This is a genomic window from Mariniflexile jejuense, assembly GCF_042675665.1.
In the GTDB taxonomy this organism is placed as follows: Bacteria; Bacteroidota; Bacteroidia; order Flavobacteriales; family Flavobacteriaceae; genus Mariniflexile; species Mariniflexile jejuense.
This window is the reverse complement of sequence record NZ_JBHTJI010000001.1, coordinates 2,589,365-2,646,784: the sequence shown is the minus strand read 5'-3', so window position 1 is coordinate 2,646,784 and position 57,420 is coordinate 2,589,365. Positions and strand designations below refer to the sequence as shown.

The 57,420-nt window shown below is 31.4% G+C and carries 43 protein-coding genes, 1 tRNA gene and 1 pseudogene (1 of these 45 running past the window's edge); 24 read left to right on the top strand and 21 right to left on the bottom strand.

All coding sequences use genetic code 11. The features are described 5' to 3' along the window. Positions 1 to 78 precede the first annotated feature (78 nt). Complete coding sequence (locus ACFQ1R_RS11330) at positions 79 to 555, bottom strand: regulatory protein RecX (protein WP_379926285.1); 477 nt, start codon at positions 553 to 555, stop codon at positions 79 to 81. A 93-nt stretch (positions 556 to 648) separates the two neighbouring features. Between ACFQ1R_RS11330 and ACFQ1R_RS11325 the strand changes: the two genes are divergently transcribed. Next, complete coding sequence (locus ACFQ1R_RS11325; protein ID WP_379926284.1) at positions 649 to 3,078, top strand: hypothetical protein; 2,430 nt, start codon at positions 649 to 651, stop codon at positions 3,076 to 3,078. Between the two features lie 152 nt (positions 3,079 to 3,230). Here ACFQ1R_RS11325 and ACFQ1R_RS11320 read toward each other — a convergent pair whose 3' ends face one another. The 4 genes from ACFQ1R_RS11320 to gdhA all read right to left on the bottom strand — a co-directional run bounded on the left by ACFQ1R_RS11320 (position 3,231) and on the right by gdhA (position 10,175). Continuing rightward, entirely contained in the window at positions 3,231 to 5,642 is a 2,412-nt protein-coding gene (locus tag ACFQ1R_RS11320) for a TonB-dependent receptor (protein ID WP_379926283.1), read from the bottom strand. Between the two features lie 3 nt (positions 5,643 to 5,645). Next, positions 5,646 to 6,365, bottom strand: coding sequence for a DNA repair protein RecO (recO, locus tag ACFQ1R_RS11315; RefSeq protein ID WP_379926282.1), 720 nt, complete (start codon positions 6,363 to 6,365; stop codon positions 5,646 to 5,648). Continuing rightward, entirely contained in the window at positions 6,365 to 8,704 is a 2,340-nt protein-coding gene (gene porZ, locus ACFQ1R_RS11310) for a type IX secretion system anionic LPS delivery protein PorZ (RefSeq protein ID WP_379926281.1), read from the bottom strand. Before porZ ends, recO begins: the two co-directional genes overlap by 1 nt. Positions 8,705 to 8,831: 127 nt before the next feature. Continuing rightward, on the bottom strand, positions 8,832 to 10,175 hold the full coding sequence (gene gdhA / locus ACFQ1R_RS11305) for an NADP-specific glutamate dehydrogenase (RefSeq protein WP_379926280.1): 1,344 nt from the start codon (positions 10,173 to 10,175) through the stop codon (positions 8,832 to 8,834). A gap of 357 nt (positions 10,176 to 10,532) precedes the next feature. Here gdhA and ACFQ1R_RS11300 point away from each other — a divergent pair, with 357 nt between their 5' ends. Together ACFQ1R_RS11300 and ACFQ1R_RS11295 are read left to right on the top strand one after the other, a co-directional pair. After that, positions 10,533 to 11,345: a THC0290_0291 family protein gene (locus ACFQ1R_RS11300; RefSeq protein WP_379926279.1), complete on the top strand. Its 813-nt coding sequence runs from the start codon at positions 10,533 to 10,535 to the stop codon at positions 11,343 to 11,345. Between the two features lie 80 nt (positions 11,346 to 11,425). Beyond that, entirely contained in the window at positions 11,426 to 12,148 is a 723-nt protein-coding gene (locus ACFQ1R_RS11295) for a DUF3298 and DUF4163 domain-containing protein (protein ID WP_379926278.1), read from the top strand. Here the strand turns inward: ACFQ1R_RS11295 and ACFQ1R_RS11290 are convergent. After that, a complete protein-coding gene (locus ACFQ1R_RS11290; RefSeq protein ID WP_379926277.1) occupies positions 12,125 to 12,589 on the bottom strand; it encodes a DinB family protein in 465 nt (154 codons plus the stop codon). The genes ACFQ1R_RS11295 and ACFQ1R_RS11290 overlap by 24 nt on opposite strands. 129 nt (positions 12,590 to 12,718) lie before the next feature. Here ACFQ1R_RS11290 and ACFQ1R_RS11285 point away from each other — a divergent pair, with 129 nt between their 5' ends. Further along, positions 12,719 to 13,066 (top strand): arsenate reductase family protein, encoded by a 348-nt coding sequence (locus ACFQ1R_RS11285; protein WP_379926276.1) that lies wholly within the window; start codon positions 12,719 to 12,721, stop codon positions 13,064 to 13,066. A 64-nt stretch (positions 13,067 to 13,130) separates the two neighbouring features. Here ACFQ1R_RS11285 and ACFQ1R_RS11280 read toward each other — a convergent pair. The 3 genes from ACFQ1R_RS11280 to ACFQ1R_RS11270 all read right to left on the bottom strand — a co-directional run bounded on the left by ACFQ1R_RS11280 (position 13,131) and on the right by ACFQ1R_RS11270 (position 16,616). Continuing rightward, a tRNA-Asn gene (locus ACFQ1R_RS11280) sits at positions 13,131 to 13,204 on the bottom strand. A 75-nt stretch (positions 13,205 to 13,279) separates the two neighbouring features. Continuing rightward, entirely contained in the window at positions 13,280 to 14,605 is a 1,326-nt protein-coding gene (rseP, locus tag ACFQ1R_RS11275) for an RIP metalloprotease RseP (protein ID WP_379926275.1), read from the bottom strand. Between the two features lie 73 nt (positions 14,606 to 14,678). Further along, positions 14,679 to 16,616 carry a M1 family aminopeptidase gene (locus ACFQ1R_RS11270; RefSeq protein WP_379926274.1) on the bottom strand — a complete coding sequence of 646 codons (1,938 nt, stop codon included), beginning with the start codon at positions 16,614 to 16,616 and terminating at the stop codon, positions 14,679 to 14,681. Positions 16,617 to 16,730: 114 nt separating this feature from the next. Here ACFQ1R_RS11270 and ACFQ1R_RS11265 point away from each other — a divergent pair, with 114 nt between their 5' ends. The 4 genes from ACFQ1R_RS11265 (at position 16,731) to ACFQ1R_RS11250 (ending at position 20,029) form a co-directional block, all read left to right on the top strand. Next, positions 16,731 to 17,399 (top strand): SCO family protein, encoded by a 669-nt coding sequence (locus tag ACFQ1R_RS11265; RefSeq protein WP_379926273.1) that lies wholly within the window; start codon positions 16,731 to 16,733, stop codon positions 17,397 to 17,399. A gap of 153 nt (positions 17,400 to 17,552) precedes the next feature. Further along, on the top strand, positions 17,553 to 17,786 hold the full coding sequence (locus ACFQ1R_RS11260; RefSeq protein WP_379926272.1) for a FeoA family protein: 234 nt from the start codon (positions 17,553 to 17,555) through the stop codon (positions 17,784 to 17,786). Beyond that, positions 17,779 to 19,878 carry a ferrous iron transport protein B gene (gene feoB, locus ACFQ1R_RS11255; protein ID WP_379926271.1) on the top strand — a complete coding sequence of 700 codons (2,100 nt, stop codon included), beginning with the start codon at positions 17,779 to 17,781 and terminating at the stop codon, positions 19,876 to 19,878. Before ACFQ1R_RS11260 ends, feoB (ACFQ1R_RS11255) begins: the two co-directional genes overlap by 8 nt. 13 nt (positions 19,879 to 19,891) lie before the next feature. After that, positions 19,892 to 20,029: a FeoB-associated Cys-rich membrane protein gene (locus ACFQ1R_RS11250; RefSeq protein ID WP_379926270.1), complete on the top strand. Its 138-nt coding sequence runs from the start codon at positions 19,892 to 19,894 to the stop codon at positions 20,027 to 20,029. Here ACFQ1R_RS11250 and ACFQ1R_RS11245 read toward each other — a convergent pair. The 4 genes and pseudogenes from ACFQ1R_RS11245 to ACFQ1R_RS11230 form a co-directional block, all read right to left on the bottom strand. Continuing rightward, on the bottom strand, positions 20,026 to 20,787 hold the full coding sequence (locus ACFQ1R_RS11245; protein WP_379926269.1) for a transporter: 762 nt from the start codon (positions 20,785 to 20,787) through the stop codon (positions 20,026 to 20,028). The genes ACFQ1R_RS11250 and ACFQ1R_RS11245 overlap by 4 nt on opposite strands. A 37-nt stretch (positions 20,788 to 20,824) precedes the next feature. Then, positions 20,825 to 23,017: pseudogene (gene feoB, locus ACFQ1R_RS11240) on the bottom strand (ferrous iron transport protein B). Positions 23,018 to 23,020: 3 nt separating this feature from the next. Continuing rightward, positions 23,021 to 24,043, bottom strand: a complete 1,023-nt coding sequence (locus ACFQ1R_RS11235) for a metal-dependent transcriptional regulator (protein WP_379926268.1) — start codon at positions 24,041 to 24,043, stop codon at positions 23,021 to 23,023. Positions 24,044 to 24,045: 2 nt separating this feature from the next. Then, positions 24,046 to 24,699, bottom strand: a complete 654-nt coding sequence (locus tag ACFQ1R_RS11230) for a metal-dependent transcriptional regulator (protein ID WP_379926267.1) — start codon at positions 24,697 to 24,699, stop codon at positions 24,046 to 24,048. Between the two features lie 189 nt (positions 24,700 to 24,888). Between ACFQ1R_RS11230 and ACFQ1R_RS11225 the strand changes: the two genes are divergently transcribed. Genes ACFQ1R_RS11225 through ACFQ1R_RS11210 form a run of 4 tightly spaced genes read left to right on the top strand, consistent with a single transcriptional unit; the run spans position 24,889 to position 32,449 of the window. Further along, the gene (locus ACFQ1R_RS11225) at positions 24,889 to 28,185 is read left to right on the top strand and encodes a hypothetical protein (RefSeq protein ID WP_379926266.1); all 3,297 of its coding nucleotides are present in this window, start codon (positions 24,889 to 24,891) and stop codon (positions 28,183 to 28,185) included. Further along, complete coding sequence (locus tag ACFQ1R_RS11220; RefSeq protein WP_379926265.1) at positions 28,172 to 30,103, top strand: transglutaminase-like domain-containing protein; 1,932 nt, start codon at positions 28,172 to 28,174, stop codon at positions 30,101 to 30,103. The genes ACFQ1R_RS11225 and ACFQ1R_RS11220 overlap by 14 nt, the downstream gene beginning before the upstream one ends. 11 nt (positions 30,104 to 30,114) lie before the next feature. Then, positions 30,115 to 32,085 carry a DUF3857 domain-containing protein gene (locus ACFQ1R_RS11215; protein ID WP_379926264.1) on the top strand — a complete coding sequence of 657 codons (1,971 nt, stop codon included), beginning with the start codon at positions 30,115 to 30,117 and terminating at the stop codon, positions 32,083 to 32,085. Between the two features lie 4 nt (positions 32,086 to 32,089). Beyond that, the gene (locus ACFQ1R_RS11210; protein ID WP_379926263.1) at positions 32,090 to 32,449 is read left to right on the top strand and encodes a YraN family protein; all 360 of its coding nucleotides are present in this window, start codon (positions 32,090 to 32,092) and stop codon (positions 32,447 to 32,449) included. An 88-nt stretch (positions 32,450 to 32,537) separates the two neighbouring features. Here ACFQ1R_RS11210 and ACFQ1R_RS11205 read toward each other — a convergent pair whose 3' ends face one another. Beyond that, the gene (locus tag ACFQ1R_RS11205) at positions 32,538 to 33,857 is read right to left on the bottom strand and encodes a TlpA family protein disulfide reductase (RefSeq protein ID WP_379926262.1); all 1,320 of its coding nucleotides are present in this window, start codon (positions 33,855 to 33,857) and stop codon (positions 32,538 to 32,540) included. Positions 33,858 to 33,886: 29 nt separating this feature from the next. Continuing rightward, on the bottom strand, positions 33,887 to 37,228 hold the full coding sequence (gene mfd / locus ACFQ1R_RS11200; protein ID WP_379926261.1) for a transcription-repair coupling factor: 3,342 nt from the start codon (positions 37,226 to 37,228) through the stop codon (positions 33,887 to 33,889). A gap of 237 nt (positions 37,229 to 37,465) precedes the next feature. On the opposite strand from mfd, the gene ACFQ1R_RS11195 reads away from it, so the two are divergent. The 3 genes from ACFQ1R_RS11195 (at position 37,466) to ACFQ1R_RS11185 (ending at position 38,959) form a co-directional block, all read left to right on the top strand. Further along, positions 37,466 to 37,897, top strand: a complete 432-nt coding sequence (locus ACFQ1R_RS11195; protein ID WP_379926260.1) for a tellurite resistance TerB family protein — start codon at positions 37,466 to 37,468, stop codon at positions 37,895 to 37,897. A 116-nt stretch (positions 37,898 to 38,013) separates the two neighbouring features. Beyond that, entirely contained in the window at positions 38,014 to 38,364 is a 351-nt protein-coding gene (locus ACFQ1R_RS11190) for a hypothetical protein (protein ID WP_379926259.1), read from the top strand. A gap of 94 nt (positions 38,365 to 38,458) precedes the next feature. Continuing rightward, the gene (locus ACFQ1R_RS11185) at positions 38,459 to 38,959 is read left to right on the top strand and encodes a hypothetical protein (RefSeq protein ID WP_379926258.1); all 501 of its coding nucleotides are present in this window, start codon (positions 38,459 to 38,461) and stop codon (positions 38,957 to 38,959) included. 82 nt (positions 38,960 to 39,041) lie between these two features. On the opposite strand, the gene ACFQ1R_RS11180 is transcribed toward ACFQ1R_RS11185, so the two are convergent. Continuing rightward, positions 39,042 to 41,165: a Tex family protein gene (locus ACFQ1R_RS11180; RefSeq protein WP_379926257.1), complete on the bottom strand. Its 2,124-nt coding sequence runs from the start codon at positions 41,163 to 41,165 to the stop codon at positions 39,042 to 39,044. A gap of 243 nt (positions 41,166 to 41,408) precedes the next feature. Between ACFQ1R_RS11180 and ACFQ1R_RS11175 the strand changes: the two genes are divergently transcribed. From ACFQ1R_RS11175 to ACFQ1R_RS11135, 9 genes are all read left to right on the top strand, one after another. Continuing rightward, positions 41,409 to 41,858: a hypothetical protein gene (locus tag ACFQ1R_RS11175; protein ID WP_379926256.1), complete on the top strand. Its 450-nt coding sequence runs from the start codon at positions 41,409 to 41,411 to the stop codon at positions 41,856 to 41,858. Between the two features lie 70 nt (positions 41,859 to 41,928). Continuing rightward, complete coding sequence (locus ACFQ1R_RS11170) at positions 41,929 to 42,903, top strand: hypothetical protein (RefSeq protein WP_379926255.1); 975 nt, start codon at positions 41,929 to 41,931, stop codon at positions 42,901 to 42,903. After that, positions 42,900 to 45,050, top strand: a complete 2,151-nt coding sequence (locus ACFQ1R_RS11165; RefSeq protein ID WP_379926254.1) for a hypothetical protein — start codon at positions 42,900 to 42,902, stop codon at positions 45,048 to 45,050. Before ACFQ1R_RS11170 ends, ACFQ1R_RS11165 begins: the two co-directional genes overlap by 4 nt. Before the next feature lie 10 nt (positions 45,051 to 45,060). Continuing rightward, the gene (locus ACFQ1R_RS11160) at positions 45,061 to 46,023 is read left to right on the top strand and encodes a hypothetical protein (RefSeq protein ID WP_379926253.1); all 963 of its coding nucleotides are present in this window, start codon (positions 45,061 to 45,063) and stop codon (positions 46,021 to 46,023) included. Positions 46,024 to 46,031: 8 nt separating this feature from the next. After that, on the top strand, positions 46,032 to 47,405 hold the full coding sequence (locus tag ACFQ1R_RS11155) for a hypothetical protein (RefSeq protein WP_379926252.1): 1,374 nt from the start codon (positions 46,032 to 46,034) through the stop codon (positions 47,403 to 47,405). A 74-nt stretch (positions 47,406 to 47,479) separates the two neighbouring features. Then, positions 47,480 to 49,516, top strand: coding sequence for a hypothetical protein (locus tag ACFQ1R_RS11150; RefSeq protein ID WP_379926251.1), 2,037 nt, complete (start codon positions 47,480 to 47,482; stop codon positions 49,514 to 49,516). A gap of 202 nt (positions 49,517 to 49,718) precedes the next feature. Continuing rightward, entirely contained in the window at positions 49,719 to 50,666 is a 948-nt protein-coding gene (locus tag ACFQ1R_RS11145) for a hypothetical protein (protein WP_379926250.1), read from the top strand. A 19-nt stretch (positions 50,667 to 50,685) separates the two neighbouring features. Continuing rightward, positions 50,686 to 51,567 carry a hypothetical protein gene (locus tag ACFQ1R_RS11140; protein WP_379926249.1) on the top strand — a complete coding sequence of 294 codons (882 nt, stop codon included), beginning with the start codon at positions 50,686 to 50,688 and terminating at the stop codon, positions 51,565 to 51,567. A 56-nt stretch (positions 51,568 to 51,623) separates the two neighbouring features. Next, positions 51,624 to 52,325: a hypothetical protein gene (locus tag ACFQ1R_RS11135; protein ID WP_379926248.1), complete on the top strand. Its 702-nt coding sequence runs from the start codon at positions 51,624 to 51,626 to the stop codon at positions 52,323 to 52,325. 175 nt (positions 52,326 to 52,500) lie between these two features. On the opposite strand, the gene ACFQ1R_RS11130 is transcribed toward ACFQ1R_RS11135, so the two are convergent. From ACFQ1R_RS11130 to metG, 5 genes are all read right to left on the bottom strand, one after another. Continuing rightward, positions 52,501 to 53,118 carry a hypothetical protein gene (locus ACFQ1R_RS11130; protein WP_379926247.1) on the bottom strand — a complete coding sequence of 206 codons (618 nt, stop codon included), beginning with the start codon at positions 53,116 to 53,118 and terminating at the stop codon, positions 52,501 to 52,503. 65 nt (positions 53,119 to 53,183) lie between these two features. Continuing rightward, positions 53,184 to 53,888, bottom strand: a complete 705-nt coding sequence (locus ACFQ1R_RS11125; RefSeq protein ID WP_379926246.1) for an OmpA family protein — start codon at positions 53,886 to 53,888, stop codon at positions 53,184 to 53,186. Positions 53,889 to 53,945: 57 nt separating this feature from the next. Then, positions 53,946 to 54,416, bottom strand: coding sequence for a lipocalin family protein (locus tag ACFQ1R_RS11120; protein ID WP_379926245.1), 471 nt, complete (start codon positions 54,414 to 54,416; stop codon positions 53,946 to 53,948). 429 nt (positions 54,417 to 54,845) lie between these two features. Then, entirely contained in the window at positions 54,846 to 55,364 is a 519-nt protein-coding gene (locus tag ACFQ1R_RS11115) for a ferritin (RefSeq protein WP_379926244.1), read from the bottom strand. Between the two features lie 98 nt (positions 55,365 to 55,462). Next, positions 55,463 to 57,420, bottom strand: the 3' portion of a protein-coding gene (gene metG, locus ACFQ1R_RS11110; protein ID WP_379926243.1) for a methionine--tRNA ligase. It continues 109 nt past the right edge of the window; the window shows 1,958 of its 2,067 coding nt (coding positions 110-2,067); the start codon falls outside the window, past its right edge; its stop codon occupies positions 55,463 to 55,465.

The window sequence follows — 57,420 nt, the reverse complement described above, 5'->3', positions numbered from 1 at the left end:
GTTCCAAGTCCTCGCTCGTTCCTATCGTCACTCACTGTGGGCTTTCCACTACAACCCCTAACGCGGGCTATCCCATGGTTATTTAATAAGTTCATTAGCCTTATCATACACCAAATGGCTTTCCCAACCACGGTATAAAAAGTAATCAACAAACTGCTTTTTTTTCTTAAAAACGTTACGCTCTTTTATTGAATTTGCCTTTTTTTCGGCTAAAGAATTAAAATACTCGTTGTAATCATCTTCTGATATCGTTGCAAGTGCCTGATTTATATTAACTTTGCTTATGTCTTTTTGCTTTAATTCAAAAGTTAAACGGCGTCGGCCCCAAGCCTTAATTTTAAACTTACCGCTTACAAATGTTTTAGCAAAACGTTCTTCGTTTAGAAAGTTATGCTGAATAAGGTGTACCACAATTACATCAATCGCTTCTGGTATCATGTACATACTGGTAAGCTTTTGCACAACTTCTTTATGGCAACGTTCTTGGTACGCACAATAATGCTCTAGTTTTTTGGTAGCTTCTTGTAGCGTATATGTTTTTTTTGGTGGCTGCATGCTTCAAAAATAACAATAGAAACAGTAATAACAATTATAAAAAATTAATAAAACCAAACCTACTAGTACTTAGTACAAATTAAACTTAACACCATGAAAAAAATTACCTTTTTAAAACCACTCTCACTTTTATTAGGCCTTTTTTGTGCTGTTAATTTTGGGTTTGGGCAAATAGTTGCTTGGGAAATGAATGGCAATCTTGGAAGTGAAACTACAGTTAATGCAACCACACGTGCCACATATTTAAATACATCAACAATAAGCCGTGGTGTTGGTTTGAGTGTACCTAGCACTCCAGCTGCTAATGCTTTTTCATCTACTAATTTTACCGCTAGTGGAACACAAGCAGGTGCTATAACAAATAATAAATATATACAATTTCAAGTTTCGGCTTCTAGTGGTTTTCAAGTTTCATTAAGCACACTTGATGCCAATTTTAGAAGATCGATTACTGGTCCAGATGCTTTCATTTGGAGATATAGTATTGATGGTATTAATTTTACTGATATTGGAACACCTATTTCGTATACATCAACAATTGCTACAGGTGTAGCACAAACTCAAATTAACTTATCAACAATACCTGCTTTACAAAATGTTGCTTCTGGTACGACTATTACTTTTAGACTTTATGGATGGGGTGCAACTGGATCAACAGGCACATTTTCAATTGGCAGATTAGCTGGTAACGACCTTGCTATTGGTGGTTCAGTATCATCAATACCATGCGCAACCACAACCACTTGGTCTTCTGGCTCTTGGGATAATGGAACGCCAAATATTAATACCAATGCAATTATTAATAGTTTTTACGACACATCAATAAACGGGAATATTAATGCTTGTACTGTAACTGTAACAAATACAGGTTATTTACTAGTTGCAAATAATACATTTGTTGAAGCAAAAAATGATATAACTGTAGATACAAATGGTATTTTTGCTGTACAACCTTATGGTGCTGTTGTTCAAATTAATGATTCTGGTACTGTAAGCAACAGTGGTGAGATGTTTGTTATAAAAAAGTCTGCACCTGCAAATGCATGGTATGAATATACCTATTGGAGTTCGCCTGTTTCTAATGAAACAATTGGTGGTGGTTTAGAAGAATCTAACATTTACAGACGCTTTTCGTTTACTGCTCAAAACTTTTTAGATGCCACAGCTGAAACTGGAAATAACAATGCCACTGTTGCAGGACAAGATGATATTGATGATAATGGTGATGATTGGAAAGGGCTTAGTGGTGCAACACTTATGGTGCCTGGAGTTGGTTATGCCTCAACACACGCCCCAGATATTTTTGCTTCTAGCCCAGGTAACCAAATTGATTATGTTTTTGAAGGAGAGTTTAATAATGGTGTAATATCTGTTCCTGTGTATAGAAATGATGGTTCTGCTCTAGACAAAAACTGGAATTTTATTGGCAACCCGTATCCATCGGCAATAAGTGTTGCTTCATTTTTTGCACAAAACATATACAATGCAACCACAAATCCAACTGGAACTTTAGAAGGTGCTATTTACTATTGGTCTCAAAACACACCACCATCTAATGCTGCAAATGGTAATGAAACTTCTAATTTTTCTAATACTGATTATGCTATGTTTAATGGCACAGGAGGTTCTGCTGGAGGAGATTTAATAACTCCTAACGCATATATTCCTTCTGGACAAGGTTTTTTTATATCATTCGCAGAAGCTAGACCAACTAATACTGGTAACGTAATTTTTAATAATGCTATGCGTGTAAAAGGTGCTACCGATAACAGTCAGTTTTTCAAAAACACCAATACAAAAGGAAAATCTAATACGGTTGCTGCCAATAAATTATGGCTAAATGTAACATCTGATACAGGCTTATTTAATCAAATTTTGGTTGGTTATGTTGATGGTGCTTCAAATGCTGATGATGGAGAATATTATGATGCTTTTAAAATAGCAACTTATAATACTCCTATTTCGTTATACTCACAAATTGAAGGTTCAACTAAAAAATTTGCTATACAAGCTAAAAATGTTAATAGTTTAAATGAAAATGAAACTGTAAAACTTGGTTTTAAATCTACTGTAAATGCTGCTACGTTATTCAAACTATCAATAGACCAACTGGAAGGCAATTTTTTAAATAGCAACACTATTTATTTAAAAGACAACTTACTAAATAAAGTACATAATTTATCAGCCTCCGATTATGCATTTACCTCTGGTATTGGCGAATTTAACGATAGGTTTGTAATTAGTTTTAGTAACCAAGCGTTGGCTATTGAAGATGTACTTTTAAATAAAAACACGCTTAAAATTGTTGCGTTGCAAAATGATTATGTTCAATTTAATACCTCAAACAATTTAAATATTAAAACCGTTACTATTTTTGATATGTTAGGCAGACAGTTATACAGCTTCAAAGGAAATTCAACTTCTGAAACGTATAAACTTTCTAACTTAAACAACAGTATGTTTATTGCTAAAGTAGAGCTTTCAAACGGTGCTGTAATTTCTAAAAAATCGTTTAAACAGTAATTTTACAAACATATATATTGCCACTAATACACGAATAATTTTAAAACTTATTTGTTTGTTAGTGGCTTTTTAGTTTTCGTTATAGCGAGAAACGAAGCCATTTCACAATTTTAGTTCCAATTTAAAGATTTTAATTCCTGCTTATAATGGCGTTATAAACTATATTTTAAAGCCAAAATAAAGTTTCTTCCTGCTGCCGCAATTCCAGATGAATAGGTTTTATATCGTTGGTCTGTAATATTTTCTAAACTAGCGGTTAAGCTTGTATTTTCGGTTAATTGGTATTGGCTTCTAAGGTTTAATGTGTACCATGATGGGCTGTACGGATTTCCGTTGCCGTCTAAGGCGTAGATGTAGTCTTTTTCAATTTCAGAAGGCGCTAATTGATTAAATGCTAATTCGTTATTATAAACCATAAACGCATCAAATTTAAAATTACTTGCGGTGTAAACTAAATGGGTGTTTCCAAAATTTGGTACAGCATGCCTAACGGGAACTTCAATAGTATCTTCAACTTCAGTACCGCCAACAATACTGTATTGCGAAGTTAGTTTTAATTGTTTTGAAATGGCTAACTTCATTCCTACTTCAAACCCATAAATCCAAGCTTTTGAAGCGTTTTGTATGGCTTGCACATTGCTTAATTCGCCATCGTACATAATTTCAGTTTCACCATTTAAAGAAAAATTACGGCGTACTAAGGCATTATCTAAATAGGTGTAATAAGTACTCATATCTAAAATAAAAGTGTTATTAAAATCTAGTTTTGCACCTAATTCGCCACTATACGCATATTCTGGTTTTAAATTGTTGTTTGGTACTACTACCGAACCCGGTCCGGAGTCGAACACTTTACCTATATCATCAATATTTGGTGCTCTAAATGCTGATGATGCGTTTAGTTTCCATTGTAAAATGCTATTTGGCGACCAACGGATGCCTGCGGTTCCTGTAAGTGCTGAAGCTTCGGTTTTTGAAGTAGTAAATGGTAAATTTAAATACTGATTGTTTTCGGAAAAATCTGCATTTGATAGTACATAATTAAACCGTAAACCAGATTGAAATACAAATTTTAAATTAGGTTTATATTTAACACTTGTATATGCTGCGGCGGCTTGCCAACTAGACCCATTTGGATATCTTGAAACGGTTGGAATGCTCGTTTTTAAGCTAATATTTTCTTCTTCACCAAAAGATTTTACTAGGTTATAAACATATTCTAACCCATAAAAAAATTGGGTTTTTAGGCCTATATTTTTTTCAAAATCTAAATTAAATGAATAGGCATTAACAGCTTCTTCACGTATGTTTCGTATGCTAGATTTAAAATCTCTATCCATTCTACTTTCTTGAAAATTTTGAAAGGTCATGGTAGCTTTTACCTTATCATACAAATTAGAATTGCTACTTAATTTAGTAATTTGGAGGTTAGACATAAACCAATTTTGTGGCCCATAATTCCACTCAGCCGAACGTAATATACCTTTTCTGTATCGAATTAATCGGTCGTATCTAGAATAATTGGATGTTGTTGTGTAAAACAATCCTAAATCGAAACTAAGATTTTTGTAGGGTTCAAAAAACACCTTCTGCATCAAATTAAGTTGTTGGTAACCGGTAGTTTTTTGCACCAAAGGATTGCTGTTTTGTATAATAAGATCGCCTGTATTGGTAGCAAGTGCGAATTCCGGACGTAAATAATCGGTTGGTCCGTGGCTACCCATGCGTAAATCGTCAAATTTATTATAACTAATATTGGATAAAAATGCCCATTTTTTGTAACCTAGATTAAAATCGATGTGCGCCGTATTTTCATTGGTAGCAGTTGCATATCGCAAAATAACATTCGCTTTAAAAAGCAGTGAATCGGTTATGGCTGTTTGTGGTTTTTGGGTGTAAAAACTCATAACACCACCAATAGCATCACTACCATAAATAACAGAACCTGCGCCAAGTGTAACCTCGGTATTTTGTATTGAAAATGGATCGATAGAAATAACATTTTGCAAGTTACCACCTCTAAAAATGGCATTGTTCATTCTAACGCCATCAACTGTAATTAATAAGCGATTGGTTGCAAAACCTCTAATCATTGGGCTTCCGCCACCTAATTGGCTTTTTTGTACATAAACTTGCCCTGTGTTTTCTAACAAATCGGCGCTAGTTTGCGGATTTACAAATTGGATAGCTTCCGCATTAATATTTATGATTTTTTGTGGAATATCGCGTTTGTTTTGCTCAAACTTAGAAGCAGAAATAACAATTTCTTCAAGACCTTCGGTATTAGATTCTAAATAAACACGGTTTGAAGTTGTTAATTGCTTTTTAGTAAGTTGCTTAAGTACGTGCGATAAATGTTTGAAATAGATGGTTTCGGTATCTGAAAATTCATTTAAAGAAGCTTCACCTAAAAAATTGGTTACCACACTTTTAGATTTATCTATATTGTAAATAGCCACACCAAAAATAGGCTCTTTGGTTACACTGTTAAGCACTTTAATATTTTGAGCTTCTAATTGAATAAAAGCAAAAAACAAAAATGATATAGCGTAAAAATACTTCATAGCTTAATTAAAAACTTGACTAAATATTTGTAGTGATTTTGGTGGTTTAAAACTACCTAAATGTAATTCAAAATACAGCAATAACATATTTAAAAATGATTGACGTTGTTTTGAGTTTATTTTCACTTCTTGTAATGCATCAAAGGTTGTGCCTAAAAGCTGTTTTAAAAGCATTAAATTATCACCAGAAATACTATAATCGCCATATTGGTTTGGTTCAAACCGACCTTCTTTTAAATTGAAGTATGGCGCATCAATACTATCTGTATCTGGATAAAATCCTAAATATTTTGATAGATTTAAAAGAAATAATAAATGAAAGTTTGAAAATTCTGATTGTTCATCTAGCCATAACAAAGTGGTTTCTAAATAGCTAAAAAGCGTTTCGTTTGGTTCTTCTTCTTTTAATGTACTAGATAACACCTCAGATAAAAACATAACAATAGCGCTTTTTAAAACCTGTGTGTGTAAGCTTACGTATACATGATTCATTTTAGTATCTGAAACGCTTTGTAACGACCTATTTTGCTTGTAAACTATGCTTAATTGTAATTGTGATAAGGGTTGAAAATAAGCTGCTTTTGTACTTGATTTTTTGCTTTTTAAAACGCCACGTAACAAAAAACTAACAACACCTAACTGCTCTGTATAACATTTTACAATTAGGTCGTTGTCTTTATATTTTAATTTGGAAAGTACAATTGCATTTGTAGAAATAAGCATTATCTAACCACCATTATTTTTAAAACTTTTGTTTCAAAGGAATTTAAATCGGATAACATAACCAAATACACACCAGAAGCTACAACGTTGTTAGCCAAATTTTTTCCGTTCCAATAAGCGGTTCCGCCATCAATTTCAAGATTGTAGCCACTATAACGCTGATTGGTTCTTGATTGGGCTTCGGCAACCAAATTACCTTCAATATCGGTTATTTTTATATTTACATTTTCTGAAATGTCTTTAATTTTTACTTTTTGATCTACAATATTAAAGTTTGGCCTTACAGGATTAGGGTATGCGTAGGCGTTTTTTAAACTTTCAAATGGACTTGAAGCACCCGATTTAAATGATACCAAACCTTTAGTAGTAGCTATGTATACAATACCGTTTACATCGTCAATAGACACATCGGTTATAATGTTTGATGGTAATGGTGAATTATCTGTTGTGAAATGGTATATGGTTTTTTGCCCATCGGAAGAGAAATAAAACACGCCAGAATCGCCTGTTCCAATCCATTTATTGTTAGAACCATCTACTTCAATAGATGTTATGAACTGCTGAAATAATAATTCTTTGGCAATGCCATCTTCTAAAATTACAATATCGTCAACTTCAACAGTATCTTCAAAGAAATTAGATGTATTGTATAAAACACGTAAGCCTTTAAAAGTACCTATCCAAAGTTGATTTCGTTTATCAATTGCCAGTGCTCTTACATAATTAGACGGCATATTGTTTTCTTCAGATTTTATATTCTTTATTAAAAAATTACTGCCGTTTTCTTTAAATCCAATAAAACCATGTTCATAACTAGCTATCCATTTTGTTCCATCAGAACCTATTACCATATCACTATATCCTAGGTTTCTACTTTGAATAATATCACTAAAGCTATAAGATTTCCATGTGTTATTTAACGGATTGAAAGATTTTAAAGGCTTATCTATTACACTTGTAATTGTCCATAATAATCCATTATTATCAAAAACTGTTGACCCTAATCTAATATCAATATAATTTGGGTCTGAGGCAAGTATTAAAGACTCTAAACCGCTATTTTTTTCATTATATAGTTTGGTTGGAATCTCATCATTAACTTCTAATAACCCATTAAAAAAAGAACTTATAAAAACCTGATTGTTATTTGCTGGATTAACCGAAATGGTGTTTAAACACTTAGCATCTAAAACCTCTTCAAAAGACGTATTAATCCATTTTTTATTTTTTAAGTGACTAAACCCGCGACTGTTTAATGGATAAGGATTAAAAAACAAATCGTATTCACCAAAAGTAACCCACACGCCATTTGGTTGCGCATTAACTGAAAAAGGGGTATTTAATATTGGACCTTCTGGGTGTAATTCTTCAAAAGTATTTGGATTTGCAATAGGCGTTTTTAAAATGCCAAAATTGGTTGTGCCTAAATAAATAAAACTAGCATCGGTTGAAGCAGACGTATATTCAGTTAAAAAATCTGAACTTATTGCTACTTGAGATATTGGCACAAAAGTACTAGTGTAAACAAACACATTATTTGATGTTGTAACAATTAAATTATTTTCCACATTTTTTACTTCTAAAGGAGTATTACCATACTGAAACAACTCATTACTTAAAGCATCGCTTATTACTTGAAAAATTTGCCTATTTGTATTGACTGTATACAAGGTGTTTTCAACAGTTTCAATGGCACTAAAATCGCCATTTACAATAATTTGCCAGTTTTGATAATCAATTAAATTTGGGCTTGAAACCAACGCTTTCCTAATACCGTTTCCGCCAAAACATGCTGCATAAATATAGTTACCAAAAATGGTGGTTTGATTTACCTGTATTTGACCTCCACCATTACCAATAAAATAGGTGTCGCCAAACTCTAACCGTTCTAAATTAAAAACTGAAATTCCGTAGTTTGTTGAAATGTAAACCACACTACCAAAAGCATTAAAATGGTTTATTCTTTTTTGTGTAGGTGGAATGGTTGGCTTTTCTACAATATCAACTACTGTTAAAATTTTATCATCATCATCAAAAGCAACTTCTATCAGTCCGTTTTCATAGCCAATAACTAGTAATTGGTAGGTTTCACTGTAATAAATAGTTGAAATTGTTTCACCCGATAAACCGTTTATAGTACTTAGTTCTTTTATCTCGTTAGTTTGGGTGTCATAACTAAACACAGCATTCTCTGAAGCTGCATAAATTTTAGTATTGCCCTGTACAACCTTTTTAATATTGTTATATGAAAAATGCCCTTGCCAAAGTGTAGAAAAATCTTGTGCATTATGAAATAAAGGACATAATAGAATTATAATTAATATGGTTTTTTTAAACATACTATAATTTTAATGCTCAAATATATTTATTACTAACGAGTTTTAGTTTAAAATAATATGCAATAAAACAAAAAAGCTTCCTATTTCTTTAAATTTAGGAAGCTTTTTTAAATTTAATTAGACTTATCTAAACAATACCTTGAGCCAACATAGCATCGGCTACCTTTACAAATCCAGCAATATTTGCACCTTTTACATAGTCTATATACCCATCATCCATTTTACCGTATTTAGTACAAGAATCGTGAATGTTAGCCATAATATCTTTAAGTTTTAAATCTACTTCTTCTCGGGTCCAATTAAAACGCAATGAATTTTGCGTCATTTCTAAACCAGATGTAGCAACACCTCCAGCATTTGATGCTTTTCCAGGTGCATATAATATTTTGGCTTTTTGAAATGCATGAACCGCTTTAATTGTAGATGGCATATTTGCGCCTTCACTTACACAAATACAACCATTGTTTAAAAGCATTTTAGCATCTTCCTCATTTAGTTCGTTTTGTGTTGCACATGGTAATGCAATATCACATTTTACTTCCCAAGGTGTTTTTCCTTTTACAAATTTAGCGTTTGAATATGTTTCTAAGTACTCGCTTATTCTACCTCTTTTTACGTTTTTAATATCCATGATATGCGCTAATTTTTCGGCCGTAATACCTTCTGCATCATAAATATATCCTGAGGAATCGGACATTGTTAGCACTTTTGCCCCTAATTGAATGCATTTTTCAACAGCATATTGCGCTACGTTACCAGAACCAGAAACTACAACGTGCTTGCCTGAAAAGTCTTTTCCTTTAGTTTCAAGCATTTTTTGTGCAAAATACACGGTACCATAACCTGTTGCTTCTGGTCTAATTAATGAACCACCCCAAGACAATCCTTTACCAGTTAAAACACCAGTAAACTCATTTTTTAGTTTCTTATACATGCCAAAAAGGAAACCAATTTCTCTGGCACCAACACCAATATCACCCGCAGGAACATCTGTATTTGGACCTATGTGTCTACATAATTCACTCATAAACGCATGGCAAAAACGCATAATTTCGCCATCAGTTTTTCCTTTAGGGTCAAAATCACTACCGCCTTTTCCACCACCCATTGGTAATGTAGTTAAGCTATTTTTAAACACTTGTTCAAAAGCCAAAAACTTTAAAATACTCATATTTACGGTTGGGTGAAAACGCAAACCGCCTTTGTAAGGACCAATGGCAGAATTCATTTGAATTCTATAACCTCTATTTACTTGTATTTCGCCAGCATCATCAACCCAACAAACGCGAAATGTAATTACACGTTCTGGTTCAACCATTCTTAACAAAATGTTTTTTCCATAATATATATCGTGTTCAACGATGTAAGGAATTACAGTTTCTGCAACTTCCTCTACTGCTTGTAAAAACTCTGGTTCATTACCATTTCGTTCTTTTACAAGATCTAAAAAAGCTTCAACATTACTTTTCATTAGTTTTATTTATTTTTTTAAAAGGGTGAGATACAATATCCATAAATTATTTGTTTTTGTAGTAAAAAAGTATGGATTTATCATGTGTTTATAATTGTTTTCTTGTTAAATAAACTTGATTGGATAACTCTGTTTGCACTTTATCGTAATTAAATAACAACCATTAAAATGTGTCAAATTTATTGAATATACAATTTTACGATACAAATATACGTTATCTTTAAAAATAATGATGTTTTTTTTTGAAATTCGCAATAAATAATTTTGAGTTTAAGTCGTTAAATTATAATTATTTGTTTCTTTAGTGAGTTTTTATATATTTGTTGTTATTAATGCCTCAAAAAACGGAATCTTATTATGCTTAACTTGAAACGTTTAGCTTTTTTTTTATGTTTGTTTGCTTGCTATCAAACAGCTTTCTCTCAATTAGGCTTTTCCCATGAAATAGGCGTTATTGCTGGACCTGTAGAGTTTAGATCGGATTTTGGAAATAGAGATAATACTGAAACTAATTTTGGTAATTCTGGAATTGGAATAGGCATAGTTCACTATATAAACTTTGCTTATAGAGCCGATTGTAATTGTTACACTACAGATACTTATTTTAACGACCATTTTAAACTACGAAATGAAATTTCTTGGAACAAAACCAATTTAGAACACTTTGGAAAATGGGTTGACCCAAGCAGAAATACTGTTGAAGCGAACCAACTTAGAGGACATAAAGGGGTTGCTAAAAATTTGGATATTGGCACACAATTAGAATATTTTCCTTTAAGCATACGTTCATTTCAATCATTTGGTTACCGAGTTGCTCCTTTTGTAAGCTTGGGCGTTCATTACACATCGTTTAATCCTGAGGTTAGTACAACCTATGTTGATATGACCCCAAACTCTGATGTTATTTTTGGAGATGTAACAGATTTTCGGAATTTTTATTCTGGTTGGGATTCAGGTTCGGTAGATGCTTCAGGCGGCAGCACTTGGTCTGTAGTTAGTAGTGTTGGTGCTAGATATAAAGTTAGTAAACTTGCAGATATTATGCTAGATTTTAGATTGCAATACTATTTTAATGATTGGGTTGATGGACTTAACCATCAATTAGATTATAATAAAAATAACGACTGGCTTGTATGGGTTAATGTTGGCTATATTTATTATTTAAATTAATATTTCTTCATAAAAAACCACTTTTTATTCGGTGTTTTAAAATGCAATAATTACCTTTAAAGAAGGTTAATAATTTACGCATGCTTCTAAAAAAATACACCTTAATTTTATGTTTATTTTTCATTCTTTTTAACTGCAAGGAAGAATTGACCATAACATTTATAGAAACCAAAATAACAACTTCAAATAATAATTTAGTTGAAGTTACTATTCCAAAAGCTATTGAAAATAGTATAATTAGCTCTGAAATAAATACAGAAGTAAGCAACTTGGTAATTGCAGCATTACAGGTAGGCGACACAGATACTAAAACCTCAAAATCTATAGAAGAAAGCATCAACGCTTTTAATAATGAATATAATGCATTCAATACCGAATTCCCAAATATTTCACAGCCTTGGGAAGCTCAAATTGATGGCGAAATACTATTTCAATCGCATGAAGTTATTAGTATATCAATCACTTCATATGTAAATACTGGTGGTGCACATGGTTCTACCCATATTTCATTTTTAAATTTTAATGCAGCAACAGGAAAGCGTATTAAAAACAACGATTTAATTAAAAATAAAGCTGCCTTTGAAACTGTAGCAAAAACTTATTTCAATACAGCTATTGAAGATGAAGATGACCTTTTTGAGCCCAATGAATTTAAGTTGCCTGAAAATATAGGTTTTACCGAAAATAGCATTATACTACTGTACAATCAATATGAAATTGCTCCTTATTCAACAGGTATTATAGATTTTACAATACCTATTGAAAAAGTAAGCGCCTATTTAAGCTTTAATAGCTCTAATTAGTGCCATTACATAGCCCAAATGCATACCTTCATGAAATGCTATAAATTGAAATGCTTCATCTATATTCGTTAAGGTATTCCCTGTAGTTGAAACAGTATATTCTTGATAATTTTTAAAAATACCATTTTCAAAATCTTCTCTTGTTTTTTCAACGGTAGAAAAAAGTAATACTTTTAAGGTATCAACTTCAGCTTGCGATACATTTCCTTCAGGTTTTGAATCTTTTCTGTATTTACCAACTAATTCATCGGTAATCATCATTGGTAATCCCGATAATTTATAAGCTAATAATTGTTGCGTTACAACTATGTGCCCAATATTCCAAATAATGTTATTATTAAACCCGTTTGGTATTTTGTTTAAATCTTCTAGTGAAACGTTTTCTAAATATTTTTTAAAAAATCGTCTGGTATTTGGCAGTACTTCTAATGTAAAATGCATGTTATAATTTTTTTATAAATATAGTTTTTAAAGTAATAAATCTTTTGTTTTTCTAATAAAATCCATTAGATTTCCTTCTTTACTGAAACGAGTTCAGTACGTGCAATAAAATAAAAATATATAATTGTTATGAAAAAAGTTTACTACTTAAAAACATGTAGTACATGTATAAGAATTTTAAAAGAATTGAATTTACCATCAGATTTTATTTTACAAGACATTAAAACCGAAGAAATAACTGTAAAGCAATTAGATGAAATGAAAGCGTTAGCAGGTAGTTACGAAGTACTTTTTAGCAAACGTTCTAAACTTTACAAGGAAATGGATTTAAAAACCCAAAAACTAGAAGAACGCGACTATAAGCATTACATATTAGAACATTATACCTTTTTAAGCAGGCCAGTTATTATTGTTGATGATAAAATTTTTATTGGAAATTCTAAGGCTGTAGTAGAAAGCGTTAAAGAAATATTATAATTACAAAACCTACTTAAACCAAAAAAGACCTTACATTTCTGTAAAGTCTTTTTCTTGTTTATTGCTCCCCCTCTTGGGCTCGAACCAAGGACCCTTTGATTAACAGTCAAATGCTCTAACCAACTGAGCTAAGGAGGAGTGTTTGTTTTTCGCCTAAGCGAGCGCAAATATATATATCTTTTTAATTACTGCAAACATTTTTTTGAATTTTTTTTATCCAAAAATAGCTTTAAAAATATCGTTGCCATTAGCAAATAAAACTAAAGCAATTAATATAAAGAAGCCTACCATTTGTGCATACTCCATAAACTTATCTCCTGGTTTTCTACCAGACACCATTTCGTATAGTAAAAACATAACATGACCACCATCTAAAGCTGGTATAGGCAATAAGTTTAATACAGCTAGCATAATAGATAAAAAGGCTGTTAATTGCCAAAACGCAGCCCAATTCCAAGTTGGTGGAAACATATTGCCAATAGCTGCAAATCCGCCAATTTGTGCAGCACCTTTTTTAGTAAATATGTATTTAAATTGTGCTAAATAATCTTTTATAGACCAATACCCAACTGAAAAACCGCTTACAATACTTTCACTAAATGAATAATCTCTGTGTCTAACTTTAAAGGAAGATACGTCTGAATTTGTAAGAATTCCTATTTTACTATCTTCAGTAGGTGTTATACTTAAGGTTTCTACTTTTGAGTCTCTTTCAACATTTACACTTACAGTTGCTAATTTTCTATTTTTTATAGCATAAGAGAAATCAGTGAAATAAATAATTTCTTTACCATCAATACTAACAATTTTATCTGTAGTGCGTAAGCCTGCTCTTGAAGCTGGAGAATCTGGAGTAATAGAATCTATTGAAAATTTAAACCTAGGAGATAATGCAGGTATATCTCCTGCTTCAAAAAGTTGAGTTCCTATATTTTCTGGTAATTTTAACGTTTCAACAGTACCATCAATTCTTTTTACAGTAATGCTTTCAGTTTTTCTAAACATTAAATGTGTAGAAATATTATCGGTTTCCTCAAAAGGTGTATTGTTTATAGACACAATTTTATCACCATTTTTAAAACCATACTGCTCCATGGTTTTTGTAACGCCGAAACCATTGGTTACATCATCTGTATTTTGATAATCTTCACCCCAAACAAATAAAATCATCATGTAGATAAAAAAGCCTAATAAAAAATTTACGGTTACACCACCTAGCATAATAATTAAACGTTGCCATGCAGGTTTAGAACGAAATTCCCAAGGTTGTGGTGGTAACGCCATTTGCTCGGTATCCATACTTTCGTCTATCATACCAGATATTTTAACATAACCGCCTAATGGCAACCAACCAATACCGTAAACAGTATCGCCAATTTTCTTTTTAAATAGTGAAAACTTTACATCAAAAAACAAATAGAATTTTTCAACTCTGGTTTTAAATAATTTTGCAGGAATAAAATGTCCTAATTCGTGTAAAACAACTAGGATAGAAAGGCTTAATAATAATTGAGCCGCTTTTATTAAAAATACAGACATGTATTAGGTTTTTTTTATAATCGGACAAAAGTAAGCTTTTAACACCATTTAGAAAATATAATGCGAAGTATTGCTAATTTTTTAACAGGGTTTTGTTAATTATACCATGATTTGTATTGAATTGCACAAAAAATAACCCTGAAGGCAATGATGATATATTTATAGTTGACGACCAATTTGATTGATACACTAATTGCCCTAATGCATTTATTATTTTAACATTATTTACTTTAATGCTTTCAGGTTTTGTAATAGTAAATTCATTTGAAGCTGGCATTGGATGAATTAAAAACTGTGACGTTAAATTACGTTTTTCAATAGCCAATGATATACTATTATCTTTTGAAATTAAATCTGCTTCTGGGTCAAATTGAATAGATGCTACTGTAAAATTAACAGCATTTAAAAAGGTTTCATTATTTGTGGTATTGTTAAGTGTAATATCCAACGTTTCGCCTAAAGTTCCTATAATTCTTAAAGGTATTGGAGCTTCAAAATAAGACACAGAAGCATCACTTTGTATTTGTGAAATAGAAATTTGCACTTGTGTGGGCGTTAACTGATTCCATTGAATAGTATAACTTGGGTAACCTTGATTATATAACCAATCGTTAAAAAACTCGGTTAAACTTTCACCACTTGATAGTTCCATTATAGCTATAAAATCTTCGGTTTTAGCATACCCATACGCATGGTTTGGATTGCTTAAATAATTTTTTACACCAAGAAAAAAAGCAGCATCACCAAGCTTTTTTCTTAGCATATGTAGCACCATCGCTCCTTTATTATACGTTAATTGGCTACTAAATATTCTATTTACACTGGTAGTATCAGCATCTTTTAAATAAACTGCACCAGTTGTAGCTGATGTTATTGATGCTGTTCGTTGCTGCTTCCATGTTGTAAACGCAGCATTCCCATCAAGGTTTTCAATAGTTAAACCAGATAAATAGGTAGCGAAGCCTTCATTTAGCCATATATCCTTCCAACTGCCACACGTTATTTTATCTCCAAACCATTGGTGTGCTAATTCATGGGCAATTAAATTTCTATCAAAACCACCCATAAACGATACGGTTGTATGCTCCATACCACCACCCCAACCAAATTGCGCATGACCATACTTTTCATTTGCAAATGGATATGCTTCAAACAAATTGGTAAACAAATTCATTATATCAACCGTAATAGGTGTACTTGCTTGTGCTGAACTTAAGCTTTCTGGATACACATAATTTACAATATCAAACGGATTACCATTGTTTGGAACCGTATGTGAATACACTTCATAATTGGTTACTGCAATAGCAATTAAATAGGCAGGAATAGGATATCTGTGCTTAAAATGAGTGGTTTTATTAGCGCCATTAATTATTTGACTTTGTTCTAACCCATTTGAAACGGCAATATACGTTTCGTTTGAAGGATTAAATGTTGGCGTAGTTATAAACACATCCAAAGAATCGGTTTTGTCAATTAAATCTTGTTTACATGGCCACCAGCCTTTGGCACCGTAAGGTTCAGAAAGTGTCCAAATTACTGGATCGCCATTATGAACGTTTTGTTCAAAGGAACCAAAACCAGAACTTATAGGATTACCAGAATAACTAACGGTAAGTGAATCTAAAACACCACTGTTTTGAGTTGTTGGCAATGTAATAACCAATTCATCACTACTGTTTTGTGAAAACGAAAGCGCGTTACCACGTTGTAATACTTGCGAAACAGTCATATTATTCGCCAAATCGAAAACCACTTGATTTAAATTTTCTTTAGCTTCAAAATAGGTGGTTACATCACCAGAAATAAAAGCAACTGATGGGTCTAAATTAAACGCTAAGCGGTGATATTTAACATTATAATTGCCGGTGTTTATATTCGCCTTAAAAGCCATTTTACTTAAAGCTCTTTTTGCTTCAGCTTTTTGTATGCTGCCAAACGATTTATTATAATCCTGTCCTAAAAAAGTGAATGTAACAAAGTAACAAATTAACAATAGGGCTATTCTCATGCTTTTATTTTTCAAATGCTTTTAACTACTATTTAGCTAGTTAAAAATACCAATTAATTATATATGTGTCGTATTTTTGCATTTTATATTACCTATAATCACAAATTAAAACAGATGCTTTCCTTTTTTAAAGACTATAAAATTTTCGGAATCGTATTTTTGATTTTATCTATAATAATCATTTCAATAATATATAACACACTAAATGTGTATCAACCCTTGCCTATATATCAACCGGCCATGGTAAGTACAGAATTGGTAGATAGTACCATTCAATATCAAAAAAAGTATCATAAAATAGCCGACTTTAAACTCATCAATCAAAACGGAAAAACCATTACCCAAAACGATTATAAGGATAAAATTTATGTAGCCGATTTCTTTTTCACAACATGCCAAACCATTTGTCCAATTATGACGAACCATATGGCAGACATTCAAAAAGAAATTTTAAATGATAATGATGTAATGTTGCTTTCACATACTGTAACTCCAGAAATTGATACCGTAGCACAATTAAAACGTTATGCTGTAAAAAAAGGCGTGATTGATGCTAAATGGAATTTAGTAACAGGCGATAAAAAACAAATTTACGAATTGGCAAGAAAAAGTTATTTAGCAGTAAAAGATTTTGGTGATGGTGGTGCGTTTGATATGATACACACCGAAAATTTTATGCTTATTGATAAAAAACGACAAATACGTGGGTTTTATGATGGTACCAATAGTGATGCCATTAAAAAATTACTTGAAGATATTAAAGTTCTTAAAGAAGAAAAATAAAAAGTTTGTCGTGGAGTCGTTTGTCGTTAATTTGTAAATCGACTTAAAAACTCCACAACAAACAAATTAACTTCTAAAAACTTTCAAACTTTAAACTTTCAAACCTTAAACTTTTTAGGTACTTTTGCTTCTTTAAAATCAATCTAAATAAGTTTGCAACATACATTAGCCGATTTAAAACGAGGCGAAAACGCCATTATTACAGATGTTTCGTCTATTCACATTCCATTAAAATTACTAGAAATGGGTTGTTTACCTGGCAATTCTGTACAACTTGTTCAGTTGGCACCTTTTAAAGATCCTATGTATTTAAACATTAACGGCACGCATTTAGCAATAAGAAAAGAAACTGCTATTCATATTTTAATAGAAAAAGAAAATGGGTAAGCAAATAAATGTTGCCTTAATAGGAAACCCTAATACAGGAAAAACCTCTGTTTTTAATGCCCTTACAGGGTTAAACCAAAAAGTGGGTAACTACCCTGGAATTACCGTTGAAAAAAAAGAAGGTGTTTGCAAACTACCCCGTGGTGTTAAAGCGCACATCATCGATTTACCCGGAACATACAGTTTAAACGCTTCATCTTTAGATGAAAACGTTGTTATTGAGTTGCTTTTAAATAGAAATGATAAAGATTTCCCTGATATTGCCGTAGTAGTAAGTGATGTTGAAAATTTAAAACGAAACCTGCTACTTTTCACCCAAATTAAAGATTTAGAAATACCTACAATATTAGTAATTAATATGGCTGATAGAATGCGTTACAAAGGCATTTCTTTAGATATTGATTATTTAGAAGAACATCTTCAAACCAAAATAGCTTTAATAAGTACCCGAAAAAATGAAGGTATAGAAAACTTGAAACAACTTATTGCAAACTATAAAGAGGTTTCGGTTGCACCTTGTATAAACGCTTCAGATATTGATAAAGAGTATTTTGAAAATTTACAAAAAGCATTTCCAAATCAATTGTTATACAAACTTTGGTTGGTTATTACACAAGATGTAAATTTTGGAAAAACAGACCGTAATGAAATTGATGCCGTTACCAATTTTAAAACCAAAAGTAAAGCCGATTTAAAACGATTACAGCAAAAAGAAACCATAAAAAGGTATCAATTTATTAATAATGCTTTAAAAGAAGGACAAACTATTGATGTTTCGCAAGCTAAAGATTTGCGTAGTAAACTAGACCGCGTTTTAACACATAAAATTTGGGGTTACGTTATTTTCTTTTTCATTTTGCTAACTATTTTTCAGGCAATTTACGATTGGTCTAGCGTGCCAATGGACTTTATTGATAGCACGTTTGCATCATTAAGTGAATGGACTAAAAACCAACTACCGCAAGGTGCTTTTACCAATTTACTGGCAGAGGGCATTATTCCTGGACTTGGCGGTATTGTTATTTTTATACCACAAATAGCTTTTCTATTCTTATTTATAGCTGTACTTGAAGAAAGTGGCTATATGAGTAGGGTAGTTTTTTTAATGGACAGAATTATGCGCCGTTTTGGGTTGAGTGGTAAAAGCGTTGTACCTTTAATTTCGGGTACAGCTTGTGCTATTCCTGCTATAATGGCAACCAGAAATATTGAAAGTTGGAAAGAACGTTTAATAACCATTTTGGTAACGCCTTTTACAACATGTTCGGCAAGATTACCTGTTTATTTAATCATCATATCATTAATTATTCCTGAAGGTCGTTTTTTAGGTTTAGGCTATCAAGCATTAACCCTCATGCTACTTTATCTTATTGGTTTTGGTATTGCAGTTTTATCTGCATACATATTAAACAAAGTTTTAAAAATAAAAAGTAAAACCTTTTTTGTAGTTGAAATGCCAAATTACAAACTACCATTATTAAAAAATGTAGCTTTAACGGTTGTTGAAAAAACAAAATCGTTTGTATTTGGTGCCGGAAAAATTATTCTTGCAATTTCTATTATTCTGTGGTTTTTAGCATCGTATGGTCCTGGTGATGATTTTAATAACGCCGAAACAATTATAAAAACCGAATATGCTTCGCAACAATTATCGGAAGAAGAACTAAATCAACATATAGCTTCCTATAAATTAGAACATTCGTATATAGGCATTACAGGTCGTGCTATAGAACCTGTTATACGTCCTTTAGGATACGATTGGAAAATTGGCATTGCCATAGTGAGTAGTTTTGCTGCTCGTGAGGTTTTTGTTGGAACACTAGCTACTATTTACAGCGTTGGAAGTGATGATGAAGCGACCATAAAAAACCGAATGGCTGCCGAAGTAAACCCTATTTTGGGCGGTCCGCTTTTTAATTTTGCTTCAGGCATTTCATTACTATTATTTTACGCTTTTGCTATGCAATGCATGAGTACTTTGGCTATTGTAAAACGCGAAACAAACAGCTGGAAATGGCCTACACTACAACTATTTATTATGAGCGGGTTTGCTTATATTGTAGCATTATTAGCTTTTCAATTTTTGAAATAATTACTGTAAAACCATGAATACCATCATTCAAAACATATTAGTAATTGCTGCAATAGCTTTCGCTATTTTGTTTTTAGTGAAAAAATTTCTTTGGAAAAAACCGCCTTCTAAAAAATCGTGTGGTGGTGATGATGGTTGTGGTTGCCATTAATTCGTTTTTGGTTTCGCTATGTTAAAACTACATCCAAGTGATAAATAGTTCATGGTGTGATTAATTCCTGTTCCGAACGAAAAATCTAACTGGCAATTATTTTTTACTAAATAGGTTACACCTGCATCAAAATTAGATTCATAACTATCAAATTCATTTAACCTTCCGTAAGGTTCTATATAAATTCCAAATGAATCTGTTACAGCTATTCCTAAGGATATAGAATATGTTGCATCTCCTTTACCTTCACCAAAATAATCGTATCCAACATTATAGCCTAAACACAATGCATCACTCAATTCATGCGAAATAGAAAGTTTGTTAATAGTTCCAAATACATTATTTGATAGCATTTTTGAACCTGTAGGAAGTATGAGATGAGATAAAAAAGCTATTTCAGTGTTTACAGTTTCTTTTTTTAATAACTGAATTTTTGTTCCAATTTCTAAATCGCTAATGCCGCTTGCTTTTTGTGATGAATTTTGGTCTTTTAAACTTTCAAACTGACTTAAAACACGCAACTCAACACTCTTTGTAATGCCATATCTGAACAAAGTAGTTGGTGCCAAAAGTTGGCGTTCAGAACTAAAATCATCTTCTGTAAAACCTAATAAAATACCTGTTTCTATCTGTAAACTTCCTTTTTCTATGGTTGACGAACTTTCGGTTTGATCAGGCCTATCGGTTACAATATTTTGTGAAAATAAGGCGTAGCTTGTTAGGCACAGCACTAAAGCTATGTAGTTTAATTTAATCATAAGTTTATAAGTTATTTAAATAGTATAAGCTGGTTTTTTAAAATATAATTCGCCAAATTTGAGCGACTAAAAAAGTGACAATAAAGCCTAAAACAACAGGCATAACCGATGCAAAAATGGTCCATTTAGCACTTTTTGTTTCTTTGTATATAGTATAAATGGTTGTACTACACGGGTTGTGAAGCAAACTAAAAAGCATCAAATTTATGGCTGTTAAAAGCGTCCAACCTCCAGCTTTTAAAATATCGCCTGTGGCTGTTACAGAATCTAGTTCGAACATAACACCTGCGCCTGCGCCACCATCAATACCTGTTACTAAAACGGTTAGCATTAATATGGTTGGAATTACAATTTCATTGGCAGGAATTGCAACAATATATGCTAAAAGAATAACGCCATTTAATCCTAAAAGAAACCCAAAACCATCCAACGAGTTAATGGTCCAAGCGGCAACACTTTCATTTCCTATATAAATATTAGAAATTAACCAAATTACGGCACCTGCAGGAGCAGCAAATACAATGGCTCGCCACAACACAATCATGGTTCTATCTATTAAAGATGTATATATGGTTTTCCAAAAACGTGGTGGTCTGTAAGGTGGCAATTCTAAATTAAACGTTGATACTTTCCCTTTTAAAACAGTTTTTGATAATGCCCACGAAACACCAAACATAAACGCCATACCTAAAACTGCAATACCAATAACGGCTAATAATGATGCTAAACTTGAAAATGATTCTGGCACAACAGCACCAATAAAGATGGTAGCAATTAAAATTTGCGTTGGCCAACGACCATTACAAAGTGAAAAATTATTTGTAATTATGGCTATTAAACGCTCTCTTGGGCTATCAATTATTCGGGTTGCTACTACGCCAGCGGCATTACAACCAAAACCCATAGTCATAGTTAACGCTTGTTTACCATGAGCTCCAGATTTTTTGAATAAGTTATCTAAATTAAATGCCACACGAGGCAAATATCCAAAATCTTCAAGCAAGGTAAACATGGGAAAAAAAATTGCCATAGGCGGCAACATTACTGCAATTACCCAAGCAACAGCTAAATACACACCATCAATTAAAAAACCATCAAGCCACCAAGGCATGCCCGTAGCCGCTGCACCACTTTTTAACAAAGGATGCACCGTATCTAACAATAATTCTGCTAATAATGATGATGGATAGTTGGCGCCAATAATAGTAAGCCATAAAACGGTTGCCAATATTAAAAACATGATGGGAAATCCAAAGGTTTTACTAGTAACAATTTTATCAATTTGCCTATCTAAACGAAACCGTTTTTTTGAATTATCAACATGTACCGTATCGCTAACAATTTGAGCTGCATCAGCATAAATACCTTCGGTTAAATTATCATGAAAATCATCACCAATTTGCCAGCGTAATTCGTTTGAAAGTTCTAAAATGTGGTCTATATTTTTATTTGCCATAATTGTGTTTTAAACTAATTCACCTGCTTTTAAGGCATTAATAATTTGTGTATCACCTTCCAATAATCTAAAAGCAATCCATCTACTATTTGGAATGTTTGGGAATTCTTTTTCTATTTCTACAGAAAGCGTTTTTACAGCATTTTCAATATTGCTAGGCACGTTTTTAATACGGTGTGGTTTACAAACTATGTTTCCGTTGGCTATCTCGCTAATTGTATGAATTAACTCGGGAATGCCTTGGTTAAAACGTGCACTTGTAGCTACAACAGGAATGCCTAAATCGCGTGCCAAAATACGTTCATCAATAGTGATGTGGTTACGTTTAGCTTCGTCCATTAGGTTTAAACACAATACGGCTTTATCGGTAATTTCTAAAATTTGAAGCACTAAATTTAAGTTGCGCTCCAATCGATTTGCATCAGCAACAATAACCGTTACATTGGGTTTTCCGAAAAGGATAAAATCGCGTGCAGCGGCTTCATCATCAGATGTTGACAATAATGAATAGGTTCCTGGTAAATCTACCAACTTAAATTTTTGTTGGTTATATTCAAAACCACCTTCTGCTCTGGTTACTGTTTTTCCTGGCCAATTGCCCGTATGTTGGCGCAACCCTGTTAAGGCATTAAAAACTGTACTTTTTCCTGTATTTGGGTTGCCAGCTAAGGCTACTACAAAATCGATATTCTCTGTGTTTACCCCTAATTTTTTCAAGCCATCGGCGTTAAATTGTGGGCATGTTTCGCAAGCACTTTTTACTTTAGTTTCCATAAGTTAATCTTTTTTAATAAGAATTTTTGCCGCTTGATCTTTTCTAAGTGCGATAGATGTTCCTTTAATTAAATAAGCATTTGGGTCGCCTAACGGATTTGTTAAATCTATTTTTATAGTCGCGCCTTTTACAAAACCCAAATCAAGCAAACGCCTTCTGCTTTCACCACGACTTTCTTTAGAAATTCCTATAATTTTTGCTGTTTCATGTTCTTTTAAACTTGATAAACGCGCAATATTATCTTCAATAACAACTTCTTTTTCAATAGCTGCCACAGTTAAATTTGCAGCAACTATGGGTGCCAACCTAAATTCTTCACCTTCGGATTGAAAAACAATTCTGGTTGCATTATTTTCTGTTACGCGAATAAGCGAACCAATGTGAATGTTTTCAGCTAAAATCTGTTTATAAATAATTTCGGGTTCATCTTCAATATGCGTAATTCTGCCAATAGTATTTACTGGCAATAATGGCAACTCAACACCTTTAATTTTAGCCATTTTACCTGTATGCGTTGGAATTGGGTCGCCATGTGGGTCGAACTTCGGGTTTCCTAAATGTGCCGCTAGGGTATTGGTTTCGTCATGACTTAATTTGTGCTCCATTAGTTCTGCTCTATCGTGCCATTCTTTTTTATCAAAACCTGTTTTATCGGCTAAGTAGCGTTCCCAAAGACGGTGAATACGCACGATTCGCAACGCATAATCACGCCCATCATCGGTTAATTTTAAAACATCCGATTCAAAATAAATCAAATTACTAATTGTCATTTTTTTTAAAACTTCAATAATTTGGTCGTTATTAAAGTTTAAAACCTGAACAAGGGTTTTTGTGTCAACTTTATTTCCTGAATGTTCAAAGTGATAAAGTTGTTTTAAAATATCTTCAATAACTATTTTCTCGTTGCTTTTAAAGTTGTTTTTTATAATCCAAAACCAACCTTTTATTGGTCGAAACAATACATATAAAATGGCTGTTGCAACAAAAAAAATGATGAGTGCGTGTATAGGATTGTATGCATTCATAATTATTGACTTAGGTATAAATTTTTGGCAACTTCTTTAGAGATAATTATTTGTTTGTTTTTGATTTGAATGGTTACAGAATCATCAAACGGTTCAAAATCTATAACTTTAATAACATCGCCTAAAGCCAAATTGTTCTTATTCAAGTATTTTAAAAACACATCTGATGAGTCTTTTACAAGCGCCAATACACCTTCACTACCTGTTTCTATTTCTAAAATGTTCACACTTTTTGTTTGGGTATAATTACCATCTTTATCTGGAATTGGATCGCCATGTGGGTCGTGTGTTGGAAACCCTAAAAAAGCATCTAACTCATTTACTAGTTTTAACGATTTTATATGTTCCAATTGTTCGGCTACATCGTGTACCTCATCCCATGAAAAGTTAAGTTTTTCAACTAAAAAAACTTCCCATAAGCGGTGTTTTCTAACAACTAATGCCGCTGCTAAACGCCCTTTATTAGTTAAACTAACACCTTGATATTTAACATAATGTGCTAGATTTTTATCGGCAAGTTTTTTAACCATATCGGTAACCGATGATGCCTTCGACTCTATTTTTTCTGCAATAGCATTCGTGCTTACAGCTTCTCCTCCTTGTTTGCCTAAATGGTAAATAGCTTTCAGATAATTTTCTTCAGAAAGTGTGGTCATATTTCAACTTTAAAGCACAAAGATACTATTTTTTACTTAAAAGTAAATATATTTTTAGTCTTGTCTAAAAATATATTTACGCAAGACTTTAAAAAAGCGTTCAATTTTTAATAAAGAAAATTAGATTTTTAGCTTTTAATTCAATAAAAATGTGTAATTTTTTCGCACATATATTTATTACATTTTCAAATGAAAAAAGCTTTATTCTCTTACCTACTTTTATTGTTTTCTATTACGCTTCTTGCTCAAGAAAAAATACCATTAATAGACTTCGATAGCATTTCAAAATCTGCTTTAAACTATTCAAATTCTGATGATTATGAAAACGTGATTAAAGAATTAAGCAAAATAAGCAAAAACGATTCAATGTATTGTCACGTTTTAATTTCAAAATCATATTACTTACTAAACTCTAAAAAATATGATGAAGCAATTGAAGCAACTAATAAAGGTTTAGCACAAAATTGCTATGATTCTAACCTTTCATTTTATGTAAATAAAGGTCTAGCACATGCTTATTTAGATAAATATGAAGATGCATTAACCATATATAATGAAGGCTTGGAAATTTACCCAAAAAACTACCTGCTTTGGTATAATAAAGGTATTGTATTAGAAAAGTTAGAGCGTAAAAAGGAGGCTATAAATGCCTATCAAACAGCTATAACATTTAACCCACTATATGCAAAACCACATTTACAATTAGGTAATTTGTGCTATAAACAAGACCGCATTTCGCAAGCTTTAATGTGTTTTAATATTTATCTTTTATTATCTATTGAAGAAGATAACGCTTTCAACACTTTAAACTCATTAAATAATTTAGTTGCAGAACGCAATGAAAGTGTTGCAAATCCCGATTTACAAATTTCTCCAGATGATGATTCTTTTGATGAATTGGATTTAATTTTAAATAACAAAATTGCTTTAAACAAAAATTACAATACCGGACATAAAATAAATATAAACCTTATAAACCAAAACCATGCTCTCATTCAGCAACTAAAAAATTATAAAGGTAACGGCGGGTTTTGGGATAAAAAATATGTGCCTTTTTACAAATGGATTTTAGAAAACAACTTATTTGATAATTTTTCATATACCTTATGCTACCCTATAGAAAATGAAAAATACAAAAAACTAATAGCGCAAAAAAACAAAGAAATTGTTGCTTTTATGGACTTATTTTATGAAAAATGGGAAGACATTTTAAGTACAAATACTATTGATTTTGATGGAAAGCTTCAAGAAGTAACCTATAGTTATAACGACACTTATGTTGAAGCCATTGGTGCTTTTAATGGTGAAGAACCTATTGGAAACTGGAAGTTTTTCAATAGTAATGGTCAAAAATTTTCAATAGGTAGCTTTGATAATAAAGGCGAACGCGCAGGAAATTGGACATGGTTTCATACAAATGGTAAAATAAAAGAAACTGCTAAATACGAAAACGGAAAACTTAATGGTGAAAATTTACAATTTTATGAAAACGAAAAACCGTATATAATTGCCAACTATAAAGATGGCGAACTAGATGGCGAATTTTTATATTACAATGATAAAGGCGCACTAATTCAAAAAAAATATTTTAAAAACGGAAAGCTTGATGGCTTATATAAATCTTATTTTGAAGTTGGCGAAGATTTATTAGAATATAATGTTCCATACAAAGACGGCTTGGTTGATAGTAAGTTAACCGAATACTACATTAGCGGCAATGTGTTTTCTGATGTTGAATTCCAAAACGGAAAAAGACATGGTTTAGAAAAAAAATACTTTTGGAATAATAAAGTATCTTCTGAAATAACTTATGCAAATGGCGAATTAAATGGCAGCTATAAAACATACCATTCAAACGGCAAAGTATTTGAAACAGGACAAAGTATAGACAATTTTTATAATGGCGAATGGCAACAATTTTATAAAGATGGTACTACTCAAAGCCAGTTTACTTACGATAAAGGCTACCTAGACAATGAATTCAAGTATTATGATACCGATGGCAAACTATATTACCAATATCTGTACAAAAAAGGCGAAGTAATTGAGTACAAATACTTCAATAAAAAAGGCGAAATTTTAAAAGAAGGCAGAAAAAAAGGCGGCGAATTTCAATTTACAGGCTATTCACCAGAAGGCGTTGTAACTTCAGAAGGTTTATATAACATTAAAGGCGGAAAAGATGGTTTTTGGCAATTTTATTCAACAAATGGTGTGCTTACTGGCAAAGGAAATTATACTGAAGATAAAGTTAATGGAGAATACCTAACATATTATAACAATGGTGAAATTGAATCGAAATCAGTTTACAAAAACGACTCATTACAAGGTTACTACCAAGGCTATCACTTAAATGGACAACTAAAAAAACAAGGTTGGTATAAAGATCATGCTGCTCATGGCGAATGGCGATCGTACTACATAAATGGCACATTAGAAGAGATTAATTTTTACCATAAAGGCAAACTACATGGTATACAGGAATCGTTTAGTTGCGATGGCAAACCAGACGGCGTTTACACCTACAAGTTTGGCGAACTTACATCTGAAACATATTATGATAATGCTGGTAATATTTTAGGAACCATTAATTACGTTCCAAAAGAAAATAAATACACCGTTGTATACAATTACACTAATAAAAAACCAAACCTTCAAATAGATTATGTAAACGGTGTAAAACATGGCAACTATGTTTATTTCGATTTTTATGGTCAAAAACGTACCGAAGGGCAATATAAAAATGGTTCGCAAGATGGGAAATGGGTATGGTACCATCCTAACGGAAAAATTGAAACCGTTCGCAATTATATAAACGGTTATTTAGATGGTGAAAGTTTAGATTATTTTGAAAACGGCTCGATAGAAAACAAACGCACTTATGAATACGGAAAAGCTGAAGGCAAATGGGTTACATACTATGAAAATGGCAAAATAGCTTATGAAATGGACTATTATAACGATACAGCACATGGCGAAAAAACATTTTATGACCATTTAGGAAATTTACAATTAGTTAGAATTTACAACAATAACCGCCTTACCGGATATACCTACCTTGATAAAGACTCGAAAAGACTACCTATAATTCCAATTGTAAATGAAACGGCAACCATAGTAAGCTACTATAACAACGGCAAAATTGCCCGAGAAATGGAATACAAAAATGGCGATATAGTAAATAATTATAACGCATACTATTACGATGGCAAATTAGAAAATACTATATTCTTTAAAGCTAACGAATATGATGGTTTAGACAAAGACTATTACCCAAATGGCAAATTAAAAAGCGAAAAAAATTACCAATTTGGTGTACTACAAGGTTTATCAAAAACGTTTTATGAAAGTGGTACTATTAAACAAGAAACCAACTACGTAAATAACATAAAAAATGGTGAAGTGAATCATTATAACCAAACAGGTAAATTAGTAAAAAAAGAATATTACTTTGATGGCAATATTTACAAATATGAAACATTCTAAAATGCGCTTATCACTATACCTCATTTTGGGCTTTGTATTAAATGGTTTTTCGCAAGAATCAACCGAGTTTAATCTTTATAAAAATTTATATCCAAACTCAAATTCAGTAAGGCTTAACCAAAAAACAACGGTTACAATTTCATTAAATGCAAATGATATTAATATAACTCAAGAAATTTTTGAAGAAGATTTATATCTAGATGAAAGTGCCAATTACAATTCAAAAAAGGCATTATTCTTTTCATCATTTTTTGAATTAGAAAAAGTTGAAGCGTCTTCTTTCTCCTTTGTTGATGGTAAATACAAAGAAATTGAAGTAAAAGAATTTAAAGAAAAAGACGAGCTAGACCAATCTTTTTACGACGATTCAAAATCGCTAAATTTCATATATCCTAACTTAAAAAAAGGCTCAAAATCTAAATTAAAATATATTGAAAATGTAAAAAACCCACGCTTTTTAAGCCCTTTTTACTTTGGCGACTTTTACCCTATTGTAAACAATAAAGTAACCATAATTGCAGATAAAAATATAGATTTAATATTTAAAGAATTCAACACTGAAGGCTTGGAATTAAGTTTTAAAAAAGAAGAAAAAAAGAATTCCAACATTTACTCTTGGGAAGTAAAAAACATGGATAAATACAAGTACGAACCTAGTACACCAACTTACAAAAAAATATTACCACATATTGTTCCAATAATTACATCTTACAAATCGAATAACACAAACACAAGTTTAGCCAATAAAGTTTCCGATTTGTATGGTTGGTATTATTCATTAGTAAAAGATATAAACCAAGAACCTGCTGATGAAAACCTAGTTGCATTAGTAAACGAATTAATAAAAGACAAACCAACCGAATTAGAAAAAGTTAAAGCCATTTACTACTGGACACAGCAAAACATAAAATACATAGCTTTTGAGTATGCACTTGGTGGTTTTATTCCAAGACAAGCAAATGATGTTTTTCAAAAAAAATATGGCGATTGTAAAGACAACTCCAGCATTCTATACAAAATGCTAGATATTGCTGGTATAAAAGGCGATTTAACTTGGATAGGAACGCGAAGCATTCCATACAACTACACCGAAGTACCAACACCAATTGTAGACAATCATATGATTCTTTCATATACAAATAATAATGACACCTACTTTCTTGATGCTACAGGCAGATACATTCCTATAGACTATCCAACATCATTCATTCAAGGTAAAGAAGCATTAATTTCAAAAGACGGCTCAAATTATATTATTAAAAAAGTACCTGTTGTTCCCGCATCAAAAAATGCCGTGATAGACACTACCAAAATTGATATAATTAATGAAAACATAATAGGAAAATCGAAAGTTGAAATTACGGGTTACAACAAAATTGAAACCTTCAATTACCTTGAAAATGAAAAAACTGTTGATAAAATAAAAGCATTTTACAATACTAGATTACAAAAAGGGAACAACAAGTTTTTAATAGATTCTTTAACCGAAACTAATAAATACGATTATGAAAAAAACCTAATTGTAGATTATAGTTTCAACATTAATAATTACGCCAAAAAGTTGGGTAATGAACTGTTTGTAAACCTAAACCTTGTAAAAGATTTAGCGTCGTACAAAACTGAAGAAGACCGAAAAAACGAAATTGAATATGATTATAAAAACCACTTTAATTACACAACCATCTTAAACATTCCTGCAGGTTACAGTGTTGAATATTTACCCGAAAACGTAAACCTATCAAACAACTATGTATCAAGTAGTATTACTTATGAAGTTAAAAACAACACCATTATTTATAACCACATCTATAATTTAGATTTTATAAACCTAACCTTAGCAGAACAAAAAGACGTTAATAATCTTATTAAAAAAATAGAAACCGCTTTTAAAGAAGTTGTTATTCTAAAAAAATTATAATACCAAATAGCATGTTAAAAAATCAAATAATAATCGCATTTTTACTGTTTATTCAACTTATTTCTTCACAAAACGACTTAGTTTACACCAACTATTCTTGGGATAAAAACCCAGCTTACAAAATTGAAGAAGGCAACACAGAACCCATTACAGCTATAAAAGACAAAATACTAACCGAGTTTTATTTTCAAGGAAACGACGGATTGGTAGAATACTATCTTGAGCATAGAGTTTTATGGTTAAACTCTGATGATAACATTGAAAACTATAATAAAATTTATTTGCCATATACAGCTACTTCAGAATTAATGGTAAACAAAGCCAGAGTTATTACAAAAAATGGTACTGTTATAGAATTAGATGATTCAAAAATTTTAACAGCTCAAGATGAAGAAACTGGTAGAAACTATAAGTTTTTTGCTTTTGAAGGTGTTGAAAAAGGCAGCTTTATTGAATACTTTTATGTAGTAAGACGCTACCCAAGATATAGCGGAAACTTAATTGATTTTCAATCAAGTTATAACAAAAAGAACATTGAGTTTGATTTGTATGCGCCAAAAAATCTTATTTTCAAATTCAAAACCTACAATAACACGCCCGAAGTTGTTCAAGACACATTAGCAAAAGACAAACTACATTGGCAATTAAAATTAGATGCTTTAAAAGGTTTAGAAAAAGAAGAATTATCAGCATACGAAGCTTCAAAAAGCTTTGTAATTTATAAGTTAGATAGAAATACAGCTTCCAACACCAAAGACATTTCATCATACAGCAAAGTAGCTCAAAACATGTACTCATACTACTATACAGAGCCAAATAGCAAAACACAAAATTTGCTTAAAAAGTTTATAAAAGAAGCAACATCTGGCAAAGATTTAAAAGGCGACGATTTAATAAGAAAACTTGAATTCTTCATTAAAACAAACGTATTTCAAACCGAAGATGGCAGCGATAATTTTAAAGATTTAGACCAAATTCTAACAAAAAAAGTAGCCAATGAATCTGGTATTTTAAAACTTTACATTTCCATTTTAAAAAGCTTAAATATTAAACATGAATTGGTTATTACAAGTGATAGATTAGAATTAAAATTTGATAAAGATTTTGAAGCCAATAATTTTTTAACAAACTTTTTAATTTACTTTAATGATACCGATGCCTACTTATCGCCAACCGAAAACAACTCAAGATATGGGTTTCCACCAGCATATTTAACCGATACTTATGGCCTATTTATTAAAGAAGTTAAAGTAGGCGATTTTGTTTCGGGCTTAGGAAAAATACAATACATAAAACCTATTGAGGCAGACAAAACGGTTGATAAAATGATTCTTGATATTGATTTTGAAAAAGACAATATTACCAATACTATCATAAAACTAAACCGTTCAATGAGTGGTTATTATGCCATGTATTTTCAACCGTACATGAATTTAATTAAAGAAGAAGAAAAGGTTAAGTTAATTGAAGGTTTTGCTAAAAATATAAACGACAACGTTACCATAACTTCAAAAGAAATAATTAACGATGATCCTGAATTGTTTGGCGTTAAGCCTATTGAGTTTGTGCTTAATTTTAATTCGGAAGCATTTATTGAAAAAGCTGGAAACAAATACCTATTTAAAATTGGCGAACTTATTGGTAAGCAAATGCAACTTTATCAAGAAAAAACACGCGTACTTCCTGTAGAAAATGAGTTTACCAGAAGCTATTACAGAACGCTTAATGTAAAAATACCAAAAGGTTATAAAGTTGCAAATCTAAATGATATTAACATAAAAAACACGTTTGAAGACGCTGGAAAAGAACTTTTAATATTTCATTCTTACTTCGAGCAAAAAGACGATTTATTAGTTATTACCGCAGATGAGCATTACCGAAAAAACATAATAGACACCGCTAACTACGAAAAATACAGAACCGTAATTAATAGTGCTGCCGATTTTAACAAACTTGTATTAGTGTTAGAACCTATACAATAGCCAAATGGCACAACACAACGAACTTGGTAAAAAAGGTGAACAAAAGGCAGTCGATTTTCTTTTAGAAAATGGCTATGAAATTATAGAACGTAATTACCGTTTTGATAAAGCTGAAGTAGATATAATAGCTAAAAAAGAAACCATTTTAGCCATTATTGAAGTAAAAACACGCTCGAGTACAGATTTTGGTAACCCACAAGATTTTGTAAAACCTAAGCAAATACAACGCCTTGTAAAAGCAGTTGACGAATATGTTTCGGTTAATGAATTAAATGTTGAAGTTCGTTTTGATATTATAGCTATTGTGAACTTAGGTAAACACTATAAAATTGAGCATTTAGAAAATGCTTTTTATCATTTTTAAATCTTTTTTCAATCCCGCAAAGGCAGGAATTCATTTTGAAATTCTGGATAATATTTGTGGATTTCTGCTTTTGCAAGAATGATAAAAACTACTTTATTAAAAAAGCTTTTAACCCCTCAAAATCTTCAGGTTTTTCTATAATATTTTTGTTTTTATCAAGCACAAAGTAGGTTGGTGTTGCATTAACACCATAAGCATCGCCAATTTTATTATCCCATTTACCTAAACCCAACACATGTATAAATTCTGGGTAATTTTTTATTGCTTCTTTCCACTTCTTATCATCATCTTCCAAACCTATGGCTATTACCTTAATTTTATCTTTTACACGCGATTTTAAAAAAGTTTGCATCTGTGGTATTTCATCTAAACAATGCGAACAGGTACTACTCCAAAAAACAAGTATATATGTTTCTGCTCCAGTTAATTCACTCAACTTTTTAGTGACTTTATTTTTATCTACAAACGAAAAATCGGGTGCTTTATGCCCTATTGATAAGTTAGTGTAAAGCGTTAGAGTATTAATTAGTTCGTTGTCTTTTAAAACTTTAGCAACTTCAAGCAAATAATTTTTTGATATGTAATTTGCTACAGGTGCTTGGTTTAAATCTACCATTTCTTGCCACAAATCTAACAGTAAAATACGCTTAACATTTGCAGGAACCGTTTTCATAGCAGTACAAAACACATCAATATTAGCTTTATAATTAGCTATTTGGTCTTTGCCTTCACTCGAAATTCCAAATACATAATTAAGCATACGTTCCTGTAAAAAACTAGAACTTTGCAGTGTTTTATTATTAAAATCGATGTTGTCAAAATAATGTGTTTTTAAATTGGCAACATAGGTTTTAACGTTTTGATAGGTTTTAGGAATGTATGGTTTGTTTGCTTTTATAAAATGAAGCGCTATGCTGTTTTCAGCTTGCTTTTCATAACGCATTTGGGCTTCACGTTGTGTTTTAAATATGGTTTTTAACGCCGTAGTATCTTTCTTTTCACTTCTAAAATAATTAGTAATACTTTGTGTAATTGCCGACATGCTAGCGGTGTAGGAAGCCAATAATTTATTTTCTGATGATGCTTTAAAGGTTACACCAGTTTCTGTATTAAAGGTTAATACAATATCTTCTTTTCCGTTATAAATAACATCGAAATTAAAATCTTCCTGCGGAACTGCATATACCAATCGATAGATACCTGGTACTGCTGAAGCATCTAACTTAAACAGAAAACTTCCATCTTTTTCAATGGTTGCATTTGTAACATAATCAGATACTGTAGGTGTTACTTTGTATAATAAAACCACCTCATAATCTTTTGCTGGCGTAAACACGCCTTTTATGGTGTGTTGTGCCAAAAGTAAATTGGGTAATATTATTAATAAAGCAACTATTCTGGTTAACATAATTTTAATTTATTTTTTAAGTGCAATAATTACACCACAATAGGTTGTAATACGTTTAAAGCTTGTTTTACAGATTTTATATTTTCAAAAGTTAGCATAAGGCGCAAGCCATTTCGGGTTTCCTTTTCTTTCATTTTACAAATACCAGAGTTTGCTTGTACAAACTGTAATACTTTTGTAAAACCGCTACTTTGATAAAAATTACTTTGCTGGTCGGTTATAAAATAGCCAATAAGTTTGCCTTGTTTCATTACAATTTTTTCAAAACCTGCTTTTGTAGCAATCCATTTTATTTGAACACTGTTTAGCAAATCGGTTACTTGTTTTGGCAATTCACCAAAACGGTCAATTAATTCGGTTTCAAATTTTTGTAATTCAGCTTCCGTTTTTAAGTCGTTAAGTTTGGTATACAATGTTAATCGTTCTGCAATATTATTAACATAATCATCTGGAAAAAGCAATTCAAAATCAGAATCAATTGTTACTTCTTTTACATAAATTTTGTCATCTTGATGCTCATCATACAAATCTTTAAACTCGTTTTCCTTAAGTTCATCAATAGCTTCATTTAAGATTTTTTGATAGGTATCAAAGCCAATTTCATTAATAAAACCGCTTTGTTCACCACCCAACAAATCGCCAGCACCACGAATTTCTAAATCTTTCATTGCTATATTGAAACCACTACCTAAGTCTGTAAACTGTTCTAAAGCTGTAATACGTTTTCTAGCATCATCAGTCATTGCCGAATATTCAGGTGTTATAAAATAACAAAACGCTTTTTTATTGCTTCTACCTACTCGACCACGCATTTGGTGTAAATCACTTAGACCAAAATTATTGGCATTGTTAATAAAAATGGTATTGGCATTTGGCACATCTAATCCACTTTCAACAATGGTTGTACTAACCAACACATCAAAAGCGCCATTCATAAATGCGAGCATTAATTCTTCTAATTTTTTACCATCCATTTGTCCATGACCAACACCAATTTTAGCATCGGGCACTAAACGTTGAATCATGCCTGCTACTTCTTTAATATTTTCAATACGATTATGGATGAAAAAAATTTGTCCGCCACGTTCAATTTCATAACTAACCGCATCTCGAATGGCTTCTTCATTAAAACGAATTACATGACTTTCAATAGGATAGCGGTTTGGTGGTGGCGTGGTGATAACCGATAAATCGCGCGCTGCCATTAAACTAAATTGAAGCGTTCTGGGTATGGGTGTTGCTGTTAAAGTTAACACATCCACATTATCTTTTAAGGTTTTTAGTTTCTCTTTTACTGCAACACCAAATTTTTGTTCTTCATCAACAATTAGCAAGCCTAAATCTTTAAATTTTACACTTTTATTTACCAACTGATGCGTACCGATGATGATATCAACCTTGCCACTTTCAACCCCTTCAAGTGTTTCGCGTTTTTCTTTGGCGGTTCTAAAACGGTTTACATAATCAACCGTTACAGGAAAATCTTTTAAACGCTCAGCAAAAGTTCTGGAATGTTGATATGCTAAAATGGTAGTTGGCACTAAAACTGCCACTTGCTTACCGTTATCAACCGCTTTAAACGCAGCTCGAATAGCAACTTCTGTTTTACCAAAACCTACGTCGCCACACACCAATCTATCCATTGGGCGTTCGCTTTCCATATCGGCTTTAATATCGGCAGTAGCGGTACTTTGGTCGGGTGTATCTTCATAAATAAAAGATGCTTCCAACTCGTGTTGCATGTAACTATCTGGATTGTATTGATAGCCTTTTTCGGTTTTTCGCTTTGCATAAAGCTTTATAAGATTAAACGCAACGTGTTTTACACGTGATTTTGTTTTCTCTTTTAAAGATTTCCAAGCGGTACTTCCTAATTTATAAATTTTAGGCGGTTTACCATCTTTTCCATTAAACTTGGTGATTTTATGAAGCGAATGAATGCTTAAATATAATACATCGCGTTCACCATATATTAGTTTAATAGCTTCTTGTTTTTTTCCTTCAACATCAATTTTTTGAAGTCCGCCAAAACGCCCAATACCATGATCGATGTGGGTAACATAATCGCCAATATCTAAATTGGTAAGTTCTTTTAACGTGATGGCTTGCTTTTTAGCGTAACCATTCTTTACATTAAACTTGTGGTAACGCTCAAAAATTTGATGATCGGTGTAGCAAACAATCTGGTTATCATGGTCTATAAAACCTTGATGTAATGAAAGTACAATGGCTTTATAGGGTTTTACCTCTAGATGCGAATCGTCAAAAATATCGTGGAAACGTTTAGCTTGTTGCTCGCTAACACAGGCAATATAATTGGTATAACCTTTATCGTAATTGGTATTTAAATCTTCAATTAACAAATTAAATTGTTTATTGAATGATGGTTGTGGTGTGGTGTTGAAATCGATAGATTTTGTATTCGGCATAATAGCAGAACTACCAAATTCAACAATTGAAAAATCTAATAATTGTTTTTTTAATATTGCCGAATTGCAAAATAATTCGTCTGGTTGAGCATGTTTAATTTCGGAAGAGAGTGTTTTAAAAGCATCTTTTGCTTTTGCATAAAAATCGTCAATTCTTGAAAAAAATAAATCGATATTTTTAAAACAAACCACCGTTTTTTGTGCCATGTATTCCAAAAAACTTTGCCTACTATCTTGCAATAATTTATTGGCTACATTAGGTATGATGTTTATTTTTTTTATCTGTTCTATTGATAGTTGCGTTTCAACATCAAAGGTTCGAATACTATCTACCTCATCGCCAAAAAACTCTATTCTGTAGGGTTCATCATTTGAAAATGAAAACACATCTACAATTCCACCACGTACTGAAAATTCACCAGGTTCGGTAACAAAATCAACCCGTTTAAATTGGTATTCAAACAAAACCTCATTTACAAAATCGATTGACAATTTATCGCTTATCGAAATTTTTAAAGTATTGCGCTCTAGTTCTTTTCTAGTAACAACTTGCTCAAAAAGTGCATCTGGATAGGTTACAATTATTGCTGGTTTTTTGCGAGAATTAATACGGTTTAAAACCTCGGCGCGCAAAAGCACATTGGCATTATCGGTTTCTTCTATTTGATATGGCCTTCGGTAACTACCTGGATAAAATAGTACGTCTTTGTCATTACAAAGATGTTCTAAATCGTTTAGATAAAATGCAGCTTCTTCTTTATCATTAAAAACAATTAAAAAAGGCAGTTCATTTTGATTGAAAACACTTGATATTACAAAGGAAAACGACGAACCTGCAAGTCCTTTTAAATGTATTCTACTTTTGGTTTGGGCAATAGCATTTTGCAGATTTTGCGTTTGCAAAGTCTGTAAATAGGTTTGAGAAAGTGTGGTTTTACTCACCTAAAATCTGTTTTTGATGTGCAAATATAAGGCTTCGTATTATTCTTTTAATAATTTAAAATAAATAAAGTGCTTCATTAAATTAAAGCAAAATAAAAAGCATTTTAATCCTATTTTATAAATGAATTTTATTTACTAATTTAGGGTATAATATCAATTTTAATATTTTTTTCAGTTTAACTAGTATTAAAAAAACGAAAAAAATATGTAGGTTTGCACCACAAAAAACAAAAATATATGTCGTTTTCAGATTTATTTGATAGTGGATTTAAAAAGCGTAATGAAGACCATTTTGCAGCTATTGTTCGTGTAGCGATGGATGATGGTGTAATTAGTGATGATGAAAAAGCGTTTTTAGACCGTTTAGCTAATAATTTAGATATTAGCGAAGCAGATTATGCTTTAATTTTAGAAGATTATAAATCGCACCCAATTAATCCGCCGGTTGAATATGATAAACGTTTAGAGCGTTTGTATGATTTGGTGCGTATGGTATACGTAGATCAAATTAAAGGCGATCCAGAACATAAACTTTTAAACAAAATTGGTGTTGGTTTAGGGTTTCATGCTGTAAACGTAAAATATATTGTAGATAAAGCTTTAACCTTAGTGGGTAATAGCGTTGATTTAGATACGTTTGTAAAAGAAATTAAAAACATGAATAGATAAATATTATCTGCTTTTTTCAATATAATATGCGAATCTTTGAGTTCGCATTTTTTTTGTTTTTTTATTATTTTTTTAACATACATTATTTATACATTTACATATTTTAAGTTAAAAACATGCTAAAATTTAAAGGTTTAATTTTAACTATTGCTATTAGCTTTATTTCCTTGTTGCTTTTTGAAACAAATGGAAAGGCTGTTGCTTTAAATAAACCTTCAAATACGCACCATGATATTAAAATTGAGCGTTCTTTTAATACATTGGCTATTACCACTGCCAATTCATTTGAAGAATTAATTAATTTTAATAAACATAAGAACCAAACTACCGAAACTGTATTTGGCGCAAAAAAAATTGTAACCAATGCTGTTTGCGAAAATGATTTACACTATTTAAAAACGTGCGCACATCTTGATTTAAATTTAAATACGCGTACTATTATCTACCCGTTTCATTCCTTCTTATAAGTTTTATTTTTTTTATTTATCTAATTTTCAGTCATTTAAAAATATTAAATGACGATACTTCTATTCAAAAAAATTAATTTAAAACTTTTATAAGATGAAAACGTCTGTAATAATTATTTCTGCAATATTAACTTTTAGTGTGTTTTTCCCTTTTTTATATTTTATTTATAACGGTACTAAAAACACATCATCAACAAAAAAACATATTAATTCTTTACTAAAGGATAATGGCATTGTTTATAGCCTTAAAGATTTTTGGCGTAAAAACTTTATTGGTATTAGTACAGATAATAGAATACTAACCTTTATTCGATCGGATAAAAATAATTCTGTCATAAAAAATATAAATTTTAGCGATTTAAAACAATGTAATGTTGTAAAGCATTATAGTAAAGATGGGGATAAAGTTGTGAGGTTAAAAAATGCTGGTTTAGAGTTTATTTTTAAAACATCTATAAACCCAAATTATGTAATTACTTTTTTTAATATTGATGATGATTTAAGCGAAGACTTTGAATTACAACGTATTGAAAAATGGCACAAACAAATTTTAGATGCTATAGCTTTACACCTAAATTTAAAATTGGCTTCATAAATTTAGATTTAGTTACCATAAAAATTTAAGCCACAAATACACTAATACTATTATATTAGTGTATTTGTGGCTAATTTTATGTTTATTTATGAAGCTTTAATTGAATACGCTTTCGCGGAACATCAACCTCAAGTACTTTTACAATAATTTGTTGGTGTAAACTTACATGTTCATTAACGTCTTTTACAAAACTGTCGGATAAATTTGAAACATGAATTAAGCCACTTTCTTTAATACCAATATCAACAAAACAACCAAAGTTGGTAATATTATTTACAATGCCAGGTAACAATTGCCCTTCGTGTACATCACTAATGGTTTTTATATTTTGATTAAAGGTAAATACTTTAGCTTGCTCACGAATATCTAAACCTGGTTTTTCAAGTTCTTTTACAATATCTTGAAGCGTTGGCAACCCAACAGAAGCTGTACAATATTTTTTTAAATCTATTTTTTGAAGTACGGTTGCATTTCCAATTAAATCTTGAACGCTTTTACCCAAATCTTTCGCCATAGTTTCAACAATACTGTAACTTTCTGGGTGAACTGCTGAATCGTCTAACGGGTTTTTGGCGTCTTTTATTCTTAAAAATGCAGCACCTTGTTCAAAAGCTTTTCCACCTAAACGTGGCACTTTTTTAATGTCGTTTCTAGAAGTAAACGCACCATTTTCATCACGATAATTCACCATGTTTTCGGCAAGTTTTGGCCCAATACCCGATACATAACTTAACAAACTTGCACTGGCAGTATTTATATTTACACCAACCGCATTCACACAACTTTCAACCACCACATCCAATTCTTTTTTAAGTTTTGTTTGGTCTACATCATGTTGATATTGCCCAACACCAATAGATTTTGCGTCAATTTTAACCAATTCAGCTAATGGATCTTGCAAACGTCTTCCTATAGATATGGAACCTCTAACCGTAACATCATAATTAGGAAATTCATCACGTGCAATTTTTGATGCTGAATAAATACTTGCGCCAGCTTCACTAACCACAAAAACTTGTATATCATTTTTAAAGTGAATTTTTCTTATGATGGCTTCCGTTTCGCGTGATGCTGTGCCGTTTCCAATAGCAATGGCTTCAATTTTATAAGCTTCTGCCAAAGAACTTATTTTTTTCATAGCTCCAATACTATCATTTTGTGGCGGATGCGGATAAATAGTTTCATTATACAACAAACCACCTTGCGTATCTAAACACACTACTTTACAACCAGTTCTAAAACCAGGGTCGATGGCTAAAATGCGTTTTTCACCTAATGGCGAACCCAATAGTAATTGTTTTAAGTTTTTAGCAAATACAGAAATAGCTGAAGCATCGGCTTTTTCTTTGGCTATTTGTAGTGCTTCATTTGAAAGTGATGGCAATAGCAAACGCTTGTAAGCATCTTGAATAGCTTGTTGAATTTGTTCACTACACTCGTTATTAGAACGAATAATTCTGTCTTCAATTTTACTTAATGCTTTATCATCATCAATTTCAATTTTCACTTTTATAAAACCTTCGCTTTCGGCTCTTAAAATAGCAAGTAAACGGTGCGAAGGAATTCTACTTAAGGATTCTTCCCAATCAAAATAATCTCGAAATTTTTGAGCATTTTCATCATCAGCTTTTGTTTTTACCACTTTTGTGGAAATTATAGCAAAACGTTCTAATTGCTGGCGAATGTTGTTTCTAATGTCGGTACGTTCGTTAATCCATTCAGAAATTATGTGGCGTGCGCCTTCTAACGCATCTTCAACCGATTTAATTTCACCTTTTATATACTTAAATGCTATAGATTCAACATCGTTCGCATTTTGACTCATTATTATTTTAGCTAAAGGTTCTAATCCATTTTGCCTTGCGGTTTCGGCTTTGGTTTTTCGGCTTTTTTTATAGGGCAAGTATAAATCTTCAAGCGTTGTTAAATCTTGTGTAACTTCGATTTTTTGTTTTAATTCTGGTGTTAAAACAGCTTGTTCTTCCAAGGCTTTTAAAATGGCTACTTTTCGTTTTTCTAAAGCTTCAAATTGTTCTTTATATTTTACAATTTCGCTTATTTGAACTTCATCTAAATTACCTGTTCGCTCTTTTCGGTAGCGCGAAATGAATGGTATGGTGCAATCTTCATTTAATAATTCAACAGTGTTTTTTATGGAAACTTCAGGCAATTGTGTATGCGAAACAATATAGCGTATTAGCAGCATGAATTGGGTTTAAAATATTTGAAAAGCAAATATAACAAGATAAAACGGTATTAAAATATACGATAATAAGCGTATTGGAAAAATGAGTATTCTTGATTATGTTTGAAACATAATTATATACAAATGCTAAAAAAGACGTTTTATTTAATACATGTTTTAGGTGTAATACTTGTTCTATTTCATTTATTAATGCGTTATTTTTTTTCTATTGGCATTTTTCAATCCTATTTGTTTTTTATAAAAATGAGTATTGTTTTAACTGGTTTTTTTATTGCAATACGTTTTTTTAAAACATTAAAATGGAAACGGTTTTATTTTAGTATTTACCCTTTTGGTTGTACTTTATTTATAATAGGATATATTTTAAAAGGCATGTTTGGAGCTATTATAATGTGTGTAACCATGTTTCCTATTGTTACCGATGACCTCGTTTATAAAAATGCAGATGTTAGAATTTTTACCAAATATACAGGACTTTTTAGTAGGTGTTGTACTTATAGCGTTTCAGAAAAAAAATATGTTTTTTTTGAAAAATACTACGGCGAATTTACGGCAGAAGTTCAATCATCTTTAACCATAAAAAATTTAGATAATACCTCAAAAATCTTAAAAATTACTTTTGAAGATTATGTTTATAACAAAACGTTAAAGGATATGGTTTTAAAAGACAGTACTTTGGTTTTTAAGAAGTAAAATATACGATATTCATCGTATGGATTGGTATTACTTCCATTAATAGTTTTGTATAGACAAAAAGATACCTATGAAAAATACAATCATTATCTGCCTATGCATTATTTGTTTTGTTTTAAACACAAATGCTCAAAACAACACCACAGAATATTTTAATTTGCCAAAAACTACCACTGTATTTGTAACAGGAGTACTTAAATACAATGGTGAGACTAAGCAAATAACCCCTACCGAACAAATTCAATATGAATTTAAAAACGGACTTCTATTAAAAGAAATGGAAGTAAAAGTTATTGGTAGTTTAAAATTTGGCAGTCAAAAAATTTACACTTACAATACTAATAATGAACTAACCAACATTAGCGATTCTGACGGTATGGTGGATGGTGGTGCATCGCATCAAGATTATAAAATTACTTATAGCAAAACAGGAAACTCAGTTTTTGTCTATAGAAATTCTCAAAGTTACATGATTAAAGTCTATAATACGAATGGTAAATTACTGGAAGATCATTTTTATGATTATCATTCTAAATACATTTTTAGCAAACATATTTATAAAGATGGCATAAAAATTACCCAAAACCTAAACTCGGAAAATAAAATAACCGAAGAAACCACCGAATATTTAAACAAAAATAACGAACCACTAGTAAAAGTAGTTTTTGTACCTAGCAATTCATACCGCAGTACAGTTACTTACTTTACCTATAATGCAAATGGCGATTTACAAACTACTACTACTTGCACATACAACAGAGATAAATTAAAAGCAAATTTTGAATACTTTAAAGATGGAAAAGCTACCGAAGTACCTAAAGAAGCTCTAAGCTTAACCCCTACTACAACCACTTATTATAATTATTCTGAAGGTACAACCTGGACAGCAAGAGCATCTAGCAAGCTGTTTACAAACGAAATTGAAGTTTCAGTAAGAGCTTTACAAACCAGTGACAGCAAACAAAACAATATTATAAACAACCAAGCGGCTTTTATGGCTTTTCTTGATACAACATACCAAAAAATTAAAGCTCAAAAGCCATGAAACAATTTATTTACATCATTACAGCATTATGTTTTTCAAACTTATTCGCACAAAATGTTGATTTAGTAAATGCACCCCAAAACCCAATAGCTTTAAAATTTAAACTAGAACACTTTAATTTAAAAGGCGATGTTTACTGTTATGATAATAGGTATTATTTTAATAAAGAGGGTTTACTTACCAAAAAATCGGACTACCAAGGCGATAATACCTTCACTTACAAAAATGGAAAACTTGTTAACGATTCAGCATCAAATGAGTTAAAAGTTAACGACCAAGGTTATATTACTTCACAAAAGCTAACTTACAGTTTAAATGACTACACATACAACGAAAAAGGCCTATTAACATCTTACACAGAAACTCGAAAACAAGGTTATAATGAACCCTTAATAGTTAAGCTAAAAAAGTATACATACGACACTCAAAACCGTATTGTTAAAGAAGAAGAATATCTATCAAACGTTTTAAAAAGTACAAAGACCTTTAAATATCAAAAAGAAGGCGCAATACTTAAAGTTTTTATTGAAGAAATTAAAGACTCTAAAACAGAACGTTCAGAAAAAAGGTATAAAGAAGGAAGGCTTACATATTCTAAATCCGATTTCGATAATATTGAGTTAAAAGTTGAAGCTGTATTAGATGCTAAAGCCAATAGTATAAAAGACCAACACATAAATAATGGAACTGTAACCGATACGTTCGATTATTCTATTGTTTATTATTCTGATGCCAACAAACCCATAGATTATAAAATTGTTATTAAAAAAGGGGCAAATGGCAATTTATACCAACATGTTTATAGAAATGGCAATTACTTTTCAACTTCTTTAAAATCGCAGTTAGAAGGCACTAACGACTTATTGTTTTATGATGATTTAACTCAAAACTATTACTTAGCTAAAGATGCCTATAATAAAACATTAACCGATGGTTTCAACATTAAAATGGAACTTATAGCTAAAAACAGTGAAGCGCTTTTAAAAAATTTACCAGAAAATAAGGTCGTGGTATTTTATCAAGGAAAAAATGTGTTTCTAAATTCAAAAATAAGTAATTCTTTTAGTAATGAGAACCACATATTTTCATATCATGTAGATAAAAAAACATTCGAAGAAAAAACATTTTTCTTTAAAGATGCTAAAGATAAAATATTTGTTTCTGGCGAACTGCTTCCAGAAAATAAAGATCAATTTTATTATTATTTAAATGGAAAAACAAACAAAGATTTTATAGTATTAAAAGGCAAAAACATTAGTAACACCACATACTCTAATCAAGTTGAATTTGGAGATTATGGTCTTTTAACTTACATAAATAACGTTCCAACATATGTGTTTCCAGATTACTACAACATGGAAAAAGATAAAATATATTTGGCAAGAATGTATGATGAAAAATCCGATTTAGAGATACTAAAAAACACCAAAGCATCAACCACTACACTAAACACAACCCCTAAAGCACCAACACCCGAATGTGTTTCTGGTAATTGTATAGACGGTTATGGAGAACAAAAAACAATAAATAACTCTACCTTTACAGGTTTTTTTAAAAATGGAAAACCTAATGGATTTGGCAAAGAAACCTACAATGATGGTTCTGGTTTTTACGAAGGCACTTTTAAAGATGGTTTTAGAGATGGTTATGGGTTTTATAAATGGAATAGCAGTGGGCAATACTATATTGGCCAATGGCAAACAGGAAAACAACACGGTTACGGCTACTTTAAAAAAGACACCGAAGTATTTCAAGCTGGTTATTATGAAAACGGAAAGCAAACCCGCAACATGCTCACCCAAAACTTTATTAATAAACAAGCCGTAGGAAATTGTATTGGCGACTGCACTAACGGTTTTGGATTTTATCAATACGCTAATAATGATAAATATGTAGGCTTTTTTACCAATAGTAAACGAAACTATATTGGCGCTTATACTTGGGCTGGTGGTAATGCTTTTATGGGCGAATTTTACAACGACCAACTTACAGGGCAAGCAAGTGAGTTTTATAAAGTTGACGAATCTACTTACTACGGAACATTTTCAAATGGAAAACGACATGGCTTTGGCGCATATTTTAACAAATCCAACCAACTTGTAAGCAAAGGCTACTGGGAAAATGGCACATTAAAAACCCCTTATTAAATTAAAAATTATGACATATAACTTGCTAAAAACAATTGCAATAACTTGTTTAATAACTACAACGTCACTGGCACAAGAGCTAGAAGTAAAAACCGTAACCAGCATGGGCTTAGACGCCCAAGTAAAATCGGTTACAAAAGAACGCAAAGACTTTAACTTAAAAGAACAAAGGTATGGTTACTCGTCTGGAGAAGAAACCTATACCTTTAATGCTGCTGGAACACTTCAATTTCTTAAAGAAGTTAACGATACTGGTAATAAAACAGGAACTTATTTTTACAAAAACCATAGTTCAGGAGCTAAACAACTATCGCATGTCAACTATTTAGGAAATCATGTAAAAAGAGGTAGACGAGAATACTCTAAATCATTTCTTTACAGCAAAACAAACCCCGATTCTATTTATGATTATGAGGTGTCATCAAAATTCATTCAAGCTACAGGCAAACTACAAATTGATACCATAAAAACTATAAATCAGGTAATTAACTATTCAAAAAACGGAAACATTGAACGGTTAAAACAATTCTCAAATGGTAAATTATACAAAGAATATTACTACTCTAATAACAAAGAAGTAATGAATTTATATAGCGGTGACAACCTTCTTTGGAAGCAAACACGCACATTAAAAAATGGATTAGTGCAAAAAGAAGTTAGAGAAAACCCTGAAGGCAAATACATGTTAGGAAAAAAATATATGTATAACGATAACGGACACCTTATTAAAGTATATCTAATTGACGAAAAAGAAAAAGAACTTGAATTAATAGAACAAGCAAACTACCTGTACAAAAATAATTATTGGGTAGTTAAATGCTATCAACTCTATGAAAAATCATTTTACAATCCTGAAAAATTAAAGATTGAAAAACGAACTATTATTTTAAAAAATAACACAAAAATAGATGCTACCGATGCCGAAATTGAAGCTTTTATAAAGCAAAACGAAGCTATAGCTACTAAACCCTAAAAATATTAATGAAACCATATATTTCAATTTTACTTATTCTTGTTTTAAGCTTTTACACACATGCTCAAAAAATAGATATAATTAATGCGCCTTTAAATCCAGTAGCTTTTAAATATAAATTAGAAGACTTCAACCTGAAAAATGTTTTTGCTTACAACGAAAAGTTTTTTAAAAATGGTTTGCTAATGTACGATAACGAGCAAAACACAAAACAATATTATAAATATAACGATGATGGGCTGTTATTAGAAGACAGCAATGAAAACACTTATACTTTTAACGAAAAAAATCAGCTAATAGCCATAATCGGCTCCAAATATCAAAAGGGTTTCTTTCCTACAAATCGCAAATTTGAATATGATGCTAATGGGCGTTTGGTTACAAAAACTGATGTATCAAATAATAGCGATATATATTACACTTATAATGAAGCTGGACAATTAAAGAGTCAAATAATAAAATATAATGGCATAGAAAGTCAAATTACACTTTTTACATATTCAAAAGAAAACAATCTTTTAAAAATAAAAGCCCACAAGACATATAAAGGTAAAGACACTATTGAAGAAGAACTATTATTTTTCGACCGTGGCATACTTGTTAAAAGAATAGATGAAAAAGGAAAAGAAACAACTTGGAAAACCAAAACCGATGCTCAAGGAAACTATTTACAAGAAATGGATATTACCTTTAATAAAAGTGAAATTAGTACAGGTTTAAATTTTTCATATAGAGTAGATAAACGCATCGTTTATTACAATAACACCTCACCAGAAACTGTTTTTATTAACGGAAAACCGGCGTCGTTTATACCTGTAGTTTATTATGATAATAGAAAAATATTCTTTGACATATTCAATCAAGATTATTATAATGTTTATCAAGGGGCATCAGCAGAAAATGGTTTTAAAATTTCCATATTAGCAAAAAATAAAGAAGCCATTGCTATCAAACCAAAAAAATACAATCCATTTCACCCTACAGATAAAGTGTATCATCTTGTTTATGCTGGTATTATAAGAAATCAAGGAGGATTCATGAATCCTTTTTCACACATAAATGTTCACGAAACCGACTATAAATCTTTAATACTTTACGATCGATTTTTTGAAAAGAATTACTTCATAAAAATAAATTCTGATGAGCCTGTATACATTTTAAACGATGCCTTACCTGTTATGTTCTATGTTACCGAAGAAAAAGCACAAAAATACTATCATTTTGTTAAAAATGGCGAAGAAATTAATCCGTCCAGATTAAACTTAGCCTACGCAAACAATAACGAAGATGCCACAGTAGAAGTCGATAATAAACTTATGTATTACATAAAAGGCTTAAAAAATTTAGAAAACAAAAAAGTCTATTACCCAACTATTTTATAATCCAACACCTCTAACGAAAAATTAAATACTATTTATTAAAATACAAGCATTATTATCTATTAAACAATAAAATAATGAAAAAAAACCTATTATTATTCCTTTGTTTCGCTTTCGCAGAAGCTTACACCGCAAAAGCCCAAGTTTACATAGATAAAGTTAATGCACCTGTAAATCCTATAGGACCATATTACAATGAACTTGCAGCTAAAAATATTAAAGGTAGTGTATATATAGTAGATTATAGCACATATCCGCGTAACGGTAAACGCAACTACACAACTAGCTCTTACAGTTTGCAAGATGCTATAAAAAACAAATGGGAATACTACGAAACACAAAACGGGTTACTAACTGTTACCAAAACAGCTTTTTATGATAAGGCTACAACCTATAAATATGATACTAATAAATGCATCATTTATGAAGAAAATGATTTTTGGATTCATAACTATAGTTATGATACTAAAAAGCGATTGATTGAAACTACATCTTATAATAAAGCTAAAAAAGCCACTGACAAAACACAGTACAGTTACTATGCTAATAATGATTTGCTTGTTGTAACTGGAAATATAAAAAATGCTGATGGCATAAGCGGAACTACTATTACACAATTTAAAAATGGTTTATTAATAAGCAGTGCATGGAACGATGAAATGCCTATAAGACGCGAATACGTTTTTGACACAAAAGGTAACTGGATTAACGAAAAAGTAATAAACCCTCGTTACATGACCACAAACACAGCGCGAAATATTGTATACTATGAGGATATTGACCTAATTATAAAAAACAAAAAACTAGATTGGGAAAAACAATATTTTTTAGATGGGTCTGACGTGGTATTACCCTATGCAATGATAAGAAATGAACCTGTTAAAAAACAACTTATAGGAACTCGAACTATAGATAATGGTGTACTATTTTTTATTGATAAAGAATCAAGATACTATTATGGTACAGGAGCTTTTCTTTCAAACCATGATAAAGGTATTAAAGGAACAGCATTTGAGATTGCGTCTGGTTATGAGTCGCTTTTAGAATATAACAATGGTAGTATCTCATTGTATGACAATGGCCTTCTAATTAAAAATTTTAAACACCATTATTATGGAGAAAGCTATTATTTAACAGACAGTACAGCACAACGCCATTTTATAGTTCAAGATTATAAAAGTTCTAATGGATTTTACCCAGCAAAAACTTATGTAAACAACCCCGTAGTTTATGGCCATAACCCCGAAAAAGGCTTAATTAAATTATTTATAAATGGTGAAGAGGTAAAAGATTATAGCGATGTTAAATGGAAATACTCCGAAAACGGAGATCATATCGCTGTTAAAAACAACAACCCATTATATGTATTAACAGGTACAGCTACAAACACAGTTTATAAATTATACATAGGGAAGCAATATAATGGCGAGAAAATATTAGACAACAATCCTTTAAGTAAAAAAGAAACCGCAATTGCTTACAGCCCAGCATTACCAGTAGTTGCAAAAAAATTAGGAGATACTAGTTTTGAATTTTATCAAAATAATAACCTAATTACAAATCCAAGATATTTTATAATTACTGCCGACAATGAGAACATGCTATTAGGATATGGATTCGACGACTTTGTATTCTATAATTACAAATCAATACCTACTGGAACTATGGTAAACACAACAAAGGTTGCCAAAGAAAATGAGGTGGTACTACTTTATAAAAATGGAATACTTAATTACATATACAACAACGGCACAATTATTTCAAATAACGACATGTCTGTTTTAAACGCTGGCGAATCTTTCTACCTTATATATTTAAAAAAATTAAACAAAACCATAAAAATAAGCCGCACAACACTAAGTAAGGACGTAAAATTCCAATCGGCAACCACATATTCAAATAATGATTGGATAGATATTGCACATGGAAAAGCCGTTATTTTTTCAAATGGAAAAGTTTTAGACTCTAACAGTTACAAAATTCATGTAGATGCTGGTCGAAATGCTCATATTTATATAAATAATAAACCTGTATGGTATGTGAAAAACTACGGCGGTATTTATCAAGCAATAGATTCTTTATTACCACATACAGGCCAACCTTTTACAAAATAAATTAAGACAGTTGCTTAATTCATCATAGGTTCACTAAGGTATTTTATTTAATAGATAAGTATAAAATAGTATGTAAAGTAACCAACTTAATAAATGCAAAATCAATTAAAATATAATTTACAGTTATATATAATAAAGCCAGTATAAGCAATCCAAATGATAGTAGATCGAAATTAAACAAAAATTTTTAAAACAAATTCAAATGAAAAATAAGATACTCTTTTTACTTATAATAATAGTAAATGTTATAAACGCACAAATACACACGCAATTACCACACAAAACATTTAAAGATTATGAGGTTTCTAAACCCATTTTCTATACACAAATAGTTACTTATGATGCTACCGATAAAGGGTACGACCCCGTAATGGTAACCGTTAATAGCTTTAACGATAAAGGACAGTTTATCCAAGAGTACATACATATTCTAGGTAAATTTGAATCAGAAACTGCACATAATTACGTATACAGCAATGGTAAATTAGATAGTTTAAATACACTAGCAAGTGCCAAAAATTTTAACGTAAAGAGCACTTTTAAGTATAATACTAATGGAAAAATTACTACCGAAACGGCTACAGGCGTTTATTCAAATTACACACGCAACTACACGTACAATAATAAAGGATATATAGAAACCATTACTACCGATTTTGATAATGGTGGTCACAATTGGACAAATTTTTATTACAAAAATGGAAGTCTAGACCTAGTAACGCAAATTGATGGAAAGGAAAAAGCAGGGAGTTTAACAAACTATTTTGCTTATTACAATGGCGAATTGTTTGCTAGGTGGGATAACCTAGATAAGGATTTACACCTATTTCCTAGTCAATATAGGCATTTTAAACTTGCAGACCATAAAGATCCAGCTACTGCGGTAAATCAATTAAAACTATTGCGAGCAACAAACCAAAGTGCTTATGATGCACAACTAGAGGGAATATTAAATGAAGCAGAAATAATATACGAAATGGGACAATCTACGCCAGAAAATGGAGACTGGACACGTCGTATGACAAAGGAAACACGTTTTGGGCGAACTACACGTAGGTTCCATTTCCGTAAAATTGTATATACTGATAATAGTGTGAGTGGAAGTACAGAATTTGACTATTTATTCTTTAACAAAATGAAAGATTTATAAATCTAAAAAAACACCCACTATGAAAAACATGAAACGTTTCTCAATATTCATTCTAGCATTAATTGGGTTGGCTTGTAACACATCATCAAAGCCCATTACAGAAAATGATTTGTGGACTTTAAACCTCCCACAAGGCACTACCAGTTTAGAGCAAAAGCAACAAATTTATAACGAAACAAAGGGTGAACTCATCCTTAAAAGCACATCTACCTTTACTTTTACTAAGGAAGGAAACTTTAAAACGCACATACAATCGTTTCCAGACGGCAGTACACGTTCACAGGAATATAGTTATGATGATGCAGGTCGTGTTATTAAAATTTCTGGCAATTCCAGCGCACAAGGACTAATTGCAATTACTACTTATAGCTACGAAGGCAGTAACCCCTTAACTATTTACACCACCGTTGAAGGTGGTAACAATTTCTTTCCTAAAATTGTAAAAACCTATAATGGTAAAACTGTCGTGAAAGAAGAACGTTATGGTAGTAGCGGTCAATTAGTAGATTTGTTTGAAACTAAAGGCAACATAAAAACACATACCAGTTACAATACTAGTAACGAAGTACGCTTTAAGTACGTTTATGAACTTCAAAATGGCCGTGAAGTAAAAAAAACTCGATATGATGCTAAAGGTAATGCAGTCGACACAAGTGAAAACGAACTAGATGCACATGGCAATGACATTGCTTCTTATAGGTTAAACAATGGTAAGCGCAGTAATCCTGTTTATGAGTATGCTTATTTATATCAGAATGATACTTGGGTTATACGCGCAAGTAAAACAGCAAACGATTACGGCTCAGGAAAAACCAGAACAATAACAACACGCTCTTTTAAAGGTTCAAAAAACGCAACGCCAACTAATACACAAATAATGGCATTTATTAAAACACTTTAATATGGTTTAACAAAAACAATTAATACTCATTATTTTAATAATCAATAACCTATTCCATGAAAATAATAATAAAATCTATCTTAATAGTGCTCTTTTTTACAAGCTATAAAAATCCGCCCACCACCGGACAAATATCAGACCATGCACCCATGAATCCTGTAATAGGCTTTTTTCATAAAGAGGACTTGGCATTAAAAGGACCAGTTAAAATGGCTGGAGATGATTATTTTGATAAAAATGGCAATGTAATTAAAAGCATGACCGATGTTTTCACTCATAGCAATACCAAAATCACTATGAAAACGGGGGATATTTTATACACCTATCTTAAAAACAATAAAGAACAAATCATTGAAATGACCATTTCAGGCAAGGATGAATCTACTTTTTTTACCTACAATAACAGCGGCTTACTCGAAACAGAGTATGGTATAGAAAATGGCATTTCTTATAAAACAATATACGATTATGATATTAATGGACGTATTAAACAATATACTTATATATATGGAAACGACCCTATTCAAATACACTATTACAACTATAAAGAACTTAAAAATAACACCTTAGAAATTACAATCACGTTTAATAATAGCGAGCAAAAAGAAATTTATCATTACAAAAATGGCATTATGGTAGCTTCCACTTATAACGGCACTACCAGTACATACAGTTATAAATTTGATAAACAAGGTAATTGGACAACTCAAACTACAGATAGCGGCAGTTTTACAAAACGAACTGTTAAATACTACTAAAAAACATAATTTCACTGTAAATACCCATGTAATTATTAATAAACAATATTTAATATTGCAGCAAACAGCTACTTTTTAAAAGTGTTTGTCATGTTAGTGGTAAAAAGGAACAAGATTGTAATGAGGCAGATAATCTGCCGGAATTTAAAAAAATGCCAGCTGTAAAGAATTTAAATTAATTGTCATTTCTATTTGTGTGTCTTTCTCGAATTTCTTGAAATTCAAAAAATACTTTTAATAGCAAAAAAGGAATGATAGCAAAAACAGTAACATAATTTTCAAAAACTATAAACTCTTTCTTTATAAGAAACCAGATAAACATACCTAAAATAAGTGATACATGTAAAGTAATTATACCTTTTGAAATAAGATGATGTGCTTCGGTATACGAATTGTTATTTATATATAAATAAATTTCTCGAAGTAAAAACGTTATCAAACTAAAATTAAAAAGTGCATTTTTAAAAAAGAATACTTCAAAATTACCAAGTACCAAATCTGTATTATTCCAATCGATCATTAATCCAAAAAAAACGATAATGAATACTATATAAATCATTAGAAAAAACAATCGGTTTTTAGTATTTGAAAAAAAAGCCTCTGGGTTTTGAATTTGACTTCTTTTAAATTGATAACGCAATCTATCAAAAACCGTCTTTAAAAACTCATCTATCCAAAACAAATACAAAATATAGAACACACTTATTTGTTTGTTATAAATAGCTAAAATGGTAATGGTAGTCATTACAAAAAGAGATAAGTATTCAGCTATTTTTGGCGTTTTTGTATTCATAAAAAAATCTCGTTTTCAAATTAACATCGAAAACGAGATTTATACAAGTTTATAAGAAAAAATTATTAATTCCCTGCTTGATTTTTAGCATCTTGAATCATTTTTTCATTTGGTAAAATGGCAATATTTACACGACGGTTTTTTGCTCTACCTTCAGCAGTCGCATTATCATGTAATGGTTGTGTTTCACCAAACCAATTGGTTGTAAGTCTTCCGCTTGAAATTCCTTTAGAAGTTAAATAACTAGTTACTGCATTTGCTCTGTTTTTAGATAGCGTCATATTATAATCTTCAGCACCTTGGCTATCAGTATGCCCAACAACCAATAAATTAGTATCTGGATATTCTTTAAAAACAGCAATTAATTTGTTTAATGTGGTTTGAGAAGCTGCATTAATGTTATACTTAGCTGTATCAAAATATACACCACTGCTTTCATCAAAAGTTACAACAATACCATCATCAACACGTTCAACTTGTGCACCTGGTATTTCTTCTTCAATTTTTTGAGCTTGCTTATCCATTTTATTTCCGATAAGTATACCTGCACCACCACCAATAACACCGCCTATAACAGCACCTAATTCGCCATTACCGCCTTTACCAACATTATTACCAATAATAGCACCTAAAATGGCACCACCAGTAGCACCAATAACAGCTCCTTTTTGTTTGTTATTTGCGTTTTGTACTGCTTTACAATTAGTTAAACTTATAGCTATTACAGCTGTAAAAAGTAAAATTCCTATTTTATTTATTATTGTTTTCATATGTTTTGTTTTATTACTAGATAATTAATTTAACCTTTAAAATTTGTTATCTGCTATTTATTGTTTGATAAAATTCATGTTAATAGTAAGTGGGCTACCGCTTACACTTATTGTTTGTTGCCATTGCATATTTGTATCAGATAAAGCGGCTAGTTTTAATCTAAATCCTTGATTGGTTTCTGATTTGTGTTTTTCGTTTGTTGGCTTCAATAAAAAATCATATAAACCCGTTTCTGCATCTACTTCTTGAATGGTGAATACAAAATGCCTTTCTCCTGAAGCACAACTAGCATTGTTTATAGAATAAACCCCTGTATTATTATTAGGTACAAATTGCCAAGTACTACCTTCAAAACAAGCTTTTGGTGCATCATTTAGCAATGTTGCATTATACGTTCCTGCTTGATTATAGGTTATTGAATTTAAAACCCAATCGCCTTTAATTACTTTTTTTGATACTCTTACAGTTTTAGAAGCACCACAACTTACTAAACCAATTGCAAAACATAATAGTATTAACTTTTTCATATTTTTTATAAATTTAATTATAATACAAAGATGCAACAGAGTTTTGATTTTTTGTTACATCATTATAGATTTTGATTACAAAATTTTCATTTCTTGTAGTTTGAAGTAAAAAACATTTATGTTAAAAAAAAAACAGACTAATCGTATAGAAAGTCTGTTCTTATAATTATGTTTTTTATAGTTTTAAGAAACTATGCAACTTTTTTAAGTAAATCGAAGCAAGGGCATTTTCCACAACGCTTGTCTTCTCTTTTCTTGTATTTTTCACAGCAACTACTTTTTACTTTGCTAGGAAGTTTTATTCCTGCCTTTTCTAGTTTTTTTAGTGCCTTTTTTTGCTTCTTTTTGCCCAAGTGATTACGAGTAAATAAATTACGCGAGCAAATATAGTTTATTTTTATTAAATCTAAATAAGGTTAAATGTTAAAATTATTCAGGTGTTGTAGTGGCAGCTGTACTAACGGTTAAATTTAGTATGTCTCTATCAAACAGATACAAACCGCCTTTATCATCGCCAATTAAATTTATCTTATCTAAAATAGTACGCGCCATAGCTTCTTCCTCTATTTGCTCTGCTACATACCATTGTAAAAAGTTATGGGTTGAATAATCTTTTTCTTGTAAACTTATATGAACCAATTCGTTAATGCTTTCAGAAACAAAAATTTCGTGTTTATAAAGTTCCTCAAACATTTCTTTAAACGATTTGAATGTTACATTAGGCGCAGAAAGTGCCGATACTTGCGCATGCCCACCACGTTCGTTAACATATTTTACCAATTTAAGCATATGGTCGCGCTCTTCTTGTGATTGCTTGTACATAAACCCTGCAACGCCTTCTAAACCTTTTACCTCTGCCCAACATGCCATTGCTAAATATATTTGAGATGATTCAGCTTCTATTTTAATCTGGCTGTTAAGTGCTTTTTCTATATTTTTTGATAACATAATTTTTTGTTTTAGGTAAAGTTACTGAATTCTTTAAGGTCTTCAAAAAAGCATCTCTATAAATATCTTACAAAATTGAATTCTTAATAAGATTAAATCTAACTAATTTGCAATCCATTAGCAACATTGGTGTCGTCTGGATTTACAAATACCAACTTACCATTGGCATTTTCAGTCATTAAAATCATACCTTGGCTTTCAACTCCACGAAGATCTCTTGGTGCTAAATTAACCAAGACAGTTACGCGTTTTCCTATTACTTCTTCTGGTGTAAAACTTTCAGCAATACCCGAAACAATAGTACGTACATCAATGCCTGTATCAACCTTTAAAACCAATAGCTTTTTGGCTTTTGGCATTTTTTCAGCTTCTAAAATAGTACCAACTCGAATGTCTAATTTGGTAAAATCATCAAACGTAATGGTTTCTTTTTGTGGCTCAACGGTTTTGTTTGCTGCTTCATTTGTTTTTTTACTTGCTTCTAATTTATCTAATTGAAATTGAATGGTTTCATCTTCAATTTTAGAAAATAATAATTCGGCTTCGCCTATTTTGTGTCCTGGTGCTATTAAAACTTCTTTAGTACTTATTTCACTCCAAGATGTCTGAAATGCGATTGACGTAACATTTAAAATACTTTTTAGTTTTGTTGAAGTAAACGGCAAAAACGGTTCGCTTAAGGTAGCTAATGCTGAAGCAATTTGAAGTGCTACATACATAATGGTTTGTGTACGTGCTTCATCTACTTTAATTACTTTCCAAGGTTCTTCATCTGCTAAATATTTGTTTCCAAGTCGAGCCAAATTCATAAGCTCTGTTTGGGCTTCTCTAAAACGGTAACGCTCAATAGAACTTGATATCACTTCTGGATATGCTTTAACAGCTGCCAAAGTTTCTTCATCTACTTGAGAAAAAGCACCTGGAGCTGGTACTATGCCATTATAATATTTATTAGTTAACACCATTACTCGATTAATGAAGTTGCCAAAAATGGCCACCAACTCGTTATTGTTTCTAGCTTGAAAATCTTTCCAAGTAAAATCGTTATCCTTAGTTTCTGGCGCGTTGGCGGTTAAAGCATAACGCAACACATCTTGCTGATTTGGAAATTCTTTTAAGTATTCTGGCAACCAAACTGCCCAATTTTTTGAGGTAGACAATTTATTGCCCTCTAAATTTAAAAACTCGTTTGCTGGCACATTTTCGGGTAAAATATACGAGCCTTCTGCTTTTAACATGGCTGGAAAAATAATGCAATGGAACACAATATTGTCTTTTCCTATAAAATGAACCAACTTCGTGTCGTCGCTTTTCCAGTATGGTTTCCAATCTTTCCCTTCGCGTTCTGCCCATTCTTTGGTTGATGAAATGTAGCCAATAGGCGCATCAAACCAAACATAAAGCACTTTGCCTTCACCGCCTGGAACTGGCACTGGAATTCCCCAATCTAAATCGCGGGTTACAGCACGCGGGCGTAAGCCATCATCAATCCACGATTTTACTTGCCCGTACACATTTGGTTTCCAATCTTTTTTATGACCTTCTAAAATCCATTCTTTTAAAAATGCTTCATAACGATCTAAAGGCAAAAACCAATGCTTTGTTTCTTTTAAAGTAGGAACATTGCCTGTTAATGCCGATTTTGGATTTATCAAATCGGTAGCATTTAAACTTGTTCCACATTTTTCACATTGGTCACCATAAGCTTCTTCATTGCCACATTTTGGGCATGTTCCTGTAACAAATCTATCTGCTAGAAACTGGTTTGCTTTTTCATCGTATAATTGGGCCGTTACCTCTTCAATAAATTCGCCTTTGTCATACAAGGTTTTGAAAAATTCTGAAGCTGTTTCATGATGAATTTTAGCCGAAGTTCTAGAATAATTATCAAATGAAATACCAAATTCTTCAAACGATTGCTTGATGATTGCATGGTATTTATCAACCACATCTTGCGGAGATACACCTTCATTTTTTGCTTTTATTGTAATTGGCACACCGTGTTCATCGCTACCGCCAATAAAAACGACATCGTTTCCTGTTAAACGTAAATAGC

Coding starts and splice junctions, on each gene's coding strand:
- ACFQ1R_RS11330 (WP_379926285.1), bottom strand. CDS start 555: ATGCAGCCACCAAAAAAAACATATACGCTACAAGAAGCTACCAAAAAA.
- ACFQ1R_RS11325 (WP_379926284.1), top strand. CDS start 649: ATGAAAAAAATTACCTTTTTAAAACCACTCTCACTTTTATTAGGCCTT.
- ACFQ1R_RS11320 (WP_379926283.1), bottom strand. CDS start 5,642: ATGAAGTATTTTTACGCTATATCATTTTTGTTTTTTGCTTTTATTCAA.
- recO (WP_379926282.1), bottom strand. CDS start 6,365: ATGCTTATTTCTACAAATGCAATTGTACTTTCCAAATTAAAATATAAA.
- porZ (WP_379926281.1), bottom strand. CDS start 8,704: ATGTTTAAAAAAACCATATTAATTATAATTCTATTATGTCCTTTATTT.
- gdhA (WP_379926280.1), bottom strand. CDS start 10,175: ATGAAAAGTAATGTTGAAGCTTTTTTAGATCTTGTAAAAGAACGAAAT.
- ACFQ1R_RS11300 (WP_379926279.1), top strand. CDS start 10,533: ATGCTTAACTTGAAACGTTTAGCTTTTTTTTTATGTTTGTTTGCTTGC.
- ACFQ1R_RS11295 (WP_379926278.1), top strand. CDS start 11,426: ATGCTTCTAAAAAAATACACCTTAATTTTATGTTTATTTTTCATTCTT.
- ACFQ1R_RS11290 (WP_379926277.1), bottom strand. CDS start 12,589: ATGCATTTTACATTAGAAGTACTGCCAAATACCAGACGATTTTTTAAA.
- ACFQ1R_RS11285 (WP_379926276.1), top strand. CDS start 12,719: ATGAAAAAAGTTTACTACTTAAAAACATGTAGTACATGTATAAGAATT.
- rseP (WP_379926275.1), bottom strand. CDS start 14,605: ATGTCTGTATTTTTAATAAAAGCGGCTCAATTATTATTAAGCCTTTCT.
- ACFQ1R_RS11270 (WP_379926274.1), bottom strand. CDS start 16,616: ATGAGAATAGCCCTATTGTTAATTTGTTACTTTGTTACATTCACTTTT.
- ACFQ1R_RS11265 (WP_379926273.1), top strand. CDS start 16,731: ATGCTTTCCTTTTTTAAAGACTATAAAATTTTCGGAATCGTATTTTTG.
- feoB (WP_379926271.1), top strand. CDS start 17,779: ATGGGTAAGCAAATAAATGTTGCCTTAATAGGAAACCCTAATACAGGA.
- ACFQ1R_RS11250 (WP_379926270.1), top strand. CDS start 19,892: ATGAATACCATCATTCAAAACATATTAGTAATTGCTGCAATAGCTTTC.
- ACFQ1R_RS11245 (WP_379926269.1), bottom strand. CDS start 20,787: ATGATTAAATTAAACTACATAGCTTTAGTGCTGTGCCTAACAAGCTAC.
- ACFQ1R_RS11235 (WP_379926268.1), bottom strand. CDS start 24,043: ATGAATGCATACAATCCTATACACGCACTCATCATTTTTTTTGTTGCA.
- ACFQ1R_RS11230 (WP_379926267.1), bottom strand. CDS start 24,699: ATGACCACACTTTCTGAAGAAAATTATCTGAAAGCTATTTACCATTTA.
- ACFQ1R_RS11225 (WP_379926266.1), top strand. CDS start 24,889: ATGAAAAAAGCTTTATTCTCTTACCTACTTTTATTGTTTTCTATTACG.
- ACFQ1R_RS11220 (WP_379926265.1), top strand. CDS start 28,172: ATGAAACATTCTAAAATGCGCTTATCACTATACCTCATTTTGGGCTTT.
- ACFQ1R_RS11215 (WP_379926264.1), top strand. CDS start 30,115: ATGTTAAAAAATCAAATAATAATCGCATTTTTACTGTTTATTCAACTT.
- ACFQ1R_RS11210 (WP_379926263.1), top strand. CDS start 32,090: ATGGCACAACACAACGAACTTGGTAAAAAAGGTGAACAAAAGGCAGTC.
- ACFQ1R_RS11205 (WP_379926262.1), bottom strand. CDS start 33,857: ATGTTAACCAGAATAGTTGCTTTATTAATAATATTACCCAATTTACTT.
- ACFQ1R_RS11195 (WP_379926260.1), top strand. CDS start 37,466: ATGTCGTTTTCAGATTTATTTGATAGTGGATTTAAAAAGCGTAATGAA.
- ACFQ1R_RS11190 (WP_379926259.1), top strand. CDS start 38,014: ATGCTAAAATTTAAAGGTTTAATTTTAACTATTGCTATTAGCTTTATT.
- ACFQ1R_RS11185 (WP_379926258.1), top strand. CDS start 38,459: ATGAAAACGTCTGTAATAATTATTTCTGCAATATTAACTTTTAGTGTG.
- ACFQ1R_RS11180 (WP_379926257.1), bottom strand. CDS start 41,165: ATGCTGCTAATACGCTATATTGTTTCGCATACACAATTGCCTGAAGTT.
- ACFQ1R_RS11175 (WP_379926256.1), top strand. CDS start 41,409: ATGAGTATTGTTTTAACTGGTTTTTTTATTGCAATACGTTTTTTTAAA.
- ACFQ1R_RS11170 (WP_379926255.1), top strand. CDS start 41,929: ATGAAAAATACAATCATTATCTGCCTATGCATTATTTGTTTTGTTTTA.
- ACFQ1R_RS11165 (WP_379926254.1), top strand. CDS start 42,900: ATGAAACAATTTATTTACATCATTACAGCATTATGTTTTTCAAACTTA.
- ACFQ1R_RS11160 (WP_379926253.1), top strand. CDS start 45,061: ATGACATATAACTTGCTAAAAACAATTGCAATAACTTGTTTAATAACT.
- ACFQ1R_RS11155 (WP_379926252.1), top strand. CDS start 46,032: ATGAAACCATATATTTCAATTTTACTTATTCTTGTTTTAAGCTTTTAC.
- ACFQ1R_RS11150 (WP_379926251.1), top strand. CDS start 47,480: ATGAAAAAAAACCTATTATTATTCCTTTGTTTCGCTTTCGCAGAAGCT.
- ACFQ1R_RS11145 (WP_379926250.1), top strand. CDS start 49,719: ATGAAAAATAAGATACTCTTTTTACTTATAATAATAGTAAATGTTATA.
- ACFQ1R_RS11140 (WP_379926249.1), top strand. CDS start 50,686: ATGAAAAACATGAAACGTTTCTCAATATTCATTCTAGCATTAATTGGG.
- ACFQ1R_RS11135 (WP_379926248.1), top strand. CDS start 51,624: ATGAAAATAATAATAAAATCTATCTTAATAGTGCTCTTTTTTACAAGC.
- ACFQ1R_RS11130 (WP_379926247.1), bottom strand. CDS start 53,118: ATGAATACAAAAACGCCAAAAATAGCTGAATACTTATCTCTTTTTGTA.
- ACFQ1R_RS11125 (WP_379926246.1), bottom strand. CDS start 53,888: ATGAAAACAATAATAAATAAAATAGGAATTTTACTTTTTACAGCTGTA.
- ACFQ1R_RS11120 (WP_379926245.1), bottom strand. CDS start 54,416: ATGAAAAAGTTAATACTATTATGTTTTGCAATTGGTTTAGTAAGTTGT.
- ACFQ1R_RS11115 (WP_379926244.1), bottom strand. CDS start 55,364: ATGTTATCAAAAAATATAGAAAAAGCACTTAACAGCCAGATTAAAATA.